The following is a 55,845-nucleotide window of genomic DNA, read 5'->3' as shown; positions in this document are numbered from 1 at the left end:
GACGATGTTCACGTGCGCCAGCGCCCCGGCCAGGGTGGCGGGCAGGTCGGGGTTGAGGCGTCGGCACAGTGCGTGGAACGGCTGCCAGCTGGCGTCCGGGCCGTACAGGAACTGCCGTTCCAGATAGGCCACGTTGCTCGCGCCCGCCTCGACGGCGTCGATACGGCGGCTCGCGGCGGCTGCGAGGATCAGCGGATACAGGTTCGGTCCCGCGCCGAACTCCACTGAGCGGGCCACGGATCCCGGCGCGAAGCGGCGGTAGAAGGCCGAGTGGTGGGTGATGACCGCGGCGTCCGCCGGGTGCAGGTCGCGGTAGTTCTCCGCGAGGTAGTCCGCCACCGGCCAGCTGTCCCAGTCGACATCGTCATTGTGCGTGATCATGGCCGTCTCAGACCTTCGCCTTCAGCGGGAACCGCGCGGACAGTCGGCTCAGCGTGCGGGTCAGCCGCTCGATGTCGTCGTCGGAGTTCAGCGCCGTGATCTGTAGGCGGAAGCCCACCCGGTCGCGCGGTACGAGTGGATAGGCGGCCAGCGTCACGTAGATGCCCTCCTCCCACAGGAACGCCGCGACCGCGTCGAGGTCGTCGGCGTTCGCCAGCGGGATCTCGATGATCGGCAGCCCGTCCGTGTTGAGCGTGACCACGTCCAGCCCGTCGAGATGGTCGAGCACCTGGGCCGTCCTGCGATACAGAACCGCGCGCAGCTCGTCGCCGCGGCGGTCGTTGACGTCGAGGCCGGCCAGCGCCGTGGCCAAAGACGCCGTCGGGGACGGTCCCGAGTACAGGTAGGGGCCCGCGGTCGTCTTCAGCCGGTTCTTCAGCTCCGTGGGCAGCGCCAGGAAGGCCAGCAGCGACGAGTACGCCTTGGAGAAACCGGACACGAGCACGATCGAGTCGTACGACTCCCCGGTGTGCCGCACCACACCGTTGCCGCGCGAACCGTACGGACAGGACTCCTGCGGCCCGCGCTCGCCGATGACACCGAAGCCGTGCGCGTCGTCGACGTAGAGCGTCGCGCCCCCGGCGCGGCAGACCGAGGCCAGGGCGGACAGGTCGGGGAGGTTGCCGGTCATGCTGTTGACGCCGTCCAGGCACACGAGCCGCGGCAGGCCCGCGGGCACCGAGGCCAGCAGGGCCTCCAGTTCGTCGGGCCGCCCGGCGTGGAAGCGGTGCAGGGTGGCGCCCTGGCCGCGGGCCACGACACAGCCGTCGTAGACCGTCTTGTGCGCCGTCGCCTCCACGAACACATGGCCGCCCTCGGCCAGGACCGGGATCACCGAGGCGTGGATCAGGGTCAGCGTGGGCAGCAGCAGCGTGTCCTGCGCGCCCAGCAGCGCCGCGAGCCGTTCCTCGATCTCGGGGTACAGGCGCGGGCTGCCCAGCAGCCGTGACCAGCTCGGGTGCGTGCCCCAGCGCCGTACGGCGGGATCCACGGCCTGCATGACCTCCGGGTCCCAGTCGAAGCCCAGGTAGTTGCAGGACGCGAAGTCGATCAGCCAGTGGCCGCGGCTGCGGATGTGCCGACCCTGCACCTCGTCCAGGACCGCGTCGGTCATCGGGCTGGTCCGGCGCAGATGCTCCAGGTCCGTCCAGAGCGCCGCGCGCCGTGCCCGGTGCTCGGGCCGCGCCGCGGGCAGGGACGCGGGCGTCCTGCCGCCGTTGGAGGGCGCGTAGCAGCGGCCCTCGTGCTGGCGCAGCACACGCTCGCTCTGCTCCACCGTCATCGGCTTGGCGAACAGATAGCCCTGCCCGAACCGGCAGCCCATGCCCGCCAGCAGGTCGCGCTGCGCCGCGTCCTCGATGCCCTCGGCGATCACCTGCAGACCGAGCGTGTCGGCGATCCGCACGATGCCCTCGACGAGCGCGACCTGCTGGGCGTCGCGCGTGATGTCGTCGATGAACGTCTTGTCGATCTTCAGTACGTCGATGGGGAAGTCCCGCAGGTAGCGCAGCGACGAGAAGCCGGTTCCGAAGTCATCGACGGCGATGTGCACGCCGAGCTCCTTCAGGGACCGCAGCACCGCCTGGATCTGGGTGTCACGGCGCAGCAGCACCGTCTCGGTGAGCTCCAGCTGCAGCGAACCTGGCGCCAGCCCCGGCGTGCGCAGCGCCCGGCCGACCTGGTCGAGGAAGCCGACGTCGCTGAACTGGCGGGCGGACACGTTCACGCTGACGTACGGCGGCGTGGCCGGGCCGGGCAGCTCCTGCAGCCCCACGATGTCGCTCACCGCGTTCTGCAGCACCCACGCCCCGAGTGACGCGATGTGCCCGGTCTCCTCGGCCACCGTGATGAACTGCTCCGGCGGGACCGGCCGGGGCGGCGCCTTCGGCCAGCGGATCAGCGCCTCGAAGCCGACGACCTGGCCCGCGTTGATGTCCACCACCGGCTGGTAGCGCAGGGCGAACTCCTTGCCGGCGACGGCCTCGGCGAGCCGGCTCTGCAGGTCGTGCCGCTCGACCATGCGGGTGTGCAGCAGCGGCTGGAAGCGCCGCCACTGCCGCTTGCCGGCCGACTTCGCCGCGTACAGCGCGAGGTCGGCGTGGCCGAGCAGTTCCTGCGCGTCGGTGCTGTCGCGGGCGGTGGCCACGCCCACGCTGGCCGAGATGGTCACCGACTCCTCCGCGAGGGTGAACGGCCTGGTCAGCGTCTGGATCACCTGGGCCGCCAGCAGCTCCGCGTCCAGCGGTTCACGGGCGTCCTCCATGAGTACGGCGAACTCGTCGCCGCCGAGCCGGGCCGCGGTGTCGGTGCGGCGCAGCGTCTTGGACAGGCGGTTGCCGACGGCGACCAGCAGATGGTCGCCGGCCGAGTGCCCGAGCGTGTCGTTGACCAGCTTGAAGTCGTCCAGGTCGATGAAGAGCAGACAGGTCAGGGACGACTCGCGACGGCCGCGCAGCAGGGCGCGTTCGATGCGCTCCTGCAGCAGCGTGCGGTTGGGCAGCCCGGTCAGCGAGTCGTGGAAGGCCCGCTGCGTCAGCTCGTGCGCCAGCCGGCGCTGCTCGGTCACGTCGCGCAGGGTGACCACCAGCCCCGCCACGGTCCGCTCGTCGCGGAAGTCGCTGCACCGCACCTCCACCTCGACGCGGCCCGCCCGGTGCCGCACCCACCAGTGGTCGTGCGTGGCCCGCGGCCCGGTCTCCCGCACGGCCGTCAGCTCCCGCGCCGCGCGGTGCCGGTCGTGCGAGTCGACCAGCTCCGGCAGCGAGGTGCCCACCAGGTCGGCGGTGCCGAAGACGGTGGCCGCCGAGGGGCTGGCGTACCGGATGGTGTTGTCGTCCTCGACGATGAGGATGACGTCGGAGGTGTTGCGCACCAGGGTGCGGAAGTACGCCTCGCTCTCCCGGCGGACGATCTCCTGGCGCAGGGCGATGCGCTCCATGGCCAGTCCCGCGTGCGAGGCCAGGATCTCCATGGAGCCCCGCGTCTCGGTGAGCGGCCCCGTCGGTCCGGCGACCAGCAGGACGCCCGGGACGTCGCCGTACGGGCGGTCGGGCGGGGTCATCAGGCACACCAGGACGGTCGCCGCCTCGTCCAGCTCGGCACCGGTGTCCTCGCCGAGGTCGTGGGCGGCCACGATCAGCCCGTGGTACTGCGCCAGGTTCGCCGCCCGCTCGGCCGGCAGCAGCAGCGTGTGATGGCTGACCTCGGTGCCCAGGAGCCGGTCGACGGCGACCTCGCACGAGCGGGCGACCTCCTGCTGCCGCAGCGCCGAGACCAGCGAGGCGGCCGCCCGGCGCAGCACCAGTTCCCGGGAGACGGCCCTGCGGTGCGCCACCACCATCCCCGACAGCCGCAGGATCACCAGCAGGAACAGCACGCCCGAGAAGGCGGCGATGACGGCCGCGTCGTGCGCCGATCCTTTCAGCCCCTCGTACAGCAGGATCCCCGGCGCGATCAACGTCGCCACCGCCAGCATCAGAATCCGGCGCCGCGGCGGCAGCAGGGACGCTCGCTGGGACGCGGCTGCCGTCAGGTCCACCATGTCCGGGTGCAGCGCGGCCAGGCCCCAGGCCGTGTAGAAGACGATCCACCCGGAGTCCAGCAGTGTGCCTGCCTGCCAGGAGTCGTTGAGCTGCAGGATCCCGTACGCGATGTCGAAACCGAGCAGCGTCAGCGTGCCGACGACCAGGAACTGCACCGATCTGTTGTGCGCGTCGACCGGATTCGGCGTCAGCAGCCGCGCCAGCAGGGCCAGGACGAGGACGTCGCCCAGCGGATAGGCGATGCTGATGGCCCGCTGCTGCCAGGTCAGCCCCTTCACCTCCGTGAGCGGCTGCACCAGGTACACCCACACGGGCAGGGCCAGACCGGCCGTGATGATCAGCGCGTCGAGCAGGCTCGGCAGATCGTGGCCCACCCAGCGGTAGCGGACCAGACCGGACAACCCGACGACGAACAGCGGATAGGTGGCGAGGTAGCTGGCGTCCGCAGGGGAGGGGAACGGGTTGGAGGCGTGGAAGTACTCCTCCACGACGTTGTAGTACGTGTCGCCCGCGATGAACGTGAACAGCCCCGCCGCGAGCACCCACCACGGCCAGCGCTGGGCCGGGCCGTTGACCTGGCTGCCGACCAGCACGGCGGCGACGCCCGCGAGTCCGATGACGGCCCACACCGGAGCGCGTGCGGCGGGCACCGTCATATAGAGGGCCGTTGCGGCTGCGACCAGCGTGGCATGCGCGGTCATCAGCCGATGTGCCGGCTGCAAGAGCAAGCGCCTCCCCCCGCCTGGAGGAGACCGGGCCGTCCAACCAGGTCTGATTCCTCCTAGATCGTAGGCACTCCGACCGGACGCCTGCATCTTGGGCGGGGACCGCCGTCAGGCCCGCCCCCGGTGGAATCGCCGGTGCAACGCACGCACGTCCTCCACGAGCTCCGGCACCGGGCCCTCCACCACCACGCTCGGTGCCACCTCGTGCACCGGCAGTGTCCGCACCGGCGGCGCGGGCACCCCCAACTCGGCCAGCCAGGCGGCGAGTTGCTCGGAGGACGCCACGTACACGATCCGGCCGAGGCCCACCCAGGCGTGCGCGGCCGCGCACATCGGGCAGTGCTCGCCGGACGTGTACACGGTCGCCGCCGCCCGCTCCTCGGCCGTCATGCGGGCCGCGGACCAGCGGGCCAGCTCGAACTCGGGATGCCGGGTGCGGTCGCCCGAAGCCACCCGGTTGTGGTCCTCGGCGAGCACGGTACCGTCCCCGCCCACCAGGACCGATCCGAACGGTTCGTCCCCGGCCTCCAGCGCCTCGCCGGCCAGCTCCACGCACCGGCGCAGATACGTCAGTTCGGTGTCCTTCACCGCCATGGTGTACGGCCCTCCTCGCCACGCGATCTTCGCCGCGCAGCCTATGCGCGCCCGCGCACGGCCGGGAAGGCGTGCCGGCGGGCGAGGGCCACCACGGCGAGGGCTGCGGTGATCAGGGGCAGCGCGGTCCAGGGCAGCGCTGCCGGGCCCAGGCGCTCCAGGGCGAGGCCGCCGGTCAGCGAGCCCGCGGCGATACCCGCGTTGTACACGGTCGTCTGCAGAGAGGTGGCCACATCCGCGTGGGCGGGACCCGAGGCGTCGACCAGCGCGGTCTGGATCAGCGTGGGCGCACCGCCGAACGCCGCGCCCCACAGCGCGACCGAGCCGAGCAGCACGACGGGCGTCCCGGCATACCGGCCGAGCACGAGCATGACGGCCGCGCACAGCGCGAGCGCGCCCAGCAGCACGGCTCGCAGACACCGGTCGACGAGCAGCCCGGTGACCCAGATGCCGGCCACCGTCGCCACCCCGAACACCAGCAGCACGACATCCGTACGGCCGAAACCGGTGTGGGCGGCGAACGGGGCGACGTACGTGTACATCACCTGGTGTCCGAGGAGCAGAAACAGCGTCACGGACAGGACGGCGGGCAGACCGGGCAGCACCGCCACCCGCACAAGCGGCACGCGCGTGTGCGCCGGCTCGCCCGGAAAGCCGGGCACCCGCCGGCACACCCAGCCCACCAGCAGCACCGCGAGCCCGGCCAGCACCCCGAAGGCCGTACGCCAGCCCAGCGCGCCCGCCAGCGCGGTCCCCGCGGGTACCCCCAGCGACAGAGCCAGCGTGATCCCGGCGAGCACGACAGCGATCGCCCGGCCGCGCCGCTCGGCCGGCACCATCCGGGCCGCGTAGCCGACGAGCATCGCCCACAGCAGCCCGCCCATGCACCCGGCGACGAGCCGCGCGCCGAAGGTGAGTGCGTACGACGACGACAGCGCGACGACCGCGTTGCTCACCGCGAACCCGAGCAGTGCGCCGGCGAGTACAGGGCGCCGCGGCAGCCCCCGAAGCAGCGCGGTGAGGGGTATGGCGGCCGCGAAGGAGGCGACCGCGTAGGCGGTGACCAGGAACCCGACGCGGGCCTCGGAGACGCCCAGGGCCGGTGCCATCTCGGGCAGCAGACCGGCGGGGAGCAGTTCGGTCATGACGGCGGTGAAGGCGGCCGTGGACAGGGCGAGCAGCCCGGACCAGGGCAGCGGGGCGGGCAGGGTGGTGCCCTTGGCCATGGATGCGGTGGACATGCGACCATGCTCGAACCCTCACATCAGTGTGAAGGCAAGGGCGACTTGTGGAGGCGGCCATGAAGATCGGCGAGCTCTCCCGCCGCACCGGTGTCCCCACCAGACTGCTGCGCTACTACGAGGAGCAGGGCCTCCTCAGCCCCGAACGCACCGAGAACGGCTACCGTGACTACGGCGAGCCGACGGTCCGGGACGTCCAGCAGATCCGTGGCCTGCTGGACTCGGGCCTGACGACGGAGATGATCCGCGCGATCCTGCCGTACCTCTCCGGCCCCGACGAGATCCTCCTGCCCGCCGACCGGCTGACCCCCGAGACAGCCGCCCTCCTCCAGTCCCACATCGACCGCATCCAGTCCCGCATCGACTGCCTGGCCCGCAACCGGGACCGGCTGAGCGCATATCTGGCGGCGGTGCGGCCGGAGGGTGATTCGTAAAGGCGTTGCCACGGGTTCCCCCGGATGCTGGAGTGACCCCATGGATCATGCAGCGGTGCTCGCCCTCTTCGACCGTGACATGCGCGAAGGCGCCCAGCCGGACGGGCCCGACGCGCGGGTGGAGCGGGTCGGGGGTGTGGTGCGGCAGGTGGCCTCCGCGCGTGGGTGGAACGGTGTGGTCTGGTCCGATCTGGACGAGGCGGGCGCGGATGCGGCGATCGCCGAGCAGGTCGCGTACTACTCCGGGCTGGGCCACGCGTTCGAGTGGAAGCTGTACGGGCACGACCTGCCGGTGGATCTGGGGCAGCGGCTCAGGGCCGCCGGATTCGAGGCCGAGCCCGAGGAGACCGTGATGATCGCCGAGGTCGCCACCCTCGATCTCGACGCCGAGCCGCCCGAGGGCATCCGCCTGCTGCCGGTCACCGACGCGACGGGCGTCGACCTGGTGGCGGACGTGCACGAGAAGGCTTTCGGCACCGACGGCTCCCGGATGCGGCACCAACTGCTGGCCCGGCTGACGGAGGAGCCGGACACGGTCGTCGCCACCGTCGCCCTCGCCGGCGACGTGCCGGTGAGCGCGGCCCGTATGGAACTCGTGCCCGGCACCCGGTTCGCCGGGTTGTGGGGTGGCGGCACCGTCGAGGCCTGGCGCGGCCGAGGTGTCTACCGCGCCCTGGTCGCGCACCGGGCCCGCGCCGCGGTCGACCGCGGCTACCGCTACCTCCAGGTCGACGCCTCGAGCCAGAGCCGCCCCATCCTCGAACGCCTGGGCTTCGAGCCGCTGACCACGACGACGCCGTACACGTACGCCCCTTAGCGGCAGCCGGTACCACGTACGTCCCGTCGCGACAGCCGGTCAGTCCAGGCCGAACGCGTCCGCCAGCAAGTCCAGTTGGGCCGTGAGCAGCGTGCCTCCGTTGTGGCCCATGCCGGTGAACTGGCCGGACACCTCCAGGCCGATCGCCCCGTGCATGTGCGCCCAGGCGAACACGGCCCCGGCCAGCGCGACCCCCTCCGCACCGGCGGGTACATTCCCGCGCGCCCACTGTGCGACGGCCTCGTCCGCCTCCGCCCAGGCCGTCATCTGCCCCACCACGGGCCGCACCGCCGCCGACGGCTCGCCCTCTGCGAAGACCGGCAGGAACGGCCCGAGCACAGCCCGTGCACTGTCGAGGGTGTCCGCGGGCGCGGTGTAGCCCGGCACCGGTGTGCCCTCGATCAGCAGGTAGCGGTGCGGCTGTGCGACGGCCCAGTCCCGGCAGGCCCCCGCGAGCGCCTGCAGCCTGGCGCGCCCCGACGTGCCGGGCGGCAGTGCGCCCGCGGTCGCGGAGACGGCCGCCGCCAGGTCGGCATAGGCGTCGCGGATCAGATCCGTCAGCAGGGCGTCGCGGCTGTCGAAGTAGCGGTAGAGGGCGGGTCCCGAGAGGCCGACCTCCTTGGCGATCCGGGTCAGGGCGACGGCCGCGCTACCACCTTCGGCGAGCTGCCTGAGGGCGATCTCCTTGATCTCCACGCGGGTCTGCTCGCGATAACGCGCCCTCGGGCTCTGTGTGCTGCCGGCCACCGGCGGCCCCCTCTCCTGATCTCGCGAGACACCCTAACGAAAGGCCGGGCATCCTGCCGTTGCGAATGACTATCGCAAGAGTTACAGTCTCTAACAGAAGTGAGAGTCAATCAACGCCACGAGGAGTTCGTCATGACCGCTGCCACCTCTGCATCGCGCGACCTGCACGCCGTCCTGGGTTCCGGTCCGGCCGGAACCGCTCTCGCCCGCGAGCTCGTACGCCGCGGCCACCCCGTCCGTCTCGTCGACCGCAACGCCACCGGGCCCGCGCTCGAAGGAGTCGAGCGGTTCGCCGCCGACGTCAGCACGGCGCAGGGCGCCCGGGCCGCCACGGGCGGAGCCGCCGTGGTCTACCACTGCGTCAATGTCGGCTACCACCTCCAGGTCGAGGTGATGCCCCGGATCCAGGAGGCCGTCCTCGAGGCGGTCGAGGACTCGGGTGCGCGGCTGGTGGTCCTCGACACCCTGTACCCGTACGGCGAGACCGGGGGAGCGGTGATGACCGAGGACACCCCGTGGAAGGCCACCAGCCGCAAGGGCCGGATGCGCGCCGAACTGGACGAGAAGTACCTCGCCGCGCACCGCACGGGGCGCGCCCGCGTCGTCCTCGCCCGCTCCGCCGACTTCGTCGGTCCCGGCGTGCTCAACTCCACCCTCGGCGCGGCCGTGTTCCCCGCCGCACTCACCGGCGGGGAGGTCCTGGGCATCGGCGACATCGACCTGCCGCACAGCTACACCGACATACGGGAGGTCGCGGCCGGCCTGGCCACCCTGGGCGAGCACCCCGAGGGCGACGGCCGCGTCTGGCACCTGCCCACCGCGCCCGCCGTCACCACCCGCGAGATCCACGCCATGATCGGCAGGCGGGTGGAACAGCCGCTCAACGTCGTGGTCCTGAAGGAGGCCAAGCCCTTCGGGCCGTTCGACGAGCAGTTCATGGCCGAGTACGCCGAGATGTTCTACCAGCACACCGAGCCCCAGATCGTGGACTCGACCGCCTTCGAGCAGGCCTTCGGCGTCACGCCGACGCCGCTCGCGGAGACGGTGGACGCCGCGCTGACCTGGTACGGAGAGTGGCTCGCGCAGAAGTGACCGCGGTCGCGCCCACCGCGATGTCACATCCGCGGCCGCCCGATCCGTCGCATGGTCATGACGACGAACCAGAAGAACCAGAGCATCCTCCTCGCCGGCGCCAGTGGCGTCCTCGGCGGACACGTCACCCGCGCGCTGACCGAGGCCGGCCACAAGGTAACCGGGCTCGGGCGCGGGCCGGCGAACGGTGTCCGGGCCGACCTCATGGACCGCGACGCGCTGCTGCGAGCGGTCGACGGACAGCACTTCGACACCGTCATCCACGCCGCCACCGCGCTGAGCAAGGCGCCCATGCGCCACCGCGACATGCACGCCACGAACAAACTGCGCATCGACGGCACCGCCCACCTATTGGAGGCCGCGCAGGCCACCGGCGCCCGCCGCTTCGTGAGCGAGTCGATGGTCTTCGGCTACGGCTACGGCGACTTCGGCGCCCGCCCGATCACCGAGGACGACCGGTTCGGCCCGCGCGGCACCACGGCAGAGCTCGAGAAGCACGTCGAGGGCATGCGCATCAAGGAGCAACTCACCTTCGAGGCAACCGGGTTGGAGGGCATCTCACTGCGCTTCGGCCTGTTCTACGGCCCCGGCGGCACCGACGCCGTCCTGCCCATGCTGCGCAAGCGCCGGCTGCCCGCCCCCGACGACCACGGCAGGGTCCTGCCCTGGATCGAGCTCACCGACGCGGCCCGTGCCGTGCTCGCCGCCGTCGAGCGCGGCCGCCCCGGCCAGGCGTACAACATCGCGGACCGCACGCCGCTCGGATTCCGCGCCCATGTCCTGTACGTGGCCGAGGAGTTCGGCCTGCCGAAGCCGATGACCGTACCGCTGTGGCTGACCCGGCCGATGTCGTACGCGCACACGATGATGTCGACGAACATGCGGGTCTCGACGGCCAAGGCCGAGCAGGAACTGGGCTGGACGCCCCGGTACCCCTCCAGCCGCGACGGCCTCGCTGCGCTGGCAGCCGGGCGTTGAAGGCACAACTGGGGCCGTTCGGACCAGCGTTGAGGGCCGAACGGCCCCCCTTCGCCGACCGGTGCGGCTGGGACTCTCGTCCGTGGGGCGCGCGAAGCCCCACGGGGGAACTGCCTCCCGCACGTCCGATCTCCCGCTCAGGGCGCACGGTCGAGGCGGCAGGCCCGCCGATTGCCGAGGGGAGCCGTGTCGGCGGGCCTGATTCCGGGCCTCCCGCGTACCGCCACCGTAGTCCTGCACGCAACGCAGCGGAATGCCGAATTCGGCTACCGGGCGCGAGCGGCAGAGCAGCACCTATCGCGGCCGGGCGAGGCACCTGAGGGCCTCCGCCCGGCCCGAAATGGTTGCTGTGCCGCCAATGAACGTTGCGTCAGCGGTGTGCCCTCGTCCGGTCCAGCGCGGCGATACCGAGCGCGGCGAGACCGATCTGGATCAGCCACTCGATCCAGTCGATGCCCCTGGTGTCCGCCACACCGACCGCCGAGGCGATCGCCGCACCGATCAGCGCGGCCACGATGCCGACGAGGATCGTCAGCAGAATTCCGATGCGCTGACGGCCCGGCACGACGAGCCGGCCCAGCACACCGATGACGATGCCGATCACGATGGCACTGATGATGCCCGTAATCTCCATCTCCGCCCCTCTTCTCCAGACCCCCGCACCATCCGGATGCCCGCTGGAGACGGGGACAGTCCGTTCCGTTTCAACCAAGGGTCAACGGCCGGTCAATCTCCGTTCCGGTGGGCCTGTTGGGGTCGGTGATGCCTGTTCAGGGCCCGTTCTGCCATGTACCGTTCAAGCGATCGGTCGCACGAGTGTCGACCGACCGAATGTCTACGCGCGCTGATGTCCTGTGTCTACGCGCGTAGGTCCGGGCCCCGCACCGCTCTTCCCCAACCCCACACGGAGGTACGCCGGATGCACGGACGCACCAGATCCCGCCACAGACTCAGCACGGCCCTCGCCGCGTTCGGTCTGCTCGCCACGGGCGCAGCTCTCCAGACCGCGGTCGGCGCCACCCACGCCCACGCGGCCACCACCCACCGCATCCTGTTCGACGACGGCCACGCCGAGGAGGCCGGCAACGCCGACTGGATCATCTCCACCAGCAAGCCCGACCCACTCGCCCAGGACTCCTCCCCGTCCGCCGAGACGGACTGGACCGGCGCCCTTTCCTCGTGGGGCGTCGACCTGCAGAAGACCGGCAGCTACAGCCTCAAGACCGCCACCAGCGCCCTCACCTACGGCGGTTCGTCCTCGACCGACCTGTCGAACTTCGACACGCTGGTCCTGCCCGAGCCCAACACCCTCTTCACCACCGCCGAGAAGACGGCGATCATGACCTTCGTCAAGAACGGCGGCGGACTGTTCATGATCTCCGACCACACCGGGGCGGACCGCAACAACGACGGTGAGGACGCGGTCGAGATCCTCAACGACCTGATGACCAACAACAGCGTCGACTCGACCGACCCGTTCGGCTTCTCCATCGACTCGCTGAGCATCAGCTCCGACTACCCGTCGGCCATCAGCGACAGCAGCGACCCGGTGCTGCACGGCTCCTTCGGCACCGTCACCAAGAGCCTCATCGCCAGCGGCACGACCGCCACGCTGAAGCCCTCGGACAACTCCAGCGTCAAGGGCCTGCTCTACCGCACCGGTTACTCCGGCAACACCGGCGCCTTCTTCGCCACCAGCACCTTCGGCAGCGGACGCGTGGCCTTCTGGGGCGACAGCTCGCCCATCGACGACGGCACCGGCCAATCCGGCAACACCCTCTACGACGGCTGGAACGACTCCGGCGCCACCAACGCCGCCCTCGCCCTGAACGCCACCGAGTGGCTCGCCGGAGCGAGCAGCAGCGGCGGCGGGGACGGCGGCGGCTCCGGCACCTGCACCGCCGCCCAGCTCCTGGGCAACAACGGCTTCGAGTCGGGCAACACCACCTGGAGCGCCTCCAGCGGCGTCATCACCAACTCCAGCAGCGAGTCGGCCCGTTCGGGCTCGTACTACGCCTGGCTGGACGGCTACGGCACCGCCACCACCGACACGCTCTCCCAGTCGGTGACGATCCCGTCCGGCTGCACCACCGCCGCGTTGAGCTTCTATCTGCACATCGACACGGCGGAGACCAGTACCAGCACGGCGTACGACACGCTCAAGGTCCAGGTCCTCAACAGCTCCGGGACCGTCCTGAGCACCCTGGCGACCTACTCCAACCTGAACGCCGCCAGCGGCTACACCCAGCGCAGCTTCAGCCTGGCGAGCTACGCCGGCCAGACCGTCACCCTCAAGTTCACCGGCACCGAGGGTTCCACCCTGCAGACGTCCTTCGTCATCGACGACACGGCGCTGAACGTCAGTTGACGTTCGTGGGGCCCGGCTCCCGCGCCGGGCCCCACGCGGTCATCGCGCCGATACCGTCCGCTCCGGCGTGTTCCAGCCGGAGACCCTGATGCGCGGCCCGGACCCGTGCAGATCCGAGGTCCGGTACGTGGCGGTGAGCGTCGCCGACTCGCCCGGCCACAGGCTGACCTCGTTGTCCGACCACCGCACCGGCAGCACCGGATCCCCCTTCGCATCCACCAGATGTACGTCGGTCAGCAGCGCCGGCGTCTTGCCGCTGTCCGTGTTGCGCAGGGTCACCGTCGTGGTGGACGTGCCGTCCGCCGACTCGGTCGAGGCCGTCGCGGTGACCGGCACCTGTGCCATCGAGCTCAGGCCCTTGAGGTCGGCGTAGCTCGTGGTCGGCGTGTAGTACCAGTCGGTGTTGGCCCAGTCGAGGGTGTCGGGCTTGGTGGACAGCCAGTAGACGTTTCGGCTGACCTCCTTGCCGGAGGCGTCGGTCACGGTCAGGCGCGCCAGATACGTCGTCGACAGACCGGTCACCGAGGCCGGCAGCGTGAGCGCCGTGCTGTGCGCGCCGTCGCCGCCCGCCTTCACGCCGGTGACTGTCTTGTCGTACTTCTGCGTGCCGTCGGGGTTGAACAGCGTTGCCCGGACCGTGAGTTGGGAGGCGGCCGCGTGCCGGTTGTTGACGACGGCCACCGAGCGGTCGCCGTAGGAGTACTGGACGTGCAGCGGTTCGTTCGCCTTCTTCGCCCCGAAGTAGGCACCGCCCTGGTCGAGGTAACGGTCCATCAGCTGCCAGTGCAGCGAGGTCCAGCCGCTGTTGAACATCCAGTACACGACTCCGGTGGAGGGCTTCGAGGAGTCGGTGGCGTTGCGTTCGTACGCCTCGAACTGGGCCCGGACGTTCTCGTACTGCGCGAGCTGCGCCTTGCGGACGTAGTCGGTCAGGCTCGTCGGGGCGCCGTAGCGGCCGGTGAGGGCGTTGTCGTAGAGCTTGAGGGTGCCGAAGGTCGACGACGGCGAGCGGTGGTACTGCTTGGCGTTCGGGTTCTTCCAGAGGGTGTCGAGTTCGGCCGGCGTCATCATGCGGCGCAGGGTGTCGAGGGTGGGGATGTCGGGGCCCGCGCTGGTCTCGGAGTTGAAGCCGGAAGCGCCGCCCTCGCGCTTCGCGTACCAGTAGTTCGGCGGGATCCAGTCGTAGGGGCCCGTCATCTTCATGCCTGAACTGCCCAGCTGCGGCGAGGAGTTGTCGGAGGCGGCAGGGACCACCGGGTTCGGCCAGTCCGCCGCCTTCAAGGCGTCGAGGTAGTTCTTCTCGATCGTCGCGTCGGGTGCGAAGTCGCTTCCGATCAGGAAGGAGATCACGCTCGGGTGGTCGCGCAGCCGGGCGGCCTCGGCGGCCATCGAGGCCTTGGCCACCGGGTAGTCGGCGGCGGTCCACTTGTCGCCTCTCTCGTCGCCGTTGACCTGGCCCTCCCACTTGTCGCAGCACTCCCAGCCCGGCAGGGTGAGGATGCCGTAGCGGTCGGCGAGGTCGAAGAACTCGTCGGGTTCCAGGTGGCCTTCGAGGCGGATGGTGTTCAGGCCGAGGTCGAGGGCGTACTTCAGCCGGTCCTCGACGTACGTCCGGTCCCAGCGCAGGAACTCGTCCGGCGACCAACCGCCGCCCTTGATCAGCAACTTGCGGCCGTTGATGCGGTACTGGCGGGCGCCGTCCGAGTCCAGCGGCGCCTGGACGTCACGGATACCGAAGGTCTCGTGCGCAGTGTCCGACGTGGTGCCGGAGACGGACGCGGAGAGGCTGAGGTCGTAGAGGGGCTGGCCGCCCATGCCCGCCGGCCACCACACCTTCGGCGAGGTCAGATGGAGGCCGGGCACGTCGAACGGGGTGAAGGTGACGGTCCTTGTCTCGTGTGCGGCCAGCGTGACGCTCTTCTCGAATGTCGTCGTGCCGATGCTGCCGGAGACCTTCGTCGTCACGGGGGCGTCGGAGTCGTTGCGCGCCTGGGCCTTGACCGTCAGGTCGGCCGAGGCCAGTGACGGCACATCCAGCTTGGTCACCACGTGCGCGTCGCGCAGGGCCACCGGCCCGCCGCGGCGCACCACGACGTCACGGACGATGCCCATGTTCTCGTCGGGCGGCGGCTGGAGCCAGTCGATCCAGCCCATGGTGAGGTTCTTGTTCGGGTCGTTGGGCTGGATGCGGAAGGCGACGGTGTTCGTGCCGGACCGGACGAGCGAGGAGACGTCCAGCTCGTGGTGGGTGTAGGCGCCGGAGACGTCCTTCGCCGCCGCGATCTGCTTGCCGTTGACGTAGACATCGGCCGCGGAGATCACGCCGCTGAAGTCGAGATACGTGCGCTCGGCGGTGTCCGTGACCGCGAAGTCGGAGCGGTACCACCAGGGCACCTGGAAGTCGGCCTTGGGGATCTTCTGCTGGTTCGTCGAGTAGAAGGGGTCGGCGTACACGCCGTTCGAGAGCAGGGCCGCGAGGACGGTGGAGCGGGGGCCGGCCGGATACCAGCCGGTCGCCGGGTAGCCGGGGGAGGAGACGTCCGCGGCCGGATCGGAGACCTTGGCCGTCGACTGGATGCGGTAGCCCGACAGGGCGGTCGTGCTGCCCGGCGCGGAGGAGACCCTGGTGGCGCGGGTGGGCGGGGTCGGCCCGCTGTCGTGCGCTCCGGCCCAGGCGCCGGTGGTGAGGGAACCCAACAGTCCCAGGACCACCGCGACCATGGCGAGACGGTGCCTGCTCACAGAGCCTCCAGCCTCATTGTAAAGTTAGGAAACTTTACTAACTCGAGGCAGGCTAGGGCGGTCCATGGACCATGTCAATCACCGTGCCCCGTGCGGGACTTGTTCAGGAAGCTGCCGACCGGCGCTCGAACACCACGTCCCGCGCGGTCCCGAGGGCCGTGGCCACCGCACCCAGGAGCACCGCGTCCTCACCGAGCCGGCTCGGAACGACCTTCGGTCGCAGCGGGGTCAGCGCCCGGACGTGGTCGCGCACCGGCTTCAGCAGCAGATCCACGCTGTGGCCCACCCCGCCTCCCAGGACCACGAGATCCGGATCGAGTACGGCTGCGGCCGCCGCCACTGTGTGGGCGATCCGCTCGCCCTCCAGCCGAACCGCCTTGACCGCGGCGTCGTTTCCCTGCCGCGCCGCGTCGAACACGGCCTTCGCGGTGAGCTGCCCGCTCATCCCGAACCGGCGCGCCGCCTCCACGACGGCCAGCCCCGACACCGCGTCCTCCAGTCGCTCAGGCTTGTGCTGCCCCGGCCACGGCAGGAACCCGATCTCCCCGGCCAGGCCGTGCGCCCCCGTGAACAGCCGCCCGTCACTGACCACGCCCATGCCGAGGCCGGTGCCGATCAGGATGTACGCGAACAGCCGACTGCCCGCGCCGACGCCGTACGTGTACTCGCCGAGCGCCGCCAGATTGGCGTCGTTGTGCACCTCCAGCGGGACGCCCAGCTCCTCGCGCATCCGGTCGAAGAGTCCGGCGCGCCCCCAGCCCGGCAGGTGCATCGCATACCGCACCCGGCGCTGCTTCTCGTCGTACACACCGGGTGTGCCGACCACCGCGTGCACCACCTCGTCCGGCGCCACGCCCGAACTCGTGACCACCTGGCGGGCCGTCGCCACCACCAGGTCCGCCATCGCGCCCGAGCTGCGGGCCCGGTTGCGCACGTCGGACCGGGCGACGACGGCGCCGTCCAGGTCGGCGACCGCCACCCGCAGCCAGCTGCGGCCGACGTCGATGCCGAGGGCGTAGCCGGCCGCCGGGTCCGGCGCGTACAGGACGGCGGTGCGGCCCCGCTCGGGGGCGTGGGTGCCGACCTCGTGCACGAGCCCGGCCGCCTCCAGTGAGGCGAGCGCGCTGGAGACCGTCGGCTTCGACAGACCGGTCTCGCGGGCGAGTTGGGCACGCGACGCGGCGCCGGCGGCGCGCAGCCGGTCGAGCAGCAGCCGCTCGTTGGTGGAGCGCAGCCGCTGACGGTTCCAGGGCTGTTCCTGCTGCGCTGCGACGTCACCGGCGGTCATCGCACCATTGTCACGCACGCGGACTCCCCTCTTGACGCATCAAGTAAGGCTCCTTAACTTTATCGGCCAGTCAAGCTCGCCGGGCGAGTCACGTCCCGCTTCAGGAGTCTCCATGTCCGGTAGTCCGCCACCAAGCGGTGGCTTCGTCCGTCGCGTCGCCCTGTTCCAGGCCACCGCCATCAACATGAGCCAGATGTGCGGCATCGGGCCGTTCGTCACGATCCCGCTGATGGTCGCCGCGTTCGGCGGTCCCCAGGCGGTGACCGGTTTCGTCGCAGGGGCGATCCTCGCCCTCGCCGACGGGCTGGTGTGGGCCGAGCTGGGCGCGGCGATGCCCGGTTCGGGCGGCAGTTACGTCTATCTGCGCCAGGCCTTCCAGTACCGCACGGGCCGGCTGATGCCGTTCCTGTTCGTCTGGACGGCGATGCTCTTCATCCCGCTGATCATGTCCACGGGTGTGGTCGGCTTCGTCCAGTACCTCGGCTATCTGGCACCCGACCTGACCCAGACCCAGGGCGACCTGATAGGCCTCGGCATCATCGCGCTCGTCGTCATGCTGCTGTGGCGGGGCATCGAGAACATCGCCCGGATCACGGCCGTGATGTGGGCGGTCATGATCACCTCGGTGGTCCTGGTCATCCTGGCCGCGGCGACGAACTTCAGCACACACCTCGCCTTCACCTACCCGGCACACGCCTTCGAGCTGGGCAGCAGCCACTTCTGGGTCGGTTTCGCGGCCGGCCTGACCATCGGCATCTACGACTACCTCGGCTACAACACCACCGCCTACATGGGCGCCGAGATCAAGGACCCCGGCCGCACGATCCCGCGCTCGATCGTCTTCTCGATCCTCGGCATCATGGCGATCTACCTGCTGCTGCAGATCGGCACGCTCGGAGTGATCGACTGGCACCGCATGACCGACGCGAACGACATCGCCTCCACCTCGGTGGCGTCCGCGGTCCTGGAGAAGACCTGGGGCAAGGGCGCGGCCGACACGGTCACCGTCCTCATCCTGATCACGGCCTTCGCCTCGGTCTTCACCGGCCTCCTGGGCGGCTCGCGCGTGCCCTACGACGCGGCCCGCGAGCGCGTCTTCTTCCGCCCCTACGCCAAGCTGCACCCCCGGCACCGCTTCCCGATGCTGGGCCTTGCCACCATGGGCGTGATCACCGCGATCGGCTTCCTGATCGGCCGGCACACCGACCTGGCGACCCTGATCCAGCTCCTGACGACGGTGATGGTGATCGTCCAGGCACTGGCCCAGATCATCGCGCTCACCGTGCTGCGCAGGCGCCAGTCGACACTGAACCGCCCCTACCGCATGTGGCTCTACCCGCTGCCGAGCATCGTCGCCTTCGTCGGCTGGTGCGTGATCTACGGCTACGCGGACAAGAACTCACCGGGCCGCCACCCCATCGAGTGGTCCCTGGCCTGGCTCGCCCTGGGGGGTGTCGCCTACGTCCTGTGGGCCCGCTTCGAGAAGGTGTGGCCGTTCGGCCCGAAGGAGATCTCGGAGGAGTACCTGACGCCCGCGGCACCCGATGCGGAGCCGGCGGGCGCGTGAAAGAGCCGGTGCAACTGCCGTACGTACGCTAGAGTTTGATCATTCATGAGGCCTCTCCGGCCGGGCATGCGTCCGCCGGGGAGGCTTTTCTCATGCCCGAAAACCGGTCGGCGTCTTCCAGGAGACCGGTTCCGTACCGAGGAGTTCCATGTCCGATGTGACCGTCCGCCCCGCCACCGCCGAAGACCGTCCCGTCCTGGAGCGGTTGTGGCTGATGTTCCGCCATGACCTGTCGGGCTTCATGGGCGTACTGCCCAATCCCGACGGGACGTTCCGCAGCGACCGACTCGACTCGGCCCTCACCGAGGCAGGTTGGGCGCCGTACCTCTTCCTCCGCGACGAACGGCCGGTCGGATTCGCGTTCGTCCGGAGCCTCGACGGTCCGACACGCGTACTGAACAGCTTCTTCGTGGTCCGCGGGGCACGACGGGAAGGCATCGGGCTCACGGCGCTGCGCGCGGTCGTCCTCCGGCATCCCGGCCGGTGGGAGATCGCCTTCCAGTACGACAACGAGCCCGCCGTCCGCTTCTGGCGCCGAGCCGCCACCGAACTCGTCGGTGAGGCCTGGTCGGAGGAGACGCGGCCGGTACCGGATCGGCCCGACCTTGCGCCGGACGTGTGGATCTCGTTCCGGGTCGGGCCGGGGGTGAAGGACGGCGCCTGAGGGCCCTCCGGTCGATCAAGTCGGCCCTGATTCTCGAGAATTGGCACCGCCCGAGGCCCACGGGGCCCGATCGCCCGACCAGTCGCCGATCGGCTTGCGGTAGCGCACGTACTCGTTCTTCCGCCGGAAGCCACGCTCTCGCACAGGTCGTAGGAGCGGTGTCGCCGTCCCGGTGTACAGGCGGGCGGTCACCGCGCCGTGCCGGCGCAGGCATCGCAACCGTTCCTATCGTGATTGGCCACTGTTGGCCGAATCAATGCAAACCGGATCGGTGATCCGGTGACCTTGCGAACGGTCTTCGAGGTCGGGGAACAGCACGAGCTGGTCACCTTGGCGCAGTCGGGTCTTGTCGCCCCCGTTTGGCGTGCCCGCTGTCCTGGGTGGGCTCGTGGCCCTGCGTGGCATGGGAACGAATACGGTCTGGCCAGTAGCTCTCCGTCGAGCGATCCTCTGGTCGCTGGCGGTCACACTTGGCCGACGCCGAATTCTGTGTCCCAGGCCACGCCTGCCGATAGTCACTGCGGCACCATGGTGCCGAGTGACCGTGGTCTGCGATCTCCGCTTGCGCCAACCAGAGATCCTTGACGAGTTGGTCCAGCACCGGACCGGCTGAAGTGTCGTCACCGCTCGGCCGTGCGACCGTGCCCTTCTCGACCTGTGAGGCAAGGAGACAACAGCGCCGGCCGCGCGCTTCCCCAGGATCCCATGGGACGAGTCTCTCAACATGACTTCGCCGCTCAGTGAGTGGTGCGCAGACTCCAGGTCCGCAGTGTGACCGTGCGGCCCCGGGACTCGCGCACCACCGGTGGATCGTCCGTGAGCGCGAAGCCGGACGACCGGGCCACCGCCTGGCTCGCTGCGTTCTCGGCGTCGATGCACAACACCACGCGCCGGGGCCCGAGTTCCGCGAGGGCGTGGTCGGTGATCAGGCGCACCGCGCGGACGGCCAGGCCCTGGCCGCGGTGGGCGGCTCCGACGCCGTAGGCCAGTTCCACGTCCCGGGTGTCGGCCTTGCTGGGGAACAGGAGCACTTCGCCGAGGGGGTGGAGGCCGTCCGTCGTGATGGCCAACTGCAGCTTGTTTCCGGACGACTTGGCCTCCCGGGCCGCGGCGAGGTACGCGTGGGCGGCCTGGGCGTCGAAAGGGGATGCCACCGGTGTCCAGCGGGCGATCTCGGGATCGTCGTAGAGCGTGACCAGTTGAGGGATGTCGGCGTCCGACCACTCGCGCAGTCGGATGCCGTACCCCTCCAGTGGCAAGGTCGCCGGCGGGAAGGCGAAACTCCCCTTGCTCCCGTTACTCCCGATGTTGTCCATGTGTTGATCCTGCCGCGGGTGCGGGATCGGTCCAAGGGGGCGTCCGCGTCGGTGGGGTCAGGTCGTGGTCGTCGGCGTGTCGGACCCGCTCGGCGCGGTGGTGGCCGGCGTGTCCGGGGTAGCCGGCGCGAGTGGGGCCGGCGTGTCGGTCTCGTCGGGCTGCGGGGTCGGGTCCGGGGCGGGGGTGTCGTCGACCCACGAGCTCAGCCTGCCGTCCGGCTGCAGGGTGACGTGCAGGCCGTTGTTCTCGCCGTAGGCCGCGCGGCCGTTGGCGACGAGGGTGTCGAGCTTCGTGCCGTGGGCGTAGATGTCGGCCTCGTAGTGGTTGGCCGAGATCCTGTAGAGCTTCGCCGTGGACGAGCCGTCCGCCAGCGGCGCGGTGGAGACCAGGACCCGCTTGACGACCGGCTTCGGCTTGGCGCGCTCGACCCACGACGTGACCTTGCCGTTCGGGTGGAGGGCGATGTGCAGGCCGTTGTGGTTGGCGTGCGCGGTCCTGTGCTTGGCGGTCATCGTCCCGTACTTGAGGCCCTTGGCCCAGATCTCCGCCTCGTAGCGGTGCTTGCCGGTCTTGAAGACTTTCGCCTTGGAGACCCGGTCCGCGAGCTTCACCGTCTTCACGTAGACCCGATTGGTCTTCTGGCAGTGGCCGTTCGCGTGCGAGGCCGACGCGACGGTCCGGGCCTCGGGTGCCGGCTGGGCGAAGGCGCCGGCGGCCGAGACGCCGAGGGCGGCGGTGACGCCGGCGGCGACGAGGGCGGTACGCAGGGTGCGGGGAGCACGCATCAGTGAGCTGTCCTTCGGCGGTGGTTCGTGATTACGCATTCGAAGTTACGGACCGTTGATGAAGGGGTCCCATACGTCGTGTAACAGCCATGCAGAACAAATGGCTCGAAACGGTCGATAATTTCCCGCTCAACGGCCTCCAGAGGCGAAGAAGTGCGGCGTGAGCCCCTCCGGCATTGACATGCAAGTAATTGCCTGCATAACGTTGAGTGTGCAATCAGAGAGCGACTCCGAGATGGACAAGGTCTTCAAGGCGCTGGCCGACGAGACGCGCAGACGGCTGCTGGACCGGCTGCACGAGCACAACGGCCAGACGCTCGGCGAGCTGTGCGAGCGCATCGCCATGACCCGTCAGTCCGTCACCCAGCACCTGGCCGTTCTGGAGGCCGCCAACCTGGTCAGCACCGTGCGGCGGGGGCGGGAGAAGCTGCACTACCTCAATCCGGTCCCGCTCCACGAGATCCAGGAGCGGTGGATCGACAAATTCGAGCGCCCGCGCCTGAGCGCGCTCAGTGCCGTGAAGCGACGAGCCGAGGAAACCACCATGAGCGACAAGCCCACATTCGTGTACGTCACCTACATCCGCAGCACACCCGAGAAGGTCTGGGACGCGCTCACCGACGCGGACCTGACCGCCGCCTACTGGGGCCACAGCAACGTCTCGGACTGGCAGCGCGGCTCACGCTGGGAACATGTCCGTACGGACGGCTCCGGCATCGCCGACGTGGTCGGCACCGTCGTGGACAGCGAGCGTCCGACCCGTCTGGTCACCACCTGGGCCGCACCGGAGCACGAGGGGCAGGAGGACAGGCACTCCCGCGTCACCTTCGACATCCGGCCGCACGAGGACATCGTCCGCCTGACCGTGACCCATGAGGACCTCTACGACGAGGGCGAGCTCGGCGACGTCTCCGGCGGCTGGCCGGCGGTGCTGTCGAACCTCAAGTCGCTCCTGGAGACCGGCAGTCCGCTGCCGCAGGAGCCGTGGCTGGTCCCCGGCCACTGAGGGGCGCAGGGGCCACGGGGACAAGGGACGGCCGGTCCGCGCAGGTTGCGGACCGGCCCGCTGTAGTCCCTTCGTGCGGTGCTGTGCGGTGTGCCTACGGCGTGGGGGCGCTCCTCGCCGCCGTGCCGGCGCACATCAGTCCCAGGATCACGGCGAGCGCGCCGATGATGATGTTGTTGAGGGCCACACCGGTGTCCGGGCTGTCGCCGACGACCCACGGCGCGATGATCATCCAGATGCCCATCGCGCAGAACGCCCAGCTGAGGCCGTACATGCGCTCAGGTGCCCGGGTGAACCCGAGGCCCAGCAGACCGATCGCGATACCGACGATCAGGTTGTGCGTCACGAGTGCGGGCTGACTCGTCGTGTAGTGGAGTATCCACGGAGATACGGCGCAGTACAGACCGAGCAGAAAGACCGGTCCGTCCACGAGCGCCACATCACGACCGCCGAGCATGCGGGCGTAGCGGTCCCGCATTTCGGAAACATCAGGGTGAGTGGTTATGTCACCTCTGCTGGTGGGCGAGACGTTGGCCATGTTCGTCTCCTTTGACTCGCAGGCCTGACCGCGTCTGGTGCGGTATGCGGTAAGCGCCGCGTACCTATATTCTGCGCTTATTTCATCTTTATGTGTAGTGGTCGACGGGCTCGCTGGGGCGTCAGGGCGCCCCTGAGGCAGCCCGCGTGCGTCCTGCTGCAGCCGGCATCGCAGCCGGTGCAGGCCCCGCCGTGTATGGCTCTTGACCAACGGCCTTCCCTGACCGGATCTCAGCGGCTCCGGCCGGCCCTCATTCAAGACGCCGCGCCCGCCGGAACCGGCCGAGCCCCTCCGCAAGGTCGACGATCGGTTCCGGATAGTCGACGCCAGCCCGCTCCGCGCCCCGCAGTTTCCATGGCTCATGCACGAACGGCCTCTCCAGCCCGGCCAGTTCGGGCACCCAGCGCCGTACGTACGCGCCGTCCGGGTCGTACCGCTTCGCCTGGGCGACGGGGTTGAGGACCCGGTTGGGCCGGGTGTCGGTGCCGGTCCCTGCCACCCACTGCCAGTTGAGCTGGTTGTTGGCGAGGTCGCCGTCCACCAGCAGGTCGAGGAAGTGCCGGGCGCCGACGCGCCAGTCGACGTACAAGGTCTTGGTGAGGAAGCTCGCCGTCAGCAGCCGCCCGCGATTGTGCATCCAGCCCTCGCGCTCCAGCTGGCGCATCGCCGCGTCGACCAAGGGGTAGCCGGTGCGGCCCGCCCGCCAGGCCGCCACGTCCTCCCATGCCTCGGCGTCGGAACGCCAACTGTCGTGTCGTGTGCGGTAGTCGGCGGTGGCCGCCGTCGGGCGTGCGGCCAGGACCTGGCGGTGGAAGTCGCGCCAGGCGAGCTGGCGTACGAAGGCAGCGGCGCCCGGGCCGCCCGTGTGCCGCGCGCAGTGGACGAGTTCGACGGGGGAGAGGGTGCCGAAGTGCAGGTGGGGCGAGAGCCGGGAGGTCGCGTCCGCGGCCAGGTCGTCGTGGCCGGTGTCGTAGGAGGTGATGCCGGAGCGCAGCCAGGCCGTGAGCCGGGCCCTGGCCTCCGTCTCGCCGCCCCTGGCCAGTCCCGCCGAGAGTCGGGACAGGCCGTCGCGGCTCGGTAGCGGCTCGGAACCGATGCCGTCGGGCACGCGTACCGTGCGCGGCGCGGCGAGCGCGTCGCGCAGCGGCTGCCTCGACCAGTGGCGGAAGTACGGCGTGAAGACGGCGAAGTGGTCCGAGGCCGCCGGCGTCACCGTGCCGGGCGCGACCGCCGTCGTCACCGTGTCGTGGACATGCAGTCGGCGCCCCTCCGACTCCAGGGCCCGGCGCAACCGGTCCTCCCGCCGTCGGGCGTAGGCGCTGACGTCGGCCGCCAGGTGCACCTCGTCGGCGTCCGCCTCGGCGGCCACCCGGCACACCTGGTCGACGGCGTCACCGGAACGGACCACGAGACGCCCGCCCCGTTCACGCAGGCCCGCGTCCAGGTCCCGCAGACAGTCCGCGAGGAACGCCAGCCGGTTGGGCGCGGCGAAACCGGCGTCCGTGATGGCCTGGTCGCGCACGAACAAGGGCACCACCAGGCGTGCACCGTCGAGGGCCGCCCGCAGCGGCGGGTGGTCGTGCAGGCGCAGGTCGGAAGTGAACAGGACGACCGAGGCGTTCAAGGTGCGACTCCCGGGAGGGGAAACAGAGGCTTCAGTCTGCTTCCGGTGCGGACCGGCAGACGGATGCAGCGCGCCGGGACATGTCTGCGTCGATCGCGGGCATGCGCACCATGGAGGAGTCGTAACCGCAAGTCGCAGGTGGAGGTGGCTGCCGCTATGGGCGCGAAGGTGTTGGAGCGGTTTCCTGCGGGAGCTCCGCGCGGATCGTGGCCGGCGGAGGAGTACGCAGCCAGGCGCCGCGCCGAGGGGCAGCCCGCGACGGTGATCATGGACCTCAAGTCGGACGCGTTCCTCGTGGTGGTGCCCGCCGACGACGACTGACCCGACCCGCGGTCACGCCAGGGTGCCGCCCAGCTCGCGCGCCCTGCGTACGAACACCTCATGGAGGTCCTGCGTCGCCCGCGGCACCGACTCGGCGCGGCGGCGCTGCAGCATCAGCAGCACCCGGGTCGTGTCGTCGGCGATCGGCCGGTAGGTGATCGTGCCCTGCCGCTCCAGCGGATCCCCGATCACGCTGAAATCCGGCAGGACCGTCGCGCCCAGGCCCTCGGCGACCATCAGCTTGCCCATCTCGGCGCCGTCGGTGGAGTAGGAGAAGGCCGGGCCGCGGCCGTGCAGGAACCGGTGCACGTAGCGGTTCATGACGTAGCCGGAGCGCATCGCGATCACGGGCTGGGCCAGAAGGTCGTCCGCCGTCACCGTGGTGAGGGAGGCGAGCGGGCTGTCGGGGCGCACGCACACCACCGGCCGCCCGCTCAGCAGTTGCGTGGACTCGAAGCCGGCGGGCACGTCGTCGCCGTCCAGGTGGTTGACCAGACCGAGGTCGAACCCGCCCTCCGACAGGGCTCGGTGGATCTCCGTCTGCTGGGCTGCGACGACCTCGACCTGTGTGAGCGGGTGCGCGGACCGGAACTCCCGGACGACCGGGATCAGCAGGGGCACCGTCGCCGCGTTCACCGTGCCGACGCGCACCATGCGGCTGATGCGGTGCTGTTCGCCGGCCGCCGAGCGCAGCCGGTCCACCGCGTCCAGCACATTGATGATGTGCGGCAGCAGTTCCCGGCCCTCCGTACTCATCGTCGCCCCGGACCGTTTGCGTTCCAGGAGGTCGACTCCCAGCTCGCGTTCCAGGTTCCGCACCGTCTCGCTCAACGCGGGCTGGGAAAGGCGCAGTTCCTCCGCGGCCCGGCGCAGTGAACCGAGCCGGGTCACGGCCGCTATGTATTCCAGTTGTTCGGTCCGCACGCCCAGCAGAATGCGGCTCGTTTCACGGCGGGTTCAAGGGTTTCCCTGTCACACGTTCGTGAAATTCAATGGTCCGCGATACGAGACCGGTCGGGTTTTCCTTGACGGTCCTCGCCGCCGACTGTCACGATCGACGGCATGAAGATGCGACTGGACCTCACGCGGCGACGCCATGTCGACCTCGCGCGCGTCTCCAGCGCCTCCTGTTGCCCCGCGGCCTGATCAACTCTCGGCGATCCGCCGCGCCTTTCTTTGTTTCATGCTGAATTCATCGCGTCTGCGCGCCTATTGAGTTCGGCATGCCCCAAAACATTCCGCAACAGGAGTTCCGCATGCCCGCAGAGCCCGTGAAATTCGCCTACTGGGTCCCCAACGTCAGCGGGGGGCTGGTCACCAGCAAGATCGAGCAGCGCACCGACTGGGGATACGAGTACAACCGCGAACTCGCCGTCCTCGCCGAGAACAACGGCTTCGACTACGCCCTCAGCCAGGTCCGCTACATGGCCAGCTACGGCGCCGAGTACCAGCACGAGTCCACCAGCTTCAGCCTCGCCCTGCTGCTCGCCACCCAGCGCCTGAAGGTCATCGCCGCCGTCCACCCCGGCCTGTGGCACCCCGGCGTCCTCGCCAAGCTCGGCGCCACCGCCGACCACCTCTCGAACGGCCGCTTCGCCGTCAACGTCGTATCGGGCTGGTTCAAGGGCGAGTTCACCGCCCTGGGTGAGCCCTGGCTGGAGCACGACGAGCGCTACCGCCGCTCGGAGGAGTTCATCCGCGCGCTGCGCCAGATCTGGACCGAGGACCACACCGAACTCGCCGGTGACTTCTACCGGTTGCGCGACTTCTCCCTCAAGCCCAAGCCGCTCAACACCCCCGAGCGCCCCCACCCGGAGATCTTCCAGGGCGGCAACTCCACCGCCGCCCGCGCGATGGCCGGCCGGGTCTCCGACTGGTACTTCTCCAACGGCAAGGACTTCGACGGAGTCACCGAGCAGTTCAACGACGTACGCAAGTCCGCCGCCGAAGTCGGCCGCAGGGCACCGAAGTTCGGCCTCAACGGCTTCCTCATCGCCCGTGACACCGAGGCCGAGGCGCGCGAGACGCTCCGTGAGATCGTCGCCAAGGCCGACACCGAGGCCGTCGAGGGGTTCGGCGCGGCGGTGAAGCAGGCCGGGCAGTCCACGGCCGACAAGAAGGGCATGTGGCAGGACTCCTCCTTCGAGGACCTCGTCCAGTACAACGACGGCTTCCGTACGGGGCTCATCGGCACCCCCGAGCAGATCGCGGAGCGCATCGTCGCCTACCGCAGGCTCGGCGTCGACCTCCTGCTGCTCGGCTTCCTGCACTACCACGAGGAGGTCGAGTACTTCGGCAAGCGTGTGCTGCCGCTCGTGCGCGAACTGGAGGCCCAACTCCCGGACACCGAGCCCGAGTCCGTCCCCGTCCACGCCTGAGCGCCCGCACCGCGAAGGAGGCCGTACGACATGAGCACCGCCACGCCCACCGACTGGACCACCCGCCCCGCCCCGCAGACCGCCCAGGACTGGATCGCCCGCGCCGCCGAGGTCGCCGCCGTCCTGGCCACCGACGCCGCCGAGCGCGACCGCGCCGGAGCCACCCCGTACGCCGAGGTCCAGCTGCTGAAGGACGCCGGCCTGGTCACCCTGCTCGGCCCCACCGAGCACGGCGGCGGAGGCCAGGACTGGCCCACCGCCTACCGTGTCGTCCGCGAGGTCGCCAAGGCCGACGGTTCCATCGGCCAGCTCCTCGGCTACCACTACCTCTGGTTCTGGGCCGCCCGCCTGGTCGGCACCCGCGAACAGTGGGAGCACGTCGAGGCCGAGGCCAGCCGGGGCCGCTGGTTCTTCGGCGGGGCCGTCAACCCGCGCGACAAGGACGTGACCGTCACCGAGGACGGCGACGACCTGCTGTTCACCGGCCGCAAGTCCTTCTCCACCGGCAGCAAGGTCTCCGACGTCACCGTCCTCGAAGGCGTCCTGGAGGGCACCGACCAGCACGTCTTCGCGATCGTGCCCTCCGACAGCGAGGGCCTGACCTTCCACGACGACTGGGACAACATCGGCCAGCGGCTCACCGAGAGCGGCGGCGTCACCCTCGACCGGGTGCGCACTCCCTGGTCCTCCGCGGCCGGCTACGTCGACAGGCAGTTCCGGCCTCGCACGTACAACACCCTCAACGTCCCCACCATCCAACTCGTCTTCGTCAACTTCTACCTGGGTATCGCGGGCGGCGCCCTGGAGGCGGCGGCCACCTACACCCGCACCAAGGCGCGGTCCTGGCTGCACGGCGGCCACGAGCGCGCGGTCGACGAGCCGTACGTCATCGACACCTACGGCGACCTCACTGCGAAACTCTGGGCGGTCGAGGCGCTGGCCGACGCCGTCGCCGCCGAGGGGCAGAAGCTGCACGACGATCCCGACGCCGTCACCGAGCAGTCCCGCGGCGACTTCGAGGTGCGGGTGGCGGCCGTCAAGGCCCGTGCCACCGACGTGGCCCTGGAGATCGCGAACCGCATCTTCGAGGTGACGGGTGCCCGCTCCACCGCCTCCGCCGAAGGCCTCGACCGGTTCTGGCGCAACGTCCGCACGCACACCCTGCACGACCCCGTCGCCTACAAGCGGCGCGAGGTCGGCCGCTGGGTCCTCGAGGGCGAACTGCCCGAACCCACCTGGTACTCCTGACCGCTTCCCCGGGGGCGCCCGCCGCGCGCGGGCGCCCCGCCTCCTCGCAACGAGGACGCATTCCCGAAAGAGGACCCATGGCCACCGTCCTGTCCGTCTCCGGCAGCCCCTCCGCCTCCTCCCGCACCAACCGTCTGCTGCGCCACCTGGACAAGCGGCTGATCGCACAGGGTCACGAGGTGATCCCGCTCGACGTCCGCACCATTCCGGCCGAGGCCCTGCTCGGCGCGGACTTCAAGCACCCCGCGATCGTCGAGGCCACCGAACTGTTCGCGCAGGCCGACGGCGTCGTCGTCGGCACCCCCGTCTACAAGGCGTCCTACTCCGGGGTCCTCAAGGCGCTGCTTGACCTGCTCCCGCAGTATGCGCTGGCCGGCAAGACCGTGCTGCCGCTGGCCACCGGCGGCTCCACCGCCCACGTCCTGGCCATCGACTACGCGCTGCGCCCGGTCCTCAGCTCCATGGGCGCCGGCCACATCGTGCAGGGCTGGTTCACCCTCGACAAGGACATCACCGTGCACGAGGACGGCTCGCTGACCGTCGCGCCGCCCGCCACCGAGGCCCTCGCCCAGGTCGTCGACCAGTTCTCCACGGCCCTGGTCCGCACCCCGCTCCTGGCCGCGGCGAGCTGAGCGCCGTGAACGCCCACGTCATCGCCGACGACGCGGAGGCCCTCGCCGTCGCGGGCGCCCTGGCCGAGGAATTCCGGGCCGGCGCCTGCGCCCGGGACACCGAACGCAGGCTCCCGCGCGAGGAGTTGGACCGGCTGTCCGCCTCCGGACTGCTCGCCGTCACCGTCCCCGCCGAGCACGGCGGCGCCGACGTCACCGCGCCGACCCTCGCCGAGATCTTCCGGCTGCTCGCCGCGGCCGACGGCAGCCTCGCCCAGATCCCGCAGAGCCACTTCGCCTACGTCAATGTGATCCGCCGTCAGGGCACCGAGGAGCAGCGGAAGTTCTTCTTCGCCGAGCTGCTCGCCGGCCGCCGCTTCGGCAACGCCCAGTCCGAGGCGGGCACCAAGCACGTCCAGGACATCCGCACCCGGCTGCAACCGCAGCCGGACGGCTCGTACCTCCTCACCGGCGTCAAGCACTACTCCACCGGGGCCCTCTTCGCCGACTGGATCCCGGTACTGGCCCGCGCCGACGACGACAAACTCCACGTCGCCTACGTCCCCGCGGACGCCCCCGGCCTCACAGTCATCGACGACTGGGACGGCCTGGGCCAGCGCACCACCGCCAGCGGCACCGTCCGCCTCGAAGACGTCCCGGTGCCGGGCGACCGTGTCCTGCCGCACCACCTCACCTTCGAGGGACCCCAACTCCACGGCGCCGTCGCCCAGTTGCTGCACGCCGCGATCGACACGGGCATCGCGGCGGGCGCCCTCGCCGAGGCCGCCGAGTTCGTCCGCACGAAGAGCCGGCCCTGGTTCGAGAGCGGAGCCGAAACGGCCGCCGAGGACCCGCTGCTGATCCAGCGCTTCGGTGAACTCGCCCTGCAGGTACGGGCGTCGGAGGCGCTGCTGCGCGAGGCCGCCCGCGCGGTCGACGCGGCGCGCGCCGACCTCACGGACGACACCGCGGCCGAGGCGTCCATCGCGGTCGCCGCGGCGAAGGTGCAGGCCGCGCAGACGGCGGTCGAGGTGGCGAGCGCCCTGTTCGAGGTGTCCGGCACCCGGTCCGCGCTCAACTCCCTCAACCTGCACCGGCATTGGCGCGACGCCCGCACCCACACCCTGCACGACCCGACCCGCTGGAAGATCCAGCACATCGGCCGGTACGTGCTGAACGGCACGCGGCCGCCCCGCCACGGCCTCCTCTAGCGCGATCCGCGACACCAGCGACACCTCTGATCGGAGACCCCACGTGTCCCTCACCTTCCACTGGTTCCTCCCCACCAACGGCGACAGCCGCCACGTGGTCGGCGGCGGCCACGGCACCCCCGCCACCGTCTCCGGACGGGACCGGCCGCCGACGGTGGCCTACCTGAGCCAGATCGCCCGCGCCGCCGAGGACCTGGGCTTCGTCGGCGCGCTCACCCCGACCGGCGCCTGGTGCGAGGACGCGTGGCTGACCACCGCCATGGTCAGCCAGAACACCGAACGCCTGAAGTTCCTGGTCGCCTTCCGCCCCGGCTTCGTCTCGCCGACGCTCGCCGCCCAGATGGCCTCCACCTTCCAGCGGCAGAGCGGCGGACGCCTGCTCCTCAACGTCGTCACGGGCGGCGAGAGCCACGAGCAGCGGGCCTACGGCGACTTCCTCGACAAGGACGCCCGTTACCGCCGTACCGGCGAATTCCTCGAAATCGTACGGGGATTGTGGGAGGGCAAGACCGTCGACCTGCACGGCGAGCACCTCCAGGTCGAGGACGCCAAGCTGGCCCGCGTGCCCGACCCGGTCCCCGAGGTGTACTTCGGCGGGTCCTCGCCCGTCGCCGGGGAGGTCGCGGCCAAGTACGTCGACACCTACCTCACCTGGGGCGAGCCGCCCGCGCAGGTCGCCGAGAAGATCGCCTGGATCCGGGGGCTCGCGGCCGAGCAGGGGCGCACCCTGCGCTTCGGCATCCGGCTGCACGTCATCACCCGCGACACCTCCGAGCAGGCGTGGGCGGAGGCCGACCGGCTCCTCGCGGGCTTCGACCCGGAGACCGTGAAGTCCGTGCAGGCCGGGCTCGCCCGCAGCGAGTCCGAGGGACAGCAGCGGATGCTCGCCCTGCACGGCGGCGGCAACCGCGACGGCCTCGAGATCCACCCCAACCTCTGGGCCGGCATCGGCCTGGTACGCGGCGGCGCGGGCACCGCCCTGGTCGGCAGCCACGACGAGGTCGCCGAGCGGATCAAGGAGTACCACGCCCTCGGCATCGACGAGTTCGTCCTGTCCGGCTACCCGCACCTGGAGGAGGCGTACTGGTTCGGCGAGGGCGTGCTTCCGCGCCTGGCCGCGCAGGGGCTGTGGCAGCACCCGTTCGGCAACCTGGCCGTGCCCTCGGCGCAGGTGCCGTTCGCGAGCTAGTGGTATGTCACACGCCACCGCCGAAGAAGACCTGCACCTCCCGAATGAGCCCGTCCCGGACGGTGATCGCCTCGACATTGCGATACCGGCCGCCAGTCGTGAGCTCGTACTCGTAGTGGACGAGTACGAGCTCCTCGTCGGCCGGCACGACATGCAGCAGCCGCTGCTCCGCGAACCGGTCCGCGGTCGGGAAACACCGCTCGAAGAAGGCCGCCTTGTCGATGTGGTCGTCCCGCGGACTGGTGAAGGTGAAGCCGTCGGCGTAGAGCGCGTAAGCCGCCTCGCGGTCCTGTGACCGGTAGTGCCGGAACGCCTCTTCGACGACGTCGGTCGGACTCTTGATCATGAGGACTCCCGGATCTCCGTGAGTGCGTCGAGGTGCGCCCGCCGCACCACCGACGTCTGCCCCTGCACCAGCAGGAACATCCCCTCGCGGGCCAACCGCTGGGCAGGATGGCCCACATCCATGGTGCGGCCGCCACCGGCCACGACCGCCGCGGTCGTGGCCGCACGCATGAGGTCGTACGACCGCGTCTTGAGCGCCAGCCGTTCCTCGACGTGCTCGTGGGGGACCGGGTGGTCGGCCAGCTCGTACGCCTGCCGCCGCACCTCGTCGAGGCGGTCGCGCAGCGGCCGGGCCGTCTGTGCCTCCCCGGCTTCCTCCAGCACGCGGAGCGCTGCGTACGCCACCCCGAAGACGGCGGGGGAGGTGTTCGTGCTGCGGGGCAGGTCGATGAGGGCGAACTTCTCCTGCGGGGTGCGCAGTACCACGCTCTCCTCGGGCAGCCGCAGGCCGTCCAGCTGCAGGGAGACCGTACGGGCGGCGGTGAGCGCCGCCAGCCGCATCGGCTGCGAGGCGCGCAGCCCCGGCTGCTCGCGCGCGTCGGCGAACGCGAACACGATCTCGTCCGAGTCGGTCACGCCCGCGAGCAGCATCACGTCGTTGAGGCCCCACCCCGTGTACCAGGGCACGGTGCCGTCGAACCGCCAGCCGTCCCGCTCCGCCGTGGCCCGCACGGGGACGCGGGGGAAGGCGCGGACGTGGGCGTAGGCGATGCCGGCCAGCAGTTCGCCGGACGCCAGCGGGCGCAACATCCGCTCCCGTACGGGGAGTTGGGACTTCGCCAGCAGCCGCACCGGAGTGTGGTGCTGGGTCTGTACGAACCAGGTCGAGCAGCACGCCCCGGCCAGGATCTCCTGGACCTCCCGCGCCACCGAGTCGGGGGCGCCCGCACCGCCGTACTCCTTGGGCGCACTCACCCCGAGCAGCCCCGACCGCCTGACGGCCTCGATGTGGCTCGCGGGCACGCCCTCCTGGTCGACGCGCTCCGCGTGCGGGGCGAGGAGGTCGTCGGCGAGGGCGCGGGCCGTGGCGACGAGCGGATGCGGTGCGGCGGTCTCGGCGGTCATGGACAAGATTCTCCCGATCCCATCGCGCGCGGTGTCGATCCGGGGGTGTGCCGTTCGTGTAGGAGGTGAGAGAACGAGACGACGCCAAGGAGGACGTCATGCAGTACTACCTGCTCAGCGTGATCACCCCGACCGATGGGACGCCGCCCGGGCCGGAGGCCATGGCGGAGATCGTCCGCAACCTCGACACCTTCCACGCGGAGCTGCGCGAGGCCGGTGCCTGGGTGTTCGCCGGCGGGCTGCACGGCCCCGAGACGGCCACCGTGCTGCGGCCCAGCGACGGCGACGTCCTGATCACCGACGGGCCGTACGCCGAGGGCAAGGAGTACCTGGGCGGCATCTGCCTGATCAAGGCCCCCGACCTGGACGCGGCCCTGGAATGGGGCAAGAAGGCGACCTGGGCCACCACCCTGCCCATCGAGGTGCGCCCGTTCATGCACCAGGCCGAGGAATGACGGCGCAGCCCGTCGACGTCGAGGCCGTCTTCCGCGCGGAGTACGGCCGCGCCGTCGCCGTCCTCGTCCGCTTTCTCGGCGACATCGACCTCGCCGAGGAAGCGGTGCAGGACGCCTTCACCACGGCACTGCAGCGCTGGCCGGAGACCGGCGTACCGCCGAGCCCGGCCGGCTGGATCATCACCACCGCACGCAACCGGGCCGTCGACCGGCTGCGCCGGGAGGCGAAACGCGACGCACGACACGCCGAGGCCGCCCTGCTGCACACCCCCGACGCACCGGCCGAGGAGGGCCCCGTGCGCGACGACCGGCTCCGTCTGATCTTCACCTGCTGCCACCCCGCGCTCGCGCCCCAGGCCCAGGTCGCCCTGACCCTGCGGCTGCTCGGCGGACTCACCACACCCCAGATCGCCCGCGCCTTCCTGGTGCCCGAACCGACCATGGCGCAGCGCCTCGTCCGCGCCAAGGCGAAGATCCGCGACGCCCGGATCCCCTACCGCGTACCGCGCGACGCCGACCTCCCGGACCGGCTGAAGGGCGTCCTCGCCGTCATCTACCTGATCTTCAACCAGGGGTACGCCGGCACACCCGACCTGACCGCGGAGGCCGTACGCCTGGGCCGCCTGCTCGCCGAGCTCATGCCGGACGAGCCCGAGGTCACCGGCCTGCTCGCGCTGATGCTCCTGGTCGACTCGCGCCGGGACGCCCGCCAGGACGAGCAGGGCGAACTGGTGCCGCTGCCCGAGCAGGACCGCGCCCGCTGGGACCGGGAGCTGATCGCCGAGGGCCAGTCGCTGGTCCGCCGCTGTCTGCGCCGGAACCAGCCGGGGCCGTACCAGATCCAGGCCGCCATCCAGGCCGTCCACAGCGACGCGCCGACCGCGGACGCCACCGACTGGGGCCAGATCCTGCAGCTGTACGACCAGCTCATGGCCCTCGCCCCGAGTCCCGTCGTGGCGCTGAACCGGGCGGTCGCCGTGGCCGAGGCCGACGGCCCGCGCCCGGCCCTGGAGCTGGTCGACGCCCTGGACCTCGACGGCTACCACGTCTTCCACGCCGTACGCGCCGACCTGCTGCGCCGCCTGGGACGCGGCACCGAGGCGGTGCGGGCGTACGAGGCGGCCATCGCGCGCACGGACAGCCAGGCCGAGCGGGCGTACCTGGAACGCCGCCGGCTGGAACTCCTGCGTTCGTGACGGAGCGGTCGCGGAAAGTAGTCCTTCCGGCACCGGAATTTATTTTGGTGTATGAAAGGTTGCCATATACACCCGACCGTCGAGACCGCACCCGCGACCCGCAAGGCCGCACCGCACCAGCAGCGAGGCACCGTGAACCAGCCCACCCCCGAGCAGCCCGCCGACACCGTCGCCCGGCTGCGCGCCACCTTCCGCACCGGCCGCACCAAGCCCGTCGAGTGGCGCACCGCCCAGCTGCGCCGTCTGCGCGAGATGCTCACGGACAACGGCCCCGACCTGGCCGCCGCCCTCCACGCCGACCTCGGCAAGAGCGCCACCGAGGCGCACCGCACCGAGATCGACTTCACGATCCGCGAGATCGACCACACCCTCGACCACCTCGCCGACTGGCTGCGCCCCGAACCCGCCCCCGTTCCGGCCCACCTGGGCGCAGACGCGAGCGCCTGGACGCAGTACGACCCCCTCGGCGTCGTCCTCGTCATCGCCCCCTGGAACTACCCCGCCCAGCTCCTGCTCGCCCCGCTGGTCGGCGCGCTCGCCGCGGGCAACGCGGTGGTCGCCAAGCCCAGCGAGCTGGCCCCCGCCACCTCCGCAGCGCTCGCCCGGCTGCTGCCCGCCTACCTCGACACCGAAGCGGTCGCCGTCGTCGAGGGCGGCATCCCGGAGACCACGGCCCTGCTCGCCGAACGCTTCGACCACATCTTCTACACCGGCAACGGCGCCGTCGGCCGCATCGTCATGCGCGCCGCCGCCGAACACCTCACCCCGGTCACCCTCGAACTCGGCGGCAAGTCCCCGGCGTTCGTCGACCGTGACGCCGACCTCGACGTCGTCGCGGACCGGCTGGCCCGCGGCAAGTTCCTCAACGCCGGCCAGACCTGCGTCGCCCCCGACTACGTCCTGACCGACCCGGCCACCGCCGCCGCCCTGGAGCCCGCGCTCGTCCGCGCCGTCGAGACGCTGTACGGCACCGATGCAGCCGCCTCCGGCGAATACGGCCGGATCATCAACGAACGGCACTTCGACCGGCTGACCGGCCTGCTCGACTCGGGCCGCGTCGTCGTCGGCGGCGGCAGCGACCGCACGACGAAGTACATCGCACCGACCGTCCTGGCCGACGTCGACCCCAAGTCGCCCGTCATGCAGGAGGAGATCTTCGGCCCGATCCTGCCCGTCGTCACCGTGCCGGACCTGGACGAGGCGATCGACTTCATCAACGACCGCGACAAGCCCCTCGCCCTGTACGTGTTCTCCGGCTCCGAGGAGACCCGCGCCCGGATCGCCGCCGAGACGTCCTCGGGCGGCCTCGGCCACGGCCTGCCGCTGGCCCATCTCACCGTCTCCGACCTGCCGTTCGGCGGGGTGGGGGAGAGCGGCATGGGCAGCTACCACGGCCGCTACTCGATCGACACCTTCAGCCACCGCAAGGCGGTGCTGGAGAAGCCGCTCGGCTGAATCCGGCGAGGAGAACGCCCGGCCGTCGACGCGGCCGGGCGTTTTTCATGAGCTAAGTATCGCTTGCTCCTTATATAAGCAGAAGCTGATATAGTCGCCGCATGCACGCCTTCGATGTGCTCGGGGACCCGGTGCGCCGGCGGATCCTGGAGCTGCTGGCCGACGGGGAGATGACCTCGGGCGCGGTCTGCGAGGTCATCGGCGAGGAGTTCGGGATATCGCAGCCCGGGGTGTCGCAGCATCTGAAGGTGCTGCGGGAGCACGGCTTCGCGACCGTACGCCCCGAAGGAACCCGGCGGCTGTACGCGGTCAATGCCGAGCCGTTGCAGGACATCGACGCCTGGCTCGACCGCTTCCGTCGCTTCTGGACCCCCCATCTGGACGCCCTGGCCACCGAGCTGGCTCGCGGCAAACGCGCACGCCGACTCCGGGACGCCGACGAAACCCCGAGGAGCACCCCATGACCGACGTGACACATGACATCAGCGCCGTACGCCGGCAGGTCGGCACGCGCACCTTCAAGGCGGGCGAGGCGCGCGTGGTGACCGTGACCCGGTCCTACGACGCCCCGCTCGAGGACGTGTGGGACGCCTGTACCAACCCCGAGCGCATTCCCCGCTGGCTCCTGCCGGTGACGGGAGAGCTGCGGCTCGGGGGCCGCTATCAGCTCGAGGGCAATGCCGGTGGAGTGATCGAGCGCTGCGACCCGCCCAACAGCTTCGCCGCCACCTGGGAGTACGGCGGCGAGGTCAGCTGGATCGAGCTCAGCCTGACGTCCGAGGAGAGCGGCACCAGCTTCCAGCTGGAGCACATCGCCCACGTCGACGACACGAAGTGGGCGGAGTTCGGCCCCGGTGCGGTCGGCGTCGGATGGGACCTGATGGTCAGGGGTCTCTCCCTGCACCTCGCGAGCGGCGCCGCCCTCGACCCGAAGAAGTTCATGGCCTGGATGGCCTCGGACGAGGGCCGTCTGTTCATGACATCCAGCAGCGAAGCCTGGTACGCGGCCAATGTCGCCGGCGGCGAGGAAGAGAAAACGGCACGTGAGGCGGCGGACCGGACCACGGCGGCCTACACGGGAGCCGGGGATGGCGGGGACCGGAACGAGGGGGACGCAAGCTGACCGCAGGGGATCCGGCCCGAGCCGGACTCCGGCCCTTCAGGCGCCCGGCGTGCACTGCACGCCGGGCGCCTGTGCGCAACGTTCCGGCCGGAGAAGGGGATTGACTGGTCTACACCCTTGACTGGTACAGACCAAAGCGGTTGAGTGTGGCAGCACCACAACCCCCCACCACGGCCGCCCCCACGCCGTGGCCGGTCCGACCGGCGCGTGCGCTCAAGGCCGGGCGCAAGCCTGCCCTTGACCGGGAGCGGCCGTGCTCCGCAAAGGAGTTCATCCCTTGTCGAGACGCCGCATCGCCGCACTCCTGTCCTCGCTCGCCCTCGGCGGCGCCCTCCTGGCGCTCCAGCCGGCCCCCACCGCCTCAGCCGCGGGCTTCGTCGTCAGCGAGTCGCAGTTCAACCAGATGTTCCCGAGCCGGAATTCCTTCTACACCTACGGCGGCCTGACCGCCGCGCTCGGCGCCTACCCCGGCTTCGCCAACACCGGCAGCGACACGGTCAGGAAGCAGGAGGCAGCCGCCTTCCTCGCCAACGTCAGCCACGAGACCGGCGGCCTGGTCTACGTCGTCGAGCAGAACACCGCCAACTACCCCCACTACTGCGACTGGAGCCAGTCGTACGGCTGCCCGGCAGGCCAGGCGGCCTACTACGGACGCGGCCCGATCCAGCTCAGCTGGAACTTCAACTACAAGGCCGCGGGCGACGCGCTCGGCATCGACCTCCTCAACAACCCCTACCTGGTGCAGAACGACGCGTCCGTGGCCTGGAAGACCGGCCTGTGGTACTGGAACACCCAGTCGGGCCCGGGCACCATGACCCCGCACAACGCCATGGTCAACAGTGCGGGCTTCGGCCAGACGATCCGCAGCATCAACGGCTCCCTGGAGTGCGACGGCAAGAACCCCGCACAGGTCCAGAGCCGCGTGGACGCCTACCAGCGGTTCGCCCAGATCCTCGGGGTGTCGCCGGGCGGCAACCTCTACTGCTGATCCCCTCGCCGGGTGTGCGAGACTCCGCCGATGACCTCCCACATGATCACCGCGGACGCCGCAGGCACCTGGACACTCGGCGACCTGACCGTCAGCCGCATCGGCTTCGGAGCGATGCGGCTGACGGGCAGCGCCGCCTTCCACCACGGCACACCGAGCGACCGCGACCGGTCGATCGCCGTGCTGCGCAAGGCGGTTGAGCTCGGCGTCAACCACATCGACACGGCCGCCTTCTACTTCTCGTCGCTGCGCTCCGCCAACGAGCTCATCAACAGCGCACTGGCGCCGTATACGGACGACCTGGTCATAGCCGCGAAGGTGGGTCCACTGCGCGACTACTCGGGCGAGTGGGCCGCCTGGGCCCGCCCGGACCAACTGCGCGGCCACGTCGAGGAGAACCTGCGCCAGCTCGGCCGCGACCACCTCGACCTGGTGTACCTGCGCAGGTCGGAGCAGCGCTGGGACTCGATCGCCGAGCACTTCGGCGCGCTCGCCGAGCTGCGGGAGGCAGGCCTGGTCCGCCACCTCGGCATCTCCGGCGTCGAACCCCGCCACCTCGCCGAGGCGCAGGCCATCGCACCCGTGGTGAGCGTGCAGAACCGCTACGGACTGGGCCACCACGCCCCGGACACGGACGAACTGATGCGGATCTGCGGTGAACAGGGCATCGCCTTCGTGCCGTTCTTCGCCGTCGCGGGCGCCGGCGGGGCGAAGGCAGCGAGCACCGACCACGACGAGGAAGTGCTCGCCATCGCCCGCGCGCATGACGCAAGCCCCAGCCAGGTCCGCATCGCCTGGACCCTGCACCAGGGGCCGCACGTCCTCGCCATCCCCGGCACGGGCAACCCCGACCACCTCGCCGAGAACGTCGCAGCGGGCGCGCTGCGCCTGACGGCCGACGAGCTGGACCGGCTCAACGCCGTGCACAACAAGGCGGATTGAGGACGAGGGGGCCGGCCGTCCGCCGGCCCCTCAGCCCTCGGCCCGCGTCAGCTCACACCACCCACGCGCCCTCCCGCATCAGATGCCGACCGGACAGCTCGTGCTGCCCGCGCCACGCCTGCACCGCACGCGGCCGCACCCGGAAGAACGCGTACGACGCGCTGTCCTTACGCGGATCCCACCCCGTCTTCGCCACGAACGCGTCCGCGGCCCCGGCGGGCACCTCCGGCCCGGTGAACGTCTCCACGTCACCGTCGACGAGCACGACGTCCTGCGTGTCACCGAACGCCAGCCGGGTGCGCCCGCCGTCGCGCAGATTCCGGCCCGTCGGATTGGTGACCCGGGTGGACACCCACACCGCCTCCCCGTCCCACACGAACCACAATGCGACCAGACAGGGCAGCCCGTCCGCGTCGGCGGTGGCGACCCAGATGTCCAACTCCCCATCCAGGCGGGCCAGTACGTCGTGCTTGCGCTGCTCGGGACTGCGGGCGGGTTCGGTGATCTTCATGGTCACGAAACTAGCGGCCGACGCGGGAGAACTTCGTCAGGGCGTCGCCGGCTACCAGTTCAGCCATGCCGAACCCGACGCGGCGCTCCTGGGCGGCAGCCTCCACGCCGACAGCTCCGTACTCGATCACGGCTGCCCGGGTCTGGTACTACCTGACCGACACCTCCACCTGGGAGCCGTACTACGACAACGTCGCCGACATCTCCTTCCCGCAGGGCGGCGGCCCTGAGCTGAAGGGCGACCTGGCCTTCGGCTTCGGTACCTGGACGGTCGAGCAGGACGGCACCCCCGAGGAGCGGCTCGACGTGCTGCACGCCTGGCTGGTGGAGGACCTGCCCGGCGGCCGGGTGCGCATCCTCACCCAGGAGACCCAGATCGGCCGGCCCGCCGCCGAACTCGCGAAGCAGACGCCGAACTCCATGCTCAACGGCCACCAGGCATGGCTGGACGGCCTGATCCGCGCCGCCTCCGACCGGACGCCGTCGGCCTGACCCCGAACAGGTCCCACGGGTGCGTCACGCCCGTGCCGGCTCGGCCGCCCGCTCCAGACGGACGATCACGCTCTTCGACGTCGGCGTGTTGCTGATGTCCGCGACGCTGTCCAGCGGCACCAGGACGTTGGTCTCCGGGTAGTAGGCGGCGGCCGAACCCGGGGGAGTGGGGTAGGCGACGACGCGGAAGGCGTCCGCGCGGCGCTCCGAGCCGTCGGTCCAGGTGCTGACCAGATCGACGAGGCTGCCGTCCGCGAGATCGAGTTCGGCGAGGTCGGAGGCGTTCACGAGGACGACGCGGCGGCCTCCCTTGATGCCCCGGTAGCGGTCGTCCATCGCGTAGGGGATGGTGTTCCACTGGTCGTGCGACCGCAGGGTCTGCAGGACCAGGTGGCCCTTGGGGGCCTGGAGCATGGTGAAGTCGTTGACGCTGAAGACGGCCTTGCCGCTCGGGGTGCGGAACACCCGCTCGTTGACCGGGTTGGGCAGGCGGAAACCGCCGGGCTGCCGTACCCGCTCGTTGAAGTCCTGGAAGCCGTCGACGACTTGGGCGATATGGTCGCGGACGAGGTCGTAGTCGGCCTCGAAGTCCTCCCAGGGGATGTCCGGTTCGGTGCCCAGGACCCTGCGGGCGAGGCGGCTGATGATGGACACCTCGCTGAGCAGGTGTGGGGATGCGGGGGCGAGGCGGCCGCGTGTGGCGTGGACCTCGCTCATGGAGTCCTCGACCGTCATGAACTGCTCGCCGCCCGCCTGCACGTCGCGGTCGCTGCGGCCGAGCGTGGGCAGGATCAGCGCGGTGCGTCCGCACACCGCGTGGGACCGGTTCAGCTTGGTCGAAATGTGCGCGGTCAGACGGCAGTTGCGCATCGCGCGCTCGGTCACTTCGCTGTCGGGCGTGGCCCGTACGAAGTTGCCCGCGACACCGAGGAAGAGCTTGGCCCGCCCGTCGAGCATGGCCCGGATGGAGTCGACGGAGTCCAGTCCGTGCGCGGTCGGCGCGGTGAACGCGAACTCCCGCCCCAGCCGGTCCAGGAAGGCCTGGGGCATCCGCTCCCAGATGCCCATGGTGCGATCGCCCTGGACGTTGCTGTGCCCGCGGACCGGGCACACTCCCGCGCCCGGTCGGCCGATGTTGCCGCGCAGCAGAAGGAAGTTGACGACCTCCCGGATGGTCGGCACACCGTGCTTGTGCTGGGTAAGCCCCATCGCCCAGCAGACGATGACGCTGCGGCTCGCCAGGACCCGCTCGTGCACCTGCTCGATCTCGTCCCGGCTCAGCCCCGTGGCCTCCAGGACGGCATCCCAGGACGTTTCGCGGATGTTGGCCGCGAAGGCCTCGTAGCCGGTGGTGTGCGCCTCGATGAACTCCCGGTCCAGGACGGTGCCCGGTTCCTTGTCCTCGGCCTCGAGCAGCAGCAGGTTCAGCGCCTGGAACAGCGCCAGGTCGCCCCCGGGCCGTATCTGCAGGAACTGGTCGGCGATGTCCGTGCCGCGGCCGATGACACCGCGCGCCTTCTGCGGGTGCTTGAAGCGCAGCAGCCCCGCCTCGGGCAGTGGATTGACGGCGACGACATGCCCGCCGCGGCGCTTGGTCTCCTCCAGCGCGGACAGCATGCGCGGGTGGTTGGTGCCCGGGTTCTGCCCTACGACGAAGACGAGGTCGGCGTTGTAGAGGTCGTCGAGGCTGACGCTGCCCTTGCCGATGCCGAGGGTCTCGTTGAGTGCCGAACCGCTGGACTCGTGGCACATGTTGGAGCAGTCCGGCAGGTTGTTGGTGCCGAAGGCCCGCGCGAACAGCTGGAGCAGGAAGGCGGGTTCGTTGGCCAGCCGTCCGGAGGTGTAGAAGAGCGCCTCGTCCGGGTGGTCCAGGGCGCGCAGTTCGCCGGCGAGCAGATCCAGGGCTTCGTCCCAGCCGATCGGCTCGTAGTGACTCGCGCCCTCGCGCAGCACCATCGGCTCGGTCAGCCGGCCCTGTTGATTGAGCCAGTAGTCGGACTTACGGCTGAGCTCGTCGACCGAGTACTGCCGGAAGAAGTCCGCGGTCACCCGGTGGGAGGTGGCCTCGTCGCTGATGTGCTTGGCGCCGTTCTCGCAGTACTCGTTGCGGTGGCGCTGCCCCGGCGCGGGCTCGGGCCAGGCGCAGCCCGGGCAGTCGAAGCCCTTCGCCTGGTTGATGTTGAGCAGGGTCAGCGCGGTGCGCTTCGGCGAGGTCTGGCCCAGCGCGTACTTCAGCGCGTGGACGACGGCGGGAGCGCCGGTGGCCCACGTCTTGGGAGCCGTCACCGACAGCTCGGCCTCGTCCGGTTCGTCGAAGTCCCGCATCACGCACCACGCCCTCTCGTCCGCACGACACTCTTGGCCGACGCGTCGGGCCAGGTCAAAGCGGAAGTTCTTATCGCATGACAGGCAGCACCGATCAGTGCAGCGTGATCGGGGACCACCGGCGACGGACGGGTCGGGCGCGAGGGATCATTGGAAGGTGCTGCTGCGCCAACTCGAGTACCTCGTCGCCCTCGCCCGCGCCCGCCACTTCGCGAAGGCGGCGCAGGCCTGCTACGTCTCCCAGCCGGCCCTGTCCGAGGGCATCCGCAAACTGGAGGAGGAGCTCGGCATCCCCCTGGTCCAGCGGGGACGCAGGTTCGACGGGCTCACACCGGAGGGCGAGCGCGTGGTCCTGTGGGCCCAGCGCATCCTCGCCGACCGCGATGCGATGCAGGGCGAGATCCAGGCACTGCGGGCGGGGCTCAGCGGCCGACTGCGCATCGGGACCGTCCCGACCGCGGCCACGGCGGTCGCGCTGCTGACCCAGCCGTTCTGCACCGCGAACCCGCTCGCGACCGTCCAGGTCTTCGCCGACCTGCAGGCCGAGGACATCGTGAACAGACTCCGCACGTACGAACTCGACGCGGCCGTGACCTACCACAGCAGCGTCGTGGCCCACGGCTTCAAGTTCGTCCCGCTGTACCGGGAACGCTACGTCCTGCTGACCCAGCGCACCGCCCCCGACTCCGGCCCCGCCGACATCTCCTGGGAGGAGGCGGCTCAGTACCCCCTGTGCCTGCTGCACCCCATGATGCAGGGGCGCCAGGTCCTCGACGCCGTATTCGAGGCAGCCGGCGTCTCGGTGACGCCGCGCGTGGAGACCGACTCCATCGCCTCACTGTTCGCGCAGGTCAGAGCCGGTCACTGGGCGAGCGTCGTGCCGTACGCCTGGCTGCACGTCTTCGGCGTCCCCGCGGGCATGCACGCCGTTCCCCTGGTCCGCCCGATCCGTACGGAACGCATCGGGCTGGTACTCCCGGCACGCGAGCCCGTCCCGGTGATCGGCCAGGCGCTCATCGACGTCGTCGACCGGGCCGGCATCGCGGAAGCGCTGGAACGGCTGCCGGACCAGCACATCGGCCACTGACGCCCGCGGCTTCGGGCGCAGGTACCGGCGGACCTCAGCTGTCTTCGACAGCCTGTCTGTCGGTCCCGCCGGGCCGGCCGGGGTGATGGCCGTCGACCTGGACGAGCAGGCCCAGCAGAGAGGTCACGGTGAGCCCGGCCTCGGCCGGGTGACGCAGCGCTGTTCCTGGTTCGATCTGGTACGCATTGCCCCGCCCTTCACGCGTGTGCGACAGGTAGCCGCTGTCCTCCAGATCGGAAATGATCTTTTGGACCGCGCGTTCCGTCAGCCGGCAGTGTGCGGCGATGTCGCGGACCCGCGCGTTCTGGTTCTCGGCGATGGCGGCAAGCACCCGCGCGTGGTTGGTGATGAACGTCCATCCTGTGTGCGATTCCGGTGCTCCTCCCATAGGTGGATCGTACGCCTGGTGGTTCACGCAGGAAAATACCTGAATCAAATTTCGCGTATCTATTGACGTGAGTTTGGGTGCGAGCGAATCTGGACGCGGAGGATCCAGCCCAGGGGAGAGGACTCATGTCGGATGCGGCGGCGCAGTCCGGGGCCGGGGAAGTCCACGGCTGCACAGCACTTGCCGGTTCCAGTGGCGGGCAACGGCCGACCTGGCTGACGGTCCGCACTAGCCCCGACGGCGACCGGATGGTCGTCACGCTCTCCGGGGACCTCGACCTCGCCGCGGATCAGGAACTGCAGCAGGCGTTGCGCTCGGCGCTAGCCCGCTCGGAGAACGGCATCGAACTCGACCTCGGCGAGGTCCGGTTCTGCGACTGCTCCGGGCTCAACATCCTGTTGGGCATACGGCAACAGGCTCTGGGCGAGTCCAAGACGGTCACGATCCGCGGGATCAGCCCGGCTGCCGAGCGCGTCTTCGCACTCACCGGCACGATGCCCCTGTTCGCGCCGGACGGCGACGGAAACCGAGGCGACGGCGACGATCCGGCCCGGGCCGCTGCGGAGGGCTCCGATGGCCCCGATCCGGACCCGCGGGTGGAGGTCGTACAGCTGCGACGGGCGATGCAGACCCGGGAGGTCATCGATCTGGCCCGGGGCATCCTCATGGCCGCCTTCACGCTCAGCTCCGAAGAAGCGTGGAACGTCCTGGTGATGACCTCGCAGAACACCAACACCAAGCTGTATCGGGCTGCTCAGCAGCTGGTGGATTCCATCCAGGGCGACCCCTTGCCCGAGTCGGTGCAGAACCAGCTGTCCGCCGCCGTCGCCCACGTCGCGGGCTCCCGCGCCGCAGCGGCGGACCCGGAGTAGGCGGACCTCGCCCAGGGCTCTGCGTCAGTCACCGCTTGCCATCGGAAACCGATCGGTTTACTGTGCTGTAAACCGATCGTTTTCCAACGTGGAGATGGAACATGACTTCGATCAAAGACGCCGTAGTACTCGTCACCGGCGGCAGCCGCGGCCTCGGCAAGGCTCTGGTGGAGGAGCTGTACGCACGCGGTGCCGGCAAGGTCTACGCCACGGCCCGCGACCCGCGCACCGTGACCCACGCCGAGGCGGTGCCGCTCGCCCTGGAGGTCACCGACCCCGACTCGGTGGCCGCCGCAGCCGCGCAGGCTTCGGACGTCACCGTCCTGATCAACAACGCGGGCATCTCGCTCGGCGCCTCCTCCTTCCTCGAGGCCCCGGTCGACGACATACGCCGGGAGTTCGAGACGAACTTCTACGGACCGCTGCTGGTCACCCGGGCCTTCACCCCGATCATCGAGCGCAACGGCGGCGGCCACGTCCTGAACGTCCACTCCGTGCTCTCCTGGGTCGGCCTCGCCGGCTCCTACAGCGCCACCAAGGCCGCCCTGTGGTCGCAGACCAACTCCCTGCGCCTGGAACTGAGTTCGCGGGGCATCGGGGTCACCGGACTGCATGTCGGATACGTCGACACCGACATGGCCTCGAGCGTGGACGCACCCAAGTCCCGCCCGAACGACGTCGCCGCCCTCGCGCTCGACGGCGTCGAAGCCGGCGCCTACGAGGTACTGGCCGACGACATCTCCCGGACCGTCAAGGCCGGCCTCTCCGGCGATCTGGCAGCGCTGTACCCGCAGTTGGCGGGCCAGACCGCTGCCTAGAAGCCGTATCGCGCACCGTATCTGCTCACGGTCGATGCACGCTGTGCGCTACGGCCGGTCCCGCAGGATCGGGGTGAGCGCGTCGAGGACGGCGGCGTCCTCGATGGTCGGCGGCACGGGCTCGTCCCGTCCGTCGGCGATGCCCCGCATCGTCCGGCGCAGGATCTTGCCCGACCGCGTCTTCGGCAGAGCCGGCACGACCGCGACGTCCCGGAAGGCCGCCACCGGACCGACGTCGCGCCGCACGGCCGCGATCAGCTCGGCCCGCAGCTCGTCGTGGTCCGGCGCGGCACCGGCCTTGAGGACGACCAGCCCGAAGGGGACGCTGCCCTTCAGCTGGTCGGGGATCCCGATCACCGCGCACTCGGCGACCGCCGGATGCGTGGCAAGGGCCGCCTCGATCGCGCCGGTCGACAGGCGGTGCCCGGCCACGTTGATGACGTCGTCGGTGCGGCCCATGACGAACAGATAGCCGTCGTCGTCGAAGTACCCGGAGTCCCCGGTGTGGTAGAAGCCGGGATACCGGCTGAGATAGGAGTCCACGAACCTCTCGTCGTCTCCCCACAACGTCTGCAGCGCGCCCGGAGGCAGCGGCAGCCGGATGACGATCTCGCCCTCCTGCCCGGGCTCCAACTGCCGACCTTCGGCGTCGACGATCCGTACGTCCCATCCCGGCACAGGCACCGTCGCCGAGCCCGGCTTCGTCGGCAGCGGCTCCAGCCCCCGCGGGTTCGCCGCGATCGGCCAGCCGGTCTCCGTCTGCCACCAGTGATCGGTGACCGGTACGCCCAGGGCGCCCGAGGCCCAGTGCAGCGTCTCCGGATCCAGCCGCTCACCGGCAAGGAACAGCGAAGTCAGCGAACCCGTGTCGTACTTGGCGAGCTCCGCCGCCTCGGGGTCGACCTTCTTGATCGCCCGGATCGCGGTCGGCGCGGTGAAGATCGTCTTGACCCCGTACTCCTCGACGATCCGCCAGAACGCGCCGGCGTCCGGCGTACCGACGGGCTTGCCCTCGTACACCACCGTCGTCGCCCCGACCAGCAGCGGCCCGTACACGATGTAGCTGTGCCCGACGACCCAGCCGACGTCGGAGACCGTCCAGAACACATCACCGGCATGGACGTCGTAGATCGCCCCCATCGACCAGGCCAACGCGACGGCATGCCCGCCCGCGTCGCGCAACACCCCCTTGGGCTTCCCGGTCGTACCCGACGTGTACAGGATGTAGAGCGGATCAGTGGCCGCCACCGGCACGGGCTCCACCGGCTTCGCCAGCGGCACGACATCGTCCCAGTCCAGATAACCGGGCCCAAGATCCGCCCGCAACGCCGCACGCTGCAGCATCACCGTGTGCTCCGGCCGGTGCACACTCATCTCCAGTGCCGCGTCGAGAATCGGCTGATACGCCACCACCCGCGTGGGCTCCAGCCCGCACGACGCCGCTACGACGACCTTGGGCCGCGCATCCTCGATCCGCGCCGCCAGTTCCTTCGGCGCGAACCCACCGAACACCACCGAGTGCACGGCGCCGATACGAGCACAGGCCAGCATCGTCATCACGGCCTCGGGCACCATCGGCATGTAGACGACGACACGGTCCCCCTTCCCGACCCCCAGAGCACTCAACGCACCGGCCACACGGGCCACTTCGTCCCGCAGCTCCCGGTAGCTGAACGACCTCTTCGCCGGCACCATCGCCGAGTCCCAGATCAGCGCCGTACGATCGCCGAATCCGCCCTCGACATGCCGGTCGAGCGCGTTGGCACAGGTGTTCAACTCCCCGTCGGCGAACCACCGGTAAAAGGGCGCGCGCGTGTCGTCGAGCGCACGTGAGGGGCTGACGACCCAGTCGATCAGCTCCGCGGCACCGAGCCAGAAGCGGTCCGGATCCGTAAGGCTGCGTTCATGGATCCTTGCGTGTTCTCCCACGTCAGGTCCTTTCCAGGCCTCGGGCACAGGCTACGGCGCTCGACACGCCACCGACCACCAGTTCACCACCTTCGGGCTAGGGTCGACACATGGCCACCTGGGACGATGTCCGCCGACTCGCACTCGCCCTCCCCGAAACCGACGAAGGGCTCTCCCGCGACCTGTCGCAGTGGCGGGTCAAGGACAAAGGGTTCGTCTGGGAACGGCCACTGCGGCCCGCGGACTACGACGCCCTCGGCGACGCCGCGCCGGAGGGACCGATCCTCGGGGTGCGGGTGGCGGATGTGGGGGTGAAGGAGGCGTTGCTGGCCTCTGATCCTGACGTGTACTTCACGACGCCGCACTTCGACGGCTACCCGGCCGTCCTGGTCCGCCTCGACCGGATCGACGCCGCGGAGCTCGGAGAACTGATTGTGGAGGCTTGGCTCGCCAGGGCTCCGAAGCGGCTGGCACAGCAGTACCTCGACGCGGGCGGGGAGTGAACCGCCGCGAACGGGCTCACCAGCTGTGTTTCACAGGCGAAGGACGATCAGCGCGGTGTCGTCGGTGTTGCCGGTGCTGGGGAGCAGGTCGGACAAGAGGGCGTCGGCCAGGGCCTCGGGGTCGGCGTGCCCATGGCGGGTGAGGGAGTCGGCGAGACGGGCCAGCCCGGCGTCGATGTCCTCGGTACGGCGTTCGACCAGGCCGTCGGTGTAGAGGACCAGGGTGGAGCCTTCGACGAAGGGAGCCTTGGCCTGCGGGCGGGGTACGTGCTCGGGACGGGCGCCGAGCGGTGGGTCGGTGGCCTGGTCGAGGAAGCTGACGGTGCCGTCGGGGGCGAGCAGGGCGGGCGGCAGGTGTCCGGCACAGCTGTAGGTGATGCACTGGTCGTCCCAGTCGATGAACGTCGCCGCGGCGGTGGCCGACTCGGCGCCCTCCACGGAGCGGGCGTACAGCCCGAGCGCTTCCAGGGCCTCGGCGGGCCCTTGGGCGACGCGGCAGGCCGCGCTCAGGGCGCTGCGCAGCTGTCCCATGACGCAGGCGGCGGCCAGACCGTGGCCGACGACGTCGCCGACCGCGATCGCCAGGTTCTCGCCGGGCAGCTCGACCAGGTCGTACCAGTCACCGCACACGTTCAGCGCACCGATGGCGGGCCGGTAGCGCACGGCCGCCCCGTGCTGTCCGGTCGGCCCGGGCGGCGGCAGCATGGCCGCCTGCAGTGCCAGGGCGACCTCGCGTTCGTGGGCATGGGCCTTGCGCAGCCGCTCGTTGACCTCCTGCAGTTCACGGGCGCGGGTGTACAGCTCGGCCTCCAGCACGCGGGCCCGGCTGTCGTCGCCGGGCCCGCCGAAGGCGCGGATGAGTTCGGTGACCTCTTCCACCCGGTGCACGATCAGCGCCACGCGGCCGTCGGGGCCGAAGACGGGCGCGTTGACCGGACTCCAGTAGTGCTCCTCCCAATGACCGGGCCGCTGGACGTCCTCGATGTCGTAGCGGAGCAGCGCCATCGTGTCGCGCTCTCCGGTGTCCACCGCACGGCGCATCGACGCCTCGGTCTCCCGCATGCCTGCCGCGGCCGGCTCATTGGGGTTCTCGGGGAAGACGTCGAAGATGTAGCGCCCCAGCAGCTGCTCGCGGGTGCGGCCGGCCAGTCGCAGGAAGTCCTCGTTGGCGTCGGCGTACACCAGGTCGGGGGTGAGCAGTGCCACCATGCCGGGCAGGGCGCGGAAGACCGTCGCATAGTCGATCTGCGGTTCCCACATGTCCTGCCTGCCTCGGCGCCGAGCGTCACTGTGCCCCTCCACGATAGGAGCGAACACGCCATGGGGCCCGCGCGCGGATGCTCGCGGAGTCCGGTCGCCGGGCACATGTGCGTACGGGGGACTGGCCGGACGGGCGGCTCGTGCTACACCTGAATTGGGGAAAAGCAATCCAGAGGTTGACACATCCGGACAGCAACTTGACCGCGATGGATGGGGGTGTAATCTCGCTGCCTCTCGGCGCTCGCACAGAGGGCCGAGCGTCAGCCGTCAGCACAGAGAGATCGCCAATGCGAATCGTAAAGCGCCTTGACTCGGTGGATACAATCGAGGGCCGCTGTAATTCAGAATTCAACTGTCCGGCTGTGTTCGAACTTGACAGTGGTGATCTCGCTTTTATCGGGGCCGACAACACGGAGGGCTTGAGGTCGGAGCTTCCGGTGGGTTCTGGCGTCGGCCCTGACGAACGCTTGGTTGTTCTCCCGCGATCGGTTCTGATCAATGCTGGTTGGCGGCTTCCAGTGGATGAATGACGATGAGGCGTTTCATGCGTGCGCTCACTCGGTGCCTGCGTATTGCTGGAAAGCGAGTTCTGCCAATTCGTAGAACTTGCGCATCGAGCCACCGTACGGCGTGACCCTGTTGCGGGTCTCCCGCGTCTCCGCCCAGAAGTCGTGGATGACGGGGCTGCTGAAGAGGTGCTGCATAAGCTCCAGCACCTCGTCATCCGTGTTGTACTTGAGTTGATACGACATGCACTGGAACGAGATGATCAAGTTCGCGTAGCGATACTGCTTCGTGCGCACCGGATCGAATTCAGCACCGTATCCAGGCCAGACGGCAGAGAGATCAGCGTCCTCGATTGCCATCCGGGTCAACATCACATGCTGCCCCCGGACCGACGCCTCCGCCGCGCGGAAGGCACTCTCGTGCCCCAACCGCGCATCCTCTCGATTCGCCCGCAGCTCCTCGCACTGGGCCGCCATCTCCACGCGCCGCATCCGGAATTCTTCGGCCTGCTGATGGAAGCTCCGCGCGGCGTAGAGGAGCACGAAGAAAGAGGCGCAAGCGGCCGCGGCACCAAAGGCCTGCCCGGCGTTGCCGCTCGCACTGGACTGAAGTCCGGGGACATGGACGAGCGCCAGAGTCAACGCAATGGAGCCGACGCAGGATACGGTGCCGACTCCGATTAATGACCACACGCGCCGCACGTGCCCCTGGTACGCCATGACCGCCCCCTGTGAAAGCCGGGAAAATGAGGCAAGGCGCAGATGTCAGAGTGCTCGCGCACCCGCTGGCGTGCTCATCCCCCGATTCTCGTTGTTGCCTGGAGCAATACCGTCAAAACGTGCCGCCGCGGGGGCGCATGGGGGCGCACCGGGGCATGGACTCCACGATTCCAGAAAGCGGGTATGGGACCGTGTCAGCTGTGCACCAATGTTTCGATGATGTCGTGCCAGCGGAGGTCGGCCGTGGCCGGGTCTTCCTCGGCTGTGATCTGTACGGGGCGGTAGCGGGCGGGGTATCCGGCGAAGACGAAGAGACGGTCGACGACGTGCGAGTTGATGCTCCAGGGGTAGTCCCATGAGAGCCATTTCTCGTGGAGTCGGTCGACGCTGGAGCGATCCGCCTGGCGCAGACCGAACGCCACTTTGCCCGTGAACTCCCGCCACCCACTGCGGCCCGATGTCGTCCGGATGATGCTCTGCGTCTGGGCCATGATGTTGTGGCCGGCGGCGCTGTCGTCCGCCCGGCAGATCAGCTTGGCGGCGAGAGCCGTCCGCATGGTGAGGATCTCGCCGAACCGATCGGCCTCGGCGAGTACGACGTCGCATTCGCTGGGGGTGCTGCGGCCGAGGAGGGTCCTCCGCCACAGCGCTGTCGCCTCGTTGTCCAGCGCCATCTGGTGCCTGCCCTGCTCCCGGAGGTGGGTGCCGCGGGCCGTGGGCCCGGCGATGGACTCGCTCAGCAGCCCGCGTGCGTAGGCGAGGTCGCTGGTGATGCGCAGTGCCGCGGTGGCATCGTCGAGGGGGTGGCGGGACAGGTGCTGGTGCAGTTCGGCGAAGTCCCCTTTGATCTGGAGGGAGCGCGCGACCTGGTAGCGCAGGAGCTGCGACTCCGGATCCTCGGCCAGCAGTTCCGTCAGCAGGCGCAGCGAGGGCTCGAAGTCCGAGCGGTTCCGATGCAGATAGGCGAGCTGCAGCTGGGCATGGGCCCGCACGGCGGACCGCAGGGGAGCGGCGAGGAACTCCTCGAGGCGGGTGACCCGCCGCTTGCCGACCGTCCCGTGGCGCCATGCCTCGAACATGCCGGACAGCTGACCCATCCAGGTGGCATTCGTCGTCGGCGGCAACCGTTCGGCGGTCTTGGCGAATCCCGGCAGATCGGTGAGGGCGTCGGCCAGCCAGGGAGCGGTGAGGTCGTGTTCCGCGCAGAGAGCGGCCGCCAGTTCCAGTACGTCGAGCCGGCGATTGCTGTCGTCCAGCAGCGCGTCGCTGCGCAGCCTGAGTGTCTCCACCAGCCCTCGTGCCATGGCCGTTCGGTCGGCGGGGGCCCAGGCTCCGGGGTCGGTGACCGGTTCATGGGCGATGGCCGAGCGCACGGCGTCGTGCAGCCGGTAGGGGAAGAGCGGGTGGTCGTCTTCGGTGACGAGGGTGCGCAGGCACAACCGGTGCGCGTCACCGAGGAGTCCGCCGACGGCCTGGGCGATGAGGTCTTGATCGAAGCGCGGCACCAGGGCGGCGGCGCGGGCCAACTCCCGTTCCCGCTCGGGGAGGTTGGCGAAGACCCGGTTGGCGAGTTCCGGCAGGGGACCGCCGAAGGCGTCCGGCGTGAGAGGGCTTTCGCTCGCGGCACGGGCGATGGAGAGGGACAGGCTGAGATAGAGAGGCAGGCCGTGCGCGCCGGCGCGGATGCGACCGACGACGTCCGGTGGCAGGTGCGGATTGCCTCCGGTGCCCGAGGCCGCCTGGAGATACTGCTCTACGTCGGTGTCGGAGAGGTTGCCCACCAGATGCTGACGCGGGTCCTCCTCCGCCTCCCGCCGCAGTCCCGGCCAGACGCCCGGACCCGTTGCAGGGAGCACCTGGTTGAGGTGTGGACTGTCCCAGTCCAGCCGGTTGCGGGAGGTGACGACCCACAGCACTCCCGGCGTGAGATGGACGATCCGGTTGAACAGGCGCTCCTGCGCGCGGTCGTCACCCTGGATGTACTCCGCAGCGTCGGCGAAGGCCACGGTGACGGGCCGTTTGTCGGCCGGCAGATTCTCGAGGTCCCAGGACAACAGGCCGGCGAGTGTGGCGGCGACGTAGTCGGACGGATCCTTCTCGGCGCGCTCGACGATCTGGACGAGTTCTTCGCACCTGCGCAGCGTCAGGCTGCGCAGCCGTTTCTCCCGTACGGCTTCCACGATGCGGATGCCCGTCCGCACGGTGAGCGGGCCGAGGCCGAAACGGGCCCCCGCGTCGCTGAGGATGTCATTCAGCGTGTCGGTGATCTGCCCCCGTACGTCGAAACCGCCGGCGGCCACATCAGGCAGGGGAGTGCCCGGACGCGCCAGCGACCACCAGGCGGCCAGTCCGAGATCGAAAGCGGGGAAACGACGCCACCGCCCGGCGACGGCCGCGCGCAGCCGCAGCACGGTGTCCGCCGCATGGACGACCCGGCTGCCGTGAAAGTCGAACCGCACGGTGCTCAGCGGTGGCTCGAAGGCCACTGACTCCGTCCAGTCCCCGAGGTCCTGCAGGTCCCCGACCGCCCAGGACTCCAGACGCCGCGACAACTCGGTCTTGCCGATGCCGCCGACGCCGTAGAACGACATGACGTTGAGACGGGCGGCGTGCGTGAGGGTCGCCGAACCGGCGCGCACCCGGGCGGTGTGGCGGCGTAACGCGGTGGAGAACGCCGTGTATTCGTCCACCCGGTTGGTGAACAACTCGGTCGCCGTGTACTCCGGCCCGAAGATTCCGTCGAAGTCGGTCATGCTCCCCCTCAGCCTTGGCCGGACGAACACCAGGCCATCTCGCCCAGCACACATGAACTCGGGCGCATCCGGAAGTCAACGCGCCCGAGTTCAGCCTCTGTTGCTGAGCGCCTCGAGGACATGGGACCAGGCCGACCTACCCAAAAGGGCGTCTCCATCGGGCGTGCCTCCGTACTGGAAGCGCGGCGACGCCGGCGCCGGGCCCTCGCCGGGGAAACGCGGTCGGTGGCCCGCGTCGTGACGAGCGATCAGTCGCACCGAAGCGCCAACTGACCGTCGACGTAGAGCCAGTTGTTCGGCGAAGGGCACGGACGGCCACATCGCGTCGTCGCCGCCCGCGACCAGCAGCAGATCGGCCCGCGCCTTGTCCACGGGGATCTCTGCGGCAGCGAGCCGATCGGCGAACGTCCGCTCGCTGAGTTCGTACCACCCACGGATGGCGACCGGATCGCCGTCCGCCTCCGCAGGCGCCCAGGATTCGTCCAGCGGGACGAACGGCAGCGCCTGCCTCTGCCAGGTCCAGGACGAGCGCCAGGGACGCTGTGCTCCGTCGAGCCCGGGGCCGACGTTGCACCAGACCCGCGAGGTGGGGGACAGCGCGATGACGACGTCCACGCGCGGATCGTGCACCGACGTGAGCAGAGCTGCCTCGGCGCCCTTGGAGACGCCCAGGATGCCGATACGTCGTGCCTTGTGCCGTCGGAGGAAGTCGATGGCGGCGGTGAAGGTCTCCAGGGGGATCTCGCAGATGCCCGGCGGCTGTCCCGGCCCGCCGAACCAGCGGATCGAAAGGGCCGTCATGCCCTGCCGGGCAAGGAGGCGTGCTCTCTCGCGTTCGATACGTCCGCTGGAACCGGCCAGGACCAGCACGCCGATGTCGCTGCCGCGGGCGGGGGCGAACAGAACGCCTTCCCAAGGGTCGGTCGGGGCGGCCAGCTCGCGTTCGGTGACGTCCACGGGTCTCCCTGTCCGGCCGCATCAAGGCGTCTGAGCAGCCTAACCTCGACCGTCTGTCCGGCTCAGGCGATCGGCCTCCCGATGGCCGGCACCCCGCACCGAAGGCGGTGACGGACGGAGCCGATCACGAGAACAGGGCGTCCAGGTCGGGCTTCTTGCCGCCGAAGAGGCCGTCCTTCTCGCCGAGGGAGGCCAGTTTCTCGAGGGAGGCCATGTCTACCTGGGGCGGCCAGCTGGGCAGGGTGAGGTTCTTCAGGACGTCGCCGCTGATCTTGGTGTAGGTCGTGAGGACCTGGCGTGCCTCGTTCGGGTGGCTGGAGGCGTACCGCAGCGACTCGGTCATCGCCGCGGTGAACTTCTTGACCAGGTCCGGGTTCTGCTGGGTGAGTTGGGTCGAGGTGAAGTACGTGGCGACGGTGAGCTTCGGGTCGGTTTCGGCGAACGGCGAGGCTATGACGCGGGCGCCCTGCGCCTTGGCGATCGTCTGCGCGGGTTCGCCCATCCAGGCGGCGTCGACCCGTCCGTCGTCCAGGGCTGCGGGCATCTGATCGAACGCTATTTCAACGAACTTGACCTTGGACGGGTCGCCGCCGGCCTTGCGGACCGACTCGCGCACCGTCGTGTCGCCAATGTTCTGCAGCGTGTTGACCGCGACCGTGTGGCCGGCGAGGTCCTTGGCCGACTTGATGGAGCTGTCCTTCTTGACCAGCACACCGGTGACGTCGCTTCCCACTTTCCCGTTGGAGGCCGCGCCGTTGACCACGGACTTGACCCCAACTCCCTTGACCTGCGCGAGCATCAAGGACGTGGTGTTGCTGAACCCGAACTGGAACTGACCGCTCACCACACCGGGGATGATTGCCGCCCCGCCCTGCGCGCTCACCATCTGCAGCTTGAGGCCACGGTTGCTGAAGAAGCCCTTCTGCTGCCCCAGATAGAGCGGAGCCACGTCGACGATCGGGATGATGCCGACCTTGACCGTCGTGGTCTTGTTCCCGCCCGAGGACGACGAACCACCGGAACCTGAGTCCGACGACCCGCACGCGCCCGCGCCGACGGCGGTGATCAGCACGGTGGCAATCCCGAGAACGCGCCTTCGCATGGCCCCTCCTGACGGAAAGTACTCTGCTCTTCCTGGCGTACGAGACACCCGGGCCTTCTGGCCCAAGCCTTGACCTGGGCTGGTCAAATGGCTGATGGAGCAAGGGAGTTGGACACCGAAGCGCGACTGCCCGGCTGCGGCTCGACCGCCCGTTTGACGTTGCGCAATTTGTTGACGGCCGCAATCTACACGCCTACTTTCGCGCTGTCAGTACTCCGGACACAGGAGGTTGTGGTCGCCGCGATAGCGTGGCGATCATGGTGGAGTGGGGTACACGGCCGGCGTCGATGTCGGACGTCTCGGCAGTGGCGGAACTGCGTGCCGTGGTGATGCGACCGGATCTGGAACGGCTCGGACGCTACGACGAGGAGCGCGTACGGCAGCGGCTGCTGGACAATTACGAGCCGACGCACACTCGGATCATCGAGGTGGACGGCGAGTTCGCCGGTTGCGTGGCGCTGCGCCAGGCCGAGGACGCCCACTGGCTGGAGCACTTCTACCTGGCCCCACATCTTCAGCATGATCTAGCGCGGAACCCCGGGCGTTCACGCCCGGGAGGAAGCGCTTCTCAAGATAGGGGTGACCTGCACGGGCGCACGGGTTGGCA

General features: G+C 70.0%; 51 protein-coding genes and 2 pseudogenes (1 of these 53 only partly in view). 28 read left to right on the top strand and 25 right to left on the bottom strand.

The annotated features are described in order from the left end of the window. The 4 genes from ACFY1L_RS27995 to ACFY1L_RS27980 form a co-directional block, all read right to left on the bottom strand. On the bottom strand, positions 1 to 381 hold the 5' portion of the coding sequence (locus ACFY1L_RS27995; protein ID WP_388830032.1) for a class I SAM-dependent methyltransferase. Its footprint begins 348 nt before the window's first position; only the first 381 of its 729 coding nucleotides appear in the window; the start codon lies at positions 379 to 381; its stop codon lies off the left edge, out of view. A gap of 7 nt (positions 382 to 388) precedes the next feature. Beyond that, on the bottom strand, positions 389 to 4,684 hold the full coding sequence (locus ACFY1L_RS27990) for an aminotransferase class I/II-fold pyridoxal phosphate-dependent enzyme (RefSeq protein WP_388830029.1): 4,296 nt from the start codon (positions 4,682 to 4,684) through the stop codon (positions 389 to 391). A gap of 132 nt (positions 4,685 to 4,816) precedes the next feature. After that, on the bottom strand, positions 4,817 to 5,302 hold the full coding sequence (locus ACFY1L_RS27985) for a nucleoside deaminase (RefSeq protein ID WP_388830026.1): 486 nt from the start codon (positions 5,300 to 5,302) through the stop codon (positions 4,817 to 4,819). 41 nt (positions 5,303 to 5,343) lie between these two features. Continuing rightward, positions 5,344 to 6,543 carry an MFS transporter gene (locus tag ACFY1L_RS27980; protein WP_388830023.1) on the bottom strand — a complete coding sequence of 400 codons (1,200 nt, stop codon included), beginning with the start codon at positions 6,541 to 6,543 and terminating at the stop codon, positions 5,344 to 5,346. Between the two features lie 59 nt (positions 6,544 to 6,602). On the opposite strand from ACFY1L_RS27980, the gene ACFY1L_RS27975 reads away from it, so the two are divergent. Both ACFY1L_RS27975 and ACFY1L_RS27970 read left to right on the top strand, forming a co-directional pair. Beyond that, the gene (locus ACFY1L_RS27975) at positions 6,603 to 6,977 is read left to right on the top strand and encodes a MerR family transcriptional regulator (protein WP_388830020.1); all 375 of its coding nucleotides are present in this window, start codon (positions 6,603 to 6,605) and stop codon (positions 6,975 to 6,977) included. 40 nt (positions 6,978 to 7,017) lie between these two features. Next, complete coding sequence (locus ACFY1L_RS27970; RefSeq protein ID WP_388830017.1) at positions 7,018 to 7,794, top strand: GNAT family N-acetyltransferase; 777 nt, start codon at positions 7,018 to 7,020, stop codon at positions 7,792 to 7,794. 39 nt (positions 7,795 to 7,833) lie between these two features. Here the strand turns inward: ACFY1L_RS27970 and ACFY1L_RS27965 are convergent, their stop codons facing one another. Beyond that, positions 7,834 to 8,541, bottom strand: a complete 708-nt coding sequence (locus ACFY1L_RS27965; RefSeq protein ID WP_388830014.1) for a TetR/AcrR family transcriptional regulator — start codon at positions 8,539 to 8,541, stop codon at positions 7,834 to 7,836. A gap of 132 nt (positions 8,542 to 8,673) precedes the next feature. Between ACFY1L_RS27965 and ACFY1L_RS27960 the strand changes: the two genes are divergently transcribed. Both ACFY1L_RS27960 and ACFY1L_RS27955 read left to right on the top strand, forming a co-directional pair. After that, complete coding sequence (locus tag ACFY1L_RS27960; protein ID WP_388830011.1) at positions 8,674 to 9,633, top strand: NAD-dependent epimerase/dehydratase family protein; 960 nt, start codon at positions 8,674 to 8,676, stop codon at positions 9,631 to 9,633. Between the two features lie 57 nt (positions 9,634 to 9,690). Then, a complete protein-coding gene (locus ACFY1L_RS27955) occupies positions 9,691 to 10,611 on the top strand; it encodes an NAD-dependent epimerase/dehydratase family protein (protein ID WP_388831079.1) in 921 nt (306 codons plus the stop codon). Between the two features lie 370 nt (positions 10,612 to 10,981). On the opposite strand, the gene ACFY1L_RS27950 is transcribed toward ACFY1L_RS27955, so the two are convergent. Continuing rightward, complete coding sequence (locus ACFY1L_RS27950) at positions 10,982 to 11,245, bottom strand: GlsB/YeaQ/YmgE family stress response membrane protein (protein WP_388830008.1); 264 nt, start codon at positions 11,243 to 11,245, stop codon at positions 10,982 to 10,984. Positions 11,246 to 11,530: 285 nt separating this feature from the next. Here ACFY1L_RS27950 and ACFY1L_RS27945 point away from each other — a divergent pair, with 285 nt between their 5' ends. Then, positions 11,531 to 12,979: a hydrolase gene (locus ACFY1L_RS27945; protein ID WP_388830005.1), complete on the top strand. Its 1,449-nt coding sequence runs from the start codon at positions 11,531 to 11,533 to the stop codon at positions 12,977 to 12,979. Positions 12,980 to 13,018: 39 nt separating this feature from the next. On the opposite strand, the gene ACFY1L_RS27940 is transcribed toward ACFY1L_RS27945, so the two are convergent. Both ACFY1L_RS27940 and ACFY1L_RS27935 read right to left on the bottom strand, forming a co-directional pair. After that, on the bottom strand, positions 13,019 to 15,700 hold the full coding sequence (locus tag ACFY1L_RS27940; RefSeq protein ID WP_388831077.1) for an exo-beta-D-glucosaminidase: 2,682 nt from the start codon (positions 15,698 to 15,700) through the stop codon (positions 13,019 to 13,021). A gap of 124 nt (positions 15,701 to 15,824) precedes the next feature. Further along, on the bottom strand, positions 15,825 to 17,009 hold the full coding sequence (locus ACFY1L_RS27935; RefSeq protein ID WP_388830002.1) for an ROK family protein: 1,185 nt from the start codon (positions 17,007 to 17,009) through the stop codon (positions 15,825 to 15,827). A gap of 112 nt (positions 17,010 to 17,121) precedes the next feature. On the opposite strand from ACFY1L_RS27935, the gene ACFY1L_RS27930 reads away from it, so the two are divergent. Both ACFY1L_RS27930 and ACFY1L_RS27925 read left to right on the top strand, forming a co-directional pair. Beyond that, entirely contained in the window at positions 17,122 to 18,576 is a 1,455-nt protein-coding gene (locus ACFY1L_RS27930; protein ID WP_388829999.1) for an APC family permease, read from the top strand. Positions 18,577 to 18,724: 148 nt separating this feature from the next. Next, complete coding sequence (locus ACFY1L_RS27925) at positions 18,725 to 19,240, top strand: GNAT family N-acetyltransferase (protein WP_388829996.1); 516 nt, start codon at positions 18,725 to 18,727, stop codon at positions 19,238 to 19,240. Positions 19,241 to 19,255: 15 nt separating this feature from the next. Here ACFY1L_RS27925 and ACFY1L_RS27920 read toward each other — a convergent pair. The 3 genes and pseudogenes from ACFY1L_RS27920 to ACFY1L_RS27910 form a co-directional block, all read right to left on the bottom strand. After that, positions 19,256 to 19,459 (bottom strand): annotated as a pseudogene (locus ACFY1L_RS27920) (hypothetical protein); the annotation flags it as partial. 518 nt (positions 19,460 to 19,977) lie between these two features. Further along, positions 19,978 to 20,556 carry a GNAT family N-acetyltransferase gene (locus ACFY1L_RS27915; protein WP_388829993.1) on the bottom strand — a complete coding sequence of 193 codons (579 nt, stop codon included), beginning with the start codon at positions 20,554 to 20,556 and terminating at the stop codon, positions 19,978 to 19,980. A 57-nt stretch (positions 20,557 to 20,613) separates the two neighbouring features. Further along, a complete protein-coding gene (locus ACFY1L_RS27910) occupies positions 20,614 to 21,342 on the bottom strand; it encodes a hypothetical protein (protein WP_388829990.1) in 729 nt (242 codons plus the stop codon). A gap of 235 nt (positions 21,343 to 21,577) precedes the next feature. Here ACFY1L_RS27910 and ACFY1L_RS27905 point away from each other — a divergent pair, with 235 nt between their 5' ends. Beyond that, on the top strand, positions 21,578 to 22,348 hold the full coding sequence (locus ACFY1L_RS27905; protein WP_388831075.1) for an ArsR/SmtB family transcription factor: 771 nt from the start codon (positions 21,578 to 21,580) through the stop codon (positions 22,346 to 22,348). 94 nt (positions 22,349 to 22,442) lie between these two features. Here the strand turns inward: ACFY1L_RS27905 and ACFY1L_RS27900 are convergent, their stop codons facing one another. After that, positions 22,443 to 22,886 (bottom strand): SPW repeat protein, encoded by a 444-nt coding sequence (locus ACFY1L_RS27900; protein WP_388829987.1) that lies wholly within the window; start codon positions 22,884 to 22,886, stop codon positions 22,443 to 22,445. 250 nt (positions 22,887 to 23,136) lie between these two features. Next, positions 23,137 to 24,510 (bottom strand): cryptochrome/photolyase family protein, encoded by a 1,374-nt coding sequence (locus ACFY1L_RS27895; RefSeq protein WP_388829984.1) that lies wholly within the window; start codon positions 24,508 to 24,510, stop codon positions 23,137 to 23,139. A gap of 156 nt (positions 24,511 to 24,666) precedes the next feature. Between ACFY1L_RS27895 and ACFY1L_RS27890 the strand changes: the two genes are divergently transcribed. Then, on the top strand, positions 24,667 to 24,831 hold the full coding sequence (locus tag ACFY1L_RS27890; protein ID WP_388829981.1) for a hypothetical protein: 165 nt from the start codon (positions 24,667 to 24,669) through the stop codon (positions 24,829 to 24,831). A 12-nt stretch (positions 24,832 to 24,843) separates the two neighbouring features. Here the strand turns inward: ACFY1L_RS27890 and ACFY1L_RS27885 are convergent, their stop codons facing one another. Then, on the bottom strand, positions 24,844 to 25,755 hold the full coding sequence (locus ACFY1L_RS27885) for a LysR family transcriptional regulator (RefSeq protein WP_388829978.1): 912 nt from the start codon (positions 25,753 to 25,755) through the stop codon (positions 24,844 to 24,846). A gap of 138 nt (positions 25,756 to 25,893) precedes the next feature. Between ACFY1L_RS27885 and ACFY1L_RS27880 the strand changes: the two genes are divergently transcribed. From ACFY1L_RS27880 to ACFY1L_RS27855, 6 genes are all read left to right on the top strand, one after another. Then, a complete protein-coding gene (locus ACFY1L_RS27880; protein ID WP_356352894.1) occupies positions 25,894 to 25,977 on the top strand; it encodes a putative leader peptide in 84 nt (27 codons plus the stop codon). A gap of 110 nt (positions 25,978 to 26,087) precedes the next feature. Further along, positions 26,088 to 27,209, top strand: a complete 1,122-nt coding sequence (sfnG, locus tag ACFY1L_RS27875) for a dimethylsulfone monooxygenase SfnG (RefSeq protein WP_388829975.1) — start codon at positions 26,088 to 26,090, stop codon at positions 27,207 to 27,209. 30 nt (positions 27,210 to 27,239) lie between these two features. Further along, a complete protein-coding gene (locus ACFY1L_RS27870; protein WP_388829972.1) occupies positions 27,240 to 28,457 on the top strand; it encodes an acyl-CoA dehydrogenase family protein in 1,218 nt (405 codons plus the stop codon). Between the two features lie 77 nt (positions 28,458 to 28,534). Beyond that, positions 28,535 to 29,089, top strand: coding sequence for an NADPH-dependent FMN reductase (ssuE, locus tag ACFY1L_RS27865; protein ID WP_388829969.1), 555 nt, complete (start codon positions 28,535 to 28,537; stop codon positions 29,087 to 29,089). A gap of 5 nt (positions 29,090 to 29,094) precedes the next feature. Then, positions 29,095 to 30,279 carry an SfnB family sulfur acquisition oxidoreductase gene (locus tag ACFY1L_RS27860; protein ID WP_388829966.1) on the top strand — a complete coding sequence of 395 codons (1,185 nt, stop codon included), beginning with the start codon at positions 29,095 to 29,097 and terminating at the stop codon, positions 30,277 to 30,279. Between the two features lie 43 nt (positions 30,280 to 30,322). Then, a complete protein-coding gene (locus ACFY1L_RS27855; RefSeq protein WP_388829963.1) occupies positions 30,323 to 31,468 on the top strand; it encodes an LLM class flavin-dependent oxidoreductase in 1,146 nt (381 codons plus the stop codon). A 7-nt stretch (positions 31,469 to 31,475) separates the two neighbouring features. Here the strand turns inward: ACFY1L_RS27855 and ACFY1L_RS27850 are convergent, their stop codons facing one another. After that, positions 31,476 to 31,814 carry a nuclear transport factor 2 family protein gene (locus tag ACFY1L_RS27850; RefSeq protein ID WP_388829960.1) on the bottom strand — a complete coding sequence of 113 codons (339 nt, stop codon included), beginning with the start codon at positions 31,812 to 31,814 and terminating at the stop codon, positions 31,476 to 31,478. Further along, positions 31,811 to 32,878, bottom strand: a complete 1,068-nt coding sequence (locus ACFY1L_RS27845) for an acyl-CoA dehydrogenase family protein (RefSeq protein ID WP_388829957.1) — start codon at positions 32,876 to 32,878, stop codon at positions 31,811 to 31,813. Before ACFY1L_RS27845 ends, ACFY1L_RS27850 begins: the two co-directional genes overlap by 4 nt. A 98-nt stretch (positions 32,879 to 32,976) precedes the next feature. Here ACFY1L_RS27845 and ACFY1L_RS27840 point away from each other — a divergent pair, with 98 nt between their 5' ends. From ACFY1L_RS27840 to ACFY1L_RS27810, 7 genes are all read left to right on the top strand, one after another. Then, positions 32,977 to 33,333, top strand: a complete 357-nt coding sequence (locus ACFY1L_RS27840) for a YciI family protein (RefSeq protein WP_388831073.1) — start codon at positions 32,977 to 32,979, stop codon at positions 33,331 to 33,333. Beyond that, a complete protein-coding gene (locus ACFY1L_RS27835) occupies positions 33,330 to 34,529 on the top strand; it encodes an RNA polymerase sigma factor (RefSeq protein ID WP_388829955.1) in 1,200 nt (399 codons plus the stop codon). Before ACFY1L_RS27840 ends, ACFY1L_RS27835 begins: the two co-directional genes overlap by 4 nt. A gap of 66 nt (positions 34,530 to 34,595) precedes the next feature. Continuing rightward, positions 34,596 to 35,984, top strand: a complete 1,389-nt coding sequence (locus ACFY1L_RS27830; protein ID WP_388831071.1) for an aldehyde dehydrogenase family protein — start codon at positions 34,596 to 34,598, stop codon at positions 35,982 to 35,984. A 101-nt stretch (positions 35,985 to 36,085) separates the two neighbouring features. Then, complete coding sequence (locus tag ACFY1L_RS27825; RefSeq protein WP_388829952.1) at positions 36,086 to 36,448, top strand: ArsR/SmtB family transcription factor; 363 nt, start codon at positions 36,086 to 36,088, stop codon at positions 36,446 to 36,448. Continuing rightward, positions 36,445 to 37,107 carry an SRPBCC family protein gene (locus ACFY1L_RS27820; RefSeq protein ID WP_388829949.1) on the top strand — a complete coding sequence of 221 codons (663 nt, stop codon included), beginning with the start codon at positions 36,445 to 36,447 and terminating at the stop codon, positions 37,105 to 37,107. Before ACFY1L_RS27825 ends, ACFY1L_RS27820 begins: the two co-directional genes overlap by 4 nt. A 277-nt stretch (positions 37,108 to 37,384) precedes the next feature. After that, positions 37,385 to 38,095, top strand: coding sequence for a chitinase (locus ACFY1L_RS27815; RefSeq protein WP_388829946.1), 711 nt, complete (start codon positions 37,385 to 37,387; stop codon positions 38,093 to 38,095). Positions 38,096 to 38,125: 30 nt separating this feature from the next. Further along, complete coding sequence (locus ACFY1L_RS27810; protein WP_388829943.1) at positions 38,126 to 39,037, top strand: aldo/keto reductase; 912 nt, start codon at positions 38,126 to 38,128, stop codon at positions 39,035 to 39,037. A gap of 52 nt (positions 39,038 to 39,089) precedes the next feature. Here the strand turns inward: ACFY1L_RS27810 and ACFY1L_RS27805 are convergent, their stop codons facing one another. Then, positions 39,090 to 39,548, bottom strand: a complete 459-nt coding sequence (locus ACFY1L_RS27805) for a pyridoxamine 5'-phosphate oxidase family protein (protein ID WP_388829940.1) — start codon at positions 39,546 to 39,548, stop codon at positions 39,090 to 39,092. Between the two features lie 65 nt (positions 39,549 to 39,613). Here ACFY1L_RS27805 and ACFY1L_RS27800 point away from each other — a divergent pair, with 65 nt between their 5' ends. Beyond that, the gene (locus ACFY1L_RS27800) at positions 39,614 to 40,039 is read left to right on the top strand and encodes a hypothetical protein (protein ID WP_388829937.1); all 426 of its coding nucleotides are present in this window, start codon (positions 39,614 to 39,616) and stop codon (positions 40,037 to 40,039) included. A gap of 24 nt (positions 40,040 to 40,063) precedes the next feature. Here the strand turns inward: ACFY1L_RS27800 and ACFY1L_RS27795 are convergent, their stop codons facing one another. Beyond that, the gene (locus ACFY1L_RS27795) at positions 40,064 to 42,364 is read right to left on the bottom strand and encodes an FdhF/YdeP family oxidoreductase (RefSeq protein WP_388829934.1); all 2,301 of its coding nucleotides are present in this window, start codon (positions 42,362 to 42,364) and stop codon (positions 40,064 to 40,066) included. A 157-nt stretch (positions 42,365 to 42,521) separates the two neighbouring features. Between ACFY1L_RS27795 and ACFY1L_RS27790 the strand changes: the two genes are divergently transcribed. After that, entirely contained in the window at positions 42,522 to 43,451 is a 930-nt protein-coding gene (locus tag ACFY1L_RS27790; protein WP_388829931.1) for a LysR family transcriptional regulator, read from the top strand. Between the two features lie 34 nt (positions 43,452 to 43,485). Here ACFY1L_RS27790 and ACFY1L_RS27785 read toward each other — a convergent pair whose 3' ends face one another. Further along, the gene (locus ACFY1L_RS27785) at positions 43,486 to 43,839 is read right to left on the bottom strand and encodes a helix-turn-helix transcriptional regulator (RefSeq protein ID WP_388829928.1); all 354 of its coding nucleotides are present in this window, start codon (positions 43,837 to 43,839) and stop codon (positions 43,486 to 43,488) included. 125 nt (positions 43,840 to 43,964) lie between these two features. Here ACFY1L_RS27785 and ACFY1L_RS27780 point away from each other — a divergent pair, with 125 nt between their 5' ends. Then, positions 43,965 to 44,711 carry an anti-sigma factor antagonist gene (locus tag ACFY1L_RS27780; RefSeq protein ID WP_388829925.1) on the top strand — a complete coding sequence of 249 codons (747 nt, stop codon included), beginning with the start codon at positions 43,965 to 43,967 and terminating at the stop codon, positions 44,709 to 44,711. Positions 44,712 to 44,812: 101 nt separating this feature from the next. Next, positions 44,813 to 45,529, top strand: coding sequence for an SDR family oxidoreductase (locus ACFY1L_RS27775; protein WP_388829922.1), 717 nt, complete (start codon positions 44,813 to 44,815; stop codon positions 45,527 to 45,529). Between the two features lie 48 nt (positions 45,530 to 45,577). On the opposite strand, the gene ACFY1L_RS27770 is transcribed toward ACFY1L_RS27775, so the two are convergent. Continuing rightward, positions 45,578 to 47,458 (bottom strand): propionyl-CoA synthetase, encoded by a 1,881-nt coding sequence (locus ACFY1L_RS27770; RefSeq protein ID WP_388829919.1) that lies wholly within the window; start codon positions 47,456 to 47,458, stop codon positions 45,578 to 45,580. 89 nt (positions 47,459 to 47,547) lie between these two features. On the opposite strand from ACFY1L_RS27770, the gene ACFY1L_RS27765 reads away from it, so the two are divergent. Continuing rightward, on the top strand, positions 47,548 to 47,940 hold the full coding sequence (locus tag ACFY1L_RS27765) for an MmcQ/YjbR family DNA-binding protein (RefSeq protein WP_388829916.1): 393 nt from the start codon (positions 47,548 to 47,550) through the stop codon (positions 47,938 to 47,940). A gap of 30 nt (positions 47,941 to 47,970) precedes the next feature. Here the strand turns inward: ACFY1L_RS27765 and ACFY1L_RS27760 are convergent, their stop codons facing one another. The 5 genes from ACFY1L_RS27760 to ACFY1L_RS27740 all read right to left on the bottom strand — a co-directional run bounded on the left by ACFY1L_RS27760 (position 47,971) and on the right by ACFY1L_RS27740 (position 55,238). Continuing rightward, on the bottom strand, positions 47,971 to 49,200 hold the full coding sequence (locus ACFY1L_RS27760; protein ID WP_388829913.1) for a PP2C family protein-serine/threonine phosphatase: 1,230 nt from the start codon (positions 49,198 to 49,200) through the stop codon (positions 47,971 to 47,973). A gap of 554 nt (positions 49,201 to 49,754) precedes the next feature. Beyond that, entirely contained in the window at positions 49,755 to 50,426 is a 672-nt protein-coding gene (locus ACFY1L_RS27755) for a DUF6082 family protein (RefSeq protein ID WP_388829909.1), read from the bottom strand. Between the two features lie 194 nt (positions 50,427 to 50,620). After that, positions 50,621 to 53,179: a tol-pal system YbgF family protein gene (locus ACFY1L_RS27750; protein WP_388829906.1), complete on the bottom strand. Its 2,559-nt coding sequence runs from the start codon at positions 53,177 to 53,179 to the stop codon at positions 50,621 to 50,623. A gap of 90 nt (positions 53,180 to 53,269) precedes the next feature. After that, on the bottom strand, positions 53,270 to 54,136 hold the full coding sequence (locus ACFY1L_RS27745; RefSeq protein WP_388829903.1) for an acyl-CoA thioester hydrolase/BAAT C-terminal domain-containing protein: 867 nt from the start codon (positions 54,134 to 54,136) through the stop codon (positions 53,270 to 53,272). 124 nt (positions 54,137 to 54,260) lie between these two features. Then, a complete protein-coding gene (locus ACFY1L_RS27740) occupies positions 54,261 to 55,238 on the bottom strand; it encodes an ABC transporter substrate-binding protein (protein ID WP_388829900.1) in 978 nt (325 codons plus the stop codon). Between the two features lie 257 nt (positions 55,239 to 55,495). Between ACFY1L_RS27740 and ACFY1L_RS27735 the strand changes: the two are divergent. Next, positions 55,496 to 55,845, top strand: a pseudogene (locus ACFY1L_RS27735) (hypothetical protein); the annotation flags it as partial.

Source organism: Streptomyces sp. NPDC001663 (assembly GCF_042893105.1).
GTDB lineage: Bacteria > Actinomycetota > Actinomycetes > Streptomycetales > Streptomycetaceae > Streptomyces.
This window is presented reverse-complemented; position numbering and strand designations above follow the sequence as displayed.

Coding starts and splice junctions, on each gene's coding strand:
- ACFY1L_RS27750 (WP_388829906.1), bottom strand. CDS start 53,179: ATGACCGACTTCGACGGAATCTTCGGGCCGGAGTACACGGCGACCGAG.
- ACFY1L_RS27845 (WP_388829957.1), bottom strand. CDS start 32,878: ATGACCGCCGAGACCGCCGCACCGCATCCGCTCGTCGCCACGGCCCGC.
- ACFY1L_RS27990 (WP_388830029.1), bottom strand. CDS start 4,684: ATGACCGCGCATGCCACGCTGGTCGCAGCCGCAACGGCCCTCTATATG.
- ACFY1L_RS27905 (WP_388831075.1), top strand. CDS start 21,578: ATGGACAAGGTCTTCAAGGCGCTGGCCGACGAGACGCGCAGACGGCTG.
- ACFY1L_RS27955 (WP_388831079.1), top strand. CDS start 9,691: ATGACGACGAACCAGAAGAACCAGAGCATCCTCCTCGCCGGCGCCAGT.
- ACFY1L_RS27800 (WP_388829937.1), top strand. CDS start 39,614: ATGCCGAACCCGACGCGGCGCTCCTGGGCGGCAGCCTCCACGCCGACA.
- ssuE (WP_388829969.1), top strand. CDS start 28,535: ATGGCCACCGTCCTGTCCGTCTCCGGCAGCCCCTCCGCCTCCTCCCGC.
- ACFY1L_RS27775 (WP_388829922.1), top strand. CDS start 44,813: ATGACTTCGATCAAAGACGCCGTAGTACTCGTCACCGGCGGCAGCCGC.
- ACFY1L_RS27835 (WP_388829955.1), top strand. CDS start 33,330: ATGACGGCGCAGCCCGTCGACGTCGAGGCCGTCTTCCGCGCGGAGTAC.
- ACFY1L_RS27780 (WP_388829925.1), top strand. CDS start 43,965: ATGTCGGATGCGGCGGCGCAGTCCGGGGCCGGGGAAGTCCACGGCTGC.
- ACFY1L_RS27935 (WP_388830002.1), bottom strand. CDS start 17,009: ATGACCGCCGGTGACGTCGCAGCGCAGCAGGAACAGCCCTGGAACCGT.
- ACFY1L_RS27930 (WP_388829999.1), top strand. CDS start 17,122: ATGTCCGGTAGTCCGCCACCAAGCGGTGGCTTCGTCCGTCGCGTCGCC.
- ACFY1L_RS27960 (WP_388830011.1), top strand. CDS start 8,674: ATGACCGCTGCCACCTCTGCATCGCGCGACCTGCACGCCGTCCTGGGT.
- ACFY1L_RS27755 (WP_388829909.1), bottom strand. CDS start 50,426: ATGGCGTACCAGGGGCACGTGCGGCGCGTGTGGTCATTAATCGGAGTC.
- ACFY1L_RS27805 (WP_388829940.1), bottom strand. CDS start 39,548: ATGAAGATCACCGAACCCGCCCGCAGTCCCGAGCAGCGCAAGCACGAC.
- ACFY1L_RS27840 (WP_388831073.1), top strand. CDS start 32,977: ATGCAGTACTACCTGCTCAGCGTGATCACCCCGACCGATGGGACGCCG.
- ACFY1L_RS27795 (WP_388829934.1), bottom strand. CDS start 42,364: ATGCGGGACTTCGACGAACCGGACGAGGCCGAGCTGTCGGTGACGGCT.
- ACFY1L_RS27765 (WP_388829916.1), top strand. CDS start 47,548: ATGGCCACCTGGGACGATGTCCGCCGACTCGCACTCGCCCTCCCCGAA.
- ACFY1L_RS27945 (WP_388830005.1), top strand. CDS start 11,531: ATGCACGGACGCACCAGATCCCGCCACAGACTCAGCACGGCCCTCGCC.
- ACFY1L_RS27985 (WP_388830026.1), bottom strand. CDS start 5,302: ATGGCGGTGAAGGACACCGAACTGACGTATCTGCGCCGGTGCGTGGAG.
- ACFY1L_RS27980 (WP_388830023.1), bottom strand. CDS start 6,543: ATGTCCACCGCATCCATGGCCAAGGGCACCACCCTGCCCGCCCCGCTG.
- ACFY1L_RS27820 (WP_388829949.1), top strand. CDS start 36,445: ATGACCGACGTGACACATGACATCAGCGCCGTACGCCGGCAGGTCGGC.
- ACFY1L_RS27785 (WP_388829928.1), bottom strand. CDS start 43,839: ATGGGAGGAGCACCGGAATCGCACACAGGATGGACGTTCATCACCAAC.
- ACFY1L_RS27890 (WP_388829981.1), top strand. CDS start 24,667: ATGGGCGCGAAGGTGTTGGAGCGGTTTCCTGCGGGAGCTCCGCGCGGA.
- ACFY1L_RS27915 (WP_388829993.1), bottom strand. CDS start 20,556: ATGGACAACATCGGGAGTAACGGGAGCAAGGGGAGTTTCGCCTTCCCG.
- ACFY1L_RS27740 (WP_388829900.1), bottom strand. CDS start 55,238: ATGCGAAGGCGCGTTCTCGGGATTGCCACCGTGCTGATCACCGCCGTC.
- ACFY1L_RS27950 (WP_388830008.1), bottom strand. CDS start 11,245: ATGGAGATTACGGGCATCATCAGTGCCATCGTGATCGGCATCGTCATC.
- ACFY1L_RS27940 (WP_388831077.1), bottom strand. CDS start 15,700: ATGGTCGCGGTGGTCCTGGGACTGTTGGGTTCCCTCACCACCGGCGCC.
- ACFY1L_RS27825 (WP_388829952.1), top strand. CDS start 36,086: ATGCACGCCTTCGATGTGCTCGGGGACCCGGTGCGCCGGCGGATCCTG.
- ACFY1L_RS27925 (WP_388829996.1), top strand. CDS start 18,725: ATGTCCGATGTGACCGTCCGCCCCGCCACCGCCGAAGACCGTCCCGTC.
- ACFY1L_RS27900 (WP_388829987.1), bottom strand. CDS start 22,886: ATGGCCAACGTCTCGCCCACCAGCAGAGGTGACATAACCACTCACCCT.
- ACFY1L_RS27880 (WP_356352894.1), top strand. CDS start 25,894: ATGAAGATGCGACTGGACCTCACGCGGCGACGCCATGTCGACCTCGCG.
- ACFY1L_RS27910 (WP_388829990.1), bottom strand. CDS start 21,342: ATGCGTGCTCCCCGCACCCTGCGTACCGCCCTCGTCGCCGCCGGCGTC.
- ACFY1L_RS27850 (WP_388829960.1), bottom strand. CDS start 31,814: ATGATCAAGAGTCCGACCGACGTCGTCGAAGAGGCGTTCCGGCACTAC.
- ACFY1L_RS27970 (WP_388830017.1), top strand. CDS start 7,018: ATGGATCATGCAGCGGTGCTCGCCCTCTTCGACCGTGACATGCGCGAA.
- ACFY1L_RS27870 (WP_388829972.1), top strand. CDS start 27,240: ATGAGCACCGCCACGCCCACCGACTGGACCACCCGCCCCGCCCCGCAG.
- ACFY1L_RS27760 (WP_388829913.1), bottom strand. CDS start 49,200: ATGTGGGAACCGCAGATCGACTATGCGACGGTCTTCCGCGCCCTGCCC.
- ACFY1L_RS27810 (WP_388829943.1), top strand. CDS start 38,126: ATGACCTCCCACATGATCACCGCGGACGCCGCAGGCACCTGGACACTC.
- ACFY1L_RS27975 (WP_388830020.1), top strand. CDS start 6,603: ATGAAGATCGGCGAGCTCTCCCGCCGCACCGGTGTCCCCACCAGACTG.
- sfnG (WP_388829975.1), top strand. CDS start 26,088: ATGCCCGCAGAGCCCGTGAAATTCGCCTACTGGGTCCCCAACGTCAGC.